This is a genomic window from Mycobacterium sp. UM_Kg27 (assembly GCF_000972905.1).
Lineage (GTDB): Bacteria > Actinomycetota > Actinomycetes > Mycobacteriales > Mycobacteriaceae > Mycobacterium.
Genome location: NZ_JRMM01000006.1, coordinates 1 through 57,671 on the forward strand (window position 1 = coordinate 1; position 57,671 = coordinate 57,671).

The 57,671-nt window shown below is 67.1% G+C and carries 48 protein-coding genes and 2 pseudogenes (1 of these 50 running past the window's edge); 19 read left to right on the forward strand and 31 right to left on the reverse strand.

Going from position 1 to position 57,671, the window contains the following annotated elements; translation table 11 throughout:
• A pseudogene (locus tag LI94_RS01860) lies at nucleotides 1–266 on the forward strand (hypothetical protein); the annotation flags it as partial.
• 38 nt (nucleotides 267–304) lie between these two features.
• Here LI94_RS01860 and LI94_RS01865 read toward each other — a convergent pair.
• Genes LI94_RS01865 through LI94_RS01880 form a run of 4 tightly spaced genes read right to left on the reverse strand, consistent with a single transcriptional unit; the run spans nucleotide 305 to nucleotide 3,979 of the window.
• The gene (locus LI94_RS01865; protein WP_024443121.1) at nucleotides 305–808 is read right to left on the reverse strand and encodes a 2'-5' RNA ligase family protein; all 504 of its coding nucleotides are present in this window, start codon (nucleotides 806–808) and stop codon (nucleotides 305–307) included.
• A gap of 2 nt (nucleotides 809–810) precedes the next feature.
• Nucleotides 811–1,491: a dethiobiotin synthase gene (bioD, locus tag LI94_RS01870; RefSeq protein WP_024443122.1), complete on the reverse strand. Its 681-nt coding sequence runs from the start codon at nucleotides 1,489–1,491 to the stop codon at nucleotides 811–813.
• A complete protein-coding gene (locus LI94_RS01875; protein ID WP_046300120.1) occupies nucleotides 1,488–2,645 on the reverse strand; it encodes an 8-amino-7-oxononanoate synthase in 1,158 nt (385 codons plus the stop codon). Before LI94_RS01875 ends, bioD begins: the two co-directional genes overlap by 4 nt.
• Nucleotides 2,646–2,686: 41 nt before the next feature.
• On the reverse strand, nucleotides 2,687–3,979 hold the full coding sequence (locus LI94_RS01880; protein ID WP_152664727.1) for an adenosylmethionine--8-amino-7-oxononanoate transaminase: 1,293 nt from the start codon (nucleotides 3,977–3,979) through the stop codon (nucleotides 2,687–2,689).
• A gap of 157 nt (nucleotides 3,980–4,136) precedes the next feature.
• On the opposite strand from LI94_RS01880, the gene ripD reads away from it, so the two are divergent.
• From ripD to glgX, 3 genes are all read left to right on the forward strand, one after another.
• Nucleotides 4,137–4,775, forward strand: coding sequence for an NlpC/P60 family peptidoglycan-binding protein RipD (gene ripD / locus LI94_RS01885; protein WP_024443125.1), 639 nt, complete (start codon nucleotides 4,137–4,139; stop codon nucleotides 4,773–4,775).
• 71 nt (nucleotides 4,776–4,846) lie between these two features.
• Nucleotides 4,847–7,057: an acyltransferase family protein gene (locus tag LI94_RS01890; protein WP_024443126.1), complete on the forward strand. Its 2,211-nt coding sequence runs from the start codon at nucleotides 4,847–4,849 to the stop codon at nucleotides 7,055–7,057.
• Between the two features lie 50 nt (nucleotides 7,058–7,107).
• Nucleotides 7,108–9,276, forward strand: coding sequence for a glycogen debranching protein GlgX (glgX, locus tag LI94_RS01895; RefSeq protein ID WP_046300121.1), 2,169 nt, complete (start codon nucleotides 7,108–7,110; stop codon nucleotides 9,274–9,276).
• A gap of 1 nt (nucleotide 9,277) precedes the next feature.
• On the opposite strand, the gene LI94_RS01900 is transcribed toward glgX, so the two are convergent.
• The 3 genes from LI94_RS01900 to LI94_RS01910 all read right to left on the reverse strand — a co-directional run bounded on the left by LI94_RS01900 (nucleotide 9,278) and on the right by LI94_RS01910 (nucleotide 12,497).
• Complete coding sequence (locus LI94_RS01900; RefSeq protein ID WP_046300140.1) at nucleotides 9,278–10,627, reverse strand: threonine/serine exporter family protein; 1,350 nt, start codon at nucleotides 10,625–10,627, stop codon at nucleotides 9,278–9,280.
• Nucleotides 10,628–10,708: 81 nt separating this feature from the next.
• Nucleotides 10,709–11,959 carry a threonine ammonia-lyase IlvA gene (gene ilvA / locus LI94_RS01905; protein ID WP_192830890.1) on the reverse strand — a complete coding sequence of 417 codons (1,251 nt, stop codon included), beginning with the start codon at nucleotides 11,957–11,959 and terminating at the stop codon, nucleotides 10,709–10,711.
• Between the two features lie 100 nt (nucleotides 11,960–12,059).
• Nucleotides 12,060–12,497, reverse strand: a complete 438-nt coding sequence (locus LI94_RS01910; protein WP_024443130.1) for a nitroreductase family deazaflavin-dependent oxidoreductase — start codon at nucleotides 12,495–12,497, stop codon at nucleotides 12,060–12,062.
• Nucleotides 12,498–12,587: 90 nt separating this feature from the next.
• Here LI94_RS01910 and LI94_RS01915 point away from each other — a divergent pair, with 90 nt between their 5' ends.
• The gene (locus tag LI94_RS01915; protein WP_024443131.1) at nucleotides 12,588–12,797 is read left to right on the forward strand and encodes a hypothetical protein; all 210 of its coding nucleotides are present in this window, start codon (nucleotides 12,588–12,590) and stop codon (nucleotides 12,795–12,797) included.
• Nucleotides 12,798–12,803: 6 nt separating this feature from the next.
• Here the strand turns inward: LI94_RS01915 and LI94_RS01920 are convergent, their stop codons facing one another.
• Nucleotides 12,804–13,334 (reverse strand): DUF488 domain-containing protein, encoded by a 531-nt coding sequence (locus LI94_RS01920; RefSeq protein ID WP_046300122.1) that lies wholly within the window; start codon nucleotides 13,332–13,334, stop codon nucleotides 12,804–12,806.
• Between the two features lie 138 nt (nucleotides 13,335–13,472).
• Nucleotides 13,473–14,270 (reverse strand): enoyl-CoA hydratase/isomerase family protein, encoded by a 798-nt coding sequence (locus LI94_RS01925; RefSeq protein ID WP_046300123.1) that lies wholly within the window; start codon nucleotides 14,268–14,270, stop codon nucleotides 13,473–13,475.
• A gap of 86 nt (nucleotides 14,271–14,356) precedes the next feature.
• On the opposite strand from LI94_RS01925, the gene LI94_RS01930 reads away from it, so the two are divergent.
• Nucleotides 14,357–15,190, forward strand: a complete 834-nt coding sequence (locus LI94_RS01930) for a class I SAM-dependent methyltransferase (RefSeq protein ID WP_046300124.1) — start codon at nucleotides 14,357–14,359, stop codon at nucleotides 15,188–15,190.
• 9 nt (nucleotides 15,191–15,199) lie between these two features.
• Here LI94_RS01930 and LI94_RS01935 read toward each other — a convergent pair whose 3' ends face one another.
• Together LI94_RS01935 and LI94_RS01945 are read right to left on the reverse strand one after the other, a co-directional pair.
• Nucleotides 15,200–15,925, reverse strand: a complete 726-nt coding sequence (locus tag LI94_RS01935; RefSeq protein ID WP_125079822.1) for a hypothetical protein — start codon at nucleotides 15,923–15,925, stop codon at nucleotides 15,200–15,202.
• Between the two features lie 272 nt (nucleotides 15,926–16,197).
• Nucleotides 16,198–16,584 carry a MerR family transcriptional regulator gene (locus tag LI94_RS01945; protein ID WP_046300142.1) on the reverse strand — a complete coding sequence of 129 codons (387 nt, stop codon included), beginning with the start codon at nucleotides 16,582–16,584 and terminating at the stop codon, nucleotides 16,198–16,200.
• A gap of 53 nt (nucleotides 16,585–16,637) precedes the next feature.
• On the opposite strand from LI94_RS01945, the gene LI94_RS01950 reads away from it, so the two are divergent.
• Nucleotides 16,638–17,090, forward strand: coding sequence for a PPOX class F420-dependent oxidoreductase (locus tag LI94_RS01950; protein WP_024443137.1), 453 nt, complete (start codon nucleotides 16,638–16,640; stop codon nucleotides 17,088–17,090).
• Between the two features lie 33 nt (nucleotides 17,091–17,123).
• Here LI94_RS01950 and dnaE read toward each other — a convergent pair whose 3' ends face one another.
• Complete coding sequence (gene dnaE, locus LI94_RS01955; RefSeq protein WP_024443138.1) at nucleotides 17,124–20,675, reverse strand: DNA polymerase III subunit alpha; 3,552 nt, start codon at nucleotides 20,673–20,675, stop codon at nucleotides 17,124–17,126.
• Nucleotides 20,676–20,813: 138 nt separating this feature from the next.
• Between dnaE and LI94_RS01960 the strand changes: the two genes are divergently transcribed.
• Nucleotides 20,814–21,050 carry a dodecin family protein gene (locus LI94_RS01960; RefSeq protein WP_024443139.1) on the forward strand — a complete coding sequence of 79 codons (237 nt, stop codon included), beginning with the start codon at nucleotides 20,814–20,816 and terminating at the stop codon, nucleotides 21,048–21,050.
• Between the two features lie 8 nt (nucleotides 21,051–21,058).
• Nucleotides 21,059–21,820, forward strand: a complete 762-nt coding sequence (locus tag LI94_RS01965) for a class I SAM-dependent methyltransferase (RefSeq protein ID WP_024443140.1) — start codon at nucleotides 21,059–21,061, stop codon at nucleotides 21,818–21,820.
• Between the two features lies 1 nt (nucleotide 21,821).
• On the opposite strand, the gene LI94_RS01970 is transcribed toward LI94_RS01965, so the two are convergent.
• On the reverse strand, nucleotides 21,822–22,742 hold the full coding sequence (locus tag LI94_RS01970) for an RluA family pseudouridine synthase (RefSeq protein WP_046300143.1): 921 nt from the start codon (nucleotides 22,740–22,742) through the stop codon (nucleotides 21,822–21,824).
• 7 nt (nucleotides 22,743–22,749) lie between these two features.
• Nucleotides 22,750–23,391 (reverse strand): signal peptidase II, encoded by a 642-nt coding sequence (lspA, locus tag LI94_RS01975; RefSeq protein ID WP_152664728.1) that lies wholly within the window; start codon nucleotides 23,389–23,391, stop codon nucleotides 22,750–22,752.
• A 33-nt stretch (nucleotides 23,392–23,424) separates the two neighbouring features.
• Here lspA and LI94_RS01980 point away from each other — a divergent pair, with 33 nt between their 5' ends.
• Nucleotides 23,425–24,363, forward strand: a complete 939-nt coding sequence (locus tag LI94_RS01980; protein WP_082105628.1) for an asparaginase — start codon at nucleotides 23,425–23,427, stop codon at nucleotides 24,361–24,363.
• An 85-nt stretch (nucleotides 24,364–24,448) separates the two neighbouring features.
• On the opposite strand, the gene LI94_RS01985 is transcribed toward LI94_RS01980, so the two are convergent.
• Nucleotides 24,449–25,804, reverse strand: a complete 1,356-nt coding sequence (locus LI94_RS01985; RefSeq protein WP_046300128.1) for a DNA polymerase IV — start codon at nucleotides 25,802–25,804, stop codon at nucleotides 24,449–24,451.
• Between the two features lie 57 nt (nucleotides 25,805–25,861).
• On the opposite strand from LI94_RS01985, the gene LI94_RS01990 reads away from it, so the two are divergent.
• Entirely contained in the window at nucleotides 25,862–26,428 is a 567-nt protein-coding gene (locus LI94_RS01990; RefSeq protein WP_024443145.1) for a class I SAM-dependent methyltransferase, read from the forward strand.
• A gap of 7 nt (nucleotides 26,429–26,435) precedes the next feature.
• Here LI94_RS01990 and LI94_RS01995 read toward each other — a convergent pair whose 3' ends face one another.
• The 4 genes from LI94_RS01995 to ileS form a co-directional block, all read right to left on the reverse strand.
• Nucleotides 26,436–26,780: a DUF732 domain-containing protein gene (locus LI94_RS01995; protein WP_046300129.1), complete on the reverse strand. Its 345-nt coding sequence runs from the start codon at nucleotides 26,778–26,780 to the stop codon at nucleotides 26,436–26,438.
• A 46-nt stretch (nucleotides 26,781–26,826) separates the two neighbouring features.
• Nucleotides 26,827–28,170, reverse strand: a complete 1,344-nt coding sequence (locus tag LI94_RS02000) for a PPE family protein (RefSeq protein WP_024443147.1) — start codon at nucleotides 28,168–28,170, stop codon at nucleotides 26,827–26,829.
• 18 nt (nucleotides 28,171–28,188) lie between these two features.
• Complete coding sequence (locus LI94_RS02005) at nucleotides 28,189–29,451, reverse strand: PPE family protein (RefSeq protein WP_024443148.1); 1,263 nt, start codon at nucleotides 29,449–29,451, stop codon at nucleotides 28,189–28,191.
• Between the two features lie 391 nt (nucleotides 29,452–29,842).
• The gene (gene ileS / locus LI94_RS02010; protein ID WP_046300130.1) at nucleotides 29,843–33,007 is read right to left on the reverse strand and encodes an isoleucine--tRNA ligase; all 3,165 of its coding nucleotides are present in this window, start codon (nucleotides 33,005–33,007) and stop codon (nucleotides 29,843–29,845) included.
• Nucleotides 33,008–33,288: 281 nt separating this feature from the next.
• Between ileS and LI94_RS02015 the strand changes: the two genes are divergently transcribed.
• Nucleotides 33,289–34,047 (forward strand): lipase family protein, encoded by a 759-nt coding sequence (locus tag LI94_RS02015; RefSeq protein WP_046300131.1) that lies wholly within the window; start codon nucleotides 33,289–33,291, stop codon nucleotides 34,045–34,047.
• 135 nt (nucleotides 34,048–34,182) lie between these two features.
• On the opposite strand, the gene LI94_RS02020 is transcribed toward LI94_RS02015, so the two are convergent.
• The 3 genes from LI94_RS02020 to LI94_RS02030 all read right to left on the reverse strand — a co-directional run bounded on the left by LI94_RS02020 (nucleotide 34,183) and on the right by LI94_RS02030 (nucleotide 39,384).
• Nucleotides 34,183–34,656: a hemerythrin domain-containing protein gene (locus LI94_RS02020; protein ID WP_024440389.1), complete on the reverse strand. Its 474-nt coding sequence runs from the start codon at nucleotides 34,654–34,656 to the stop codon at nucleotides 34,183–34,185.
• A 147-nt stretch (nucleotides 34,657–34,803) separates the two neighbouring features.
• Entirely contained in the window at nucleotides 34,804–37,779 is a 2,976-nt protein-coding gene (locus LI94_RS02025) for an RND family transporter (protein ID WP_046300132.1), read from the reverse strand.
• Between the two features lie 117 nt (nucleotides 37,780–37,896).
• A complete protein-coding gene (locus tag LI94_RS02030; protein WP_046300133.1) occupies nucleotides 37,897–39,384 on the reverse strand; it encodes an NAD(P)/FAD-dependent oxidoreductase in 1,488 nt (495 codons plus the stop codon).
• A gap of 336 nt (nucleotides 39,385–39,720) precedes the next feature.
• On the opposite strand from LI94_RS02030, the gene LI94_RS02035 reads away from it, so the two are divergent.
• From LI94_RS02035 to LI94_RS02055, 5 genes are all read left to right on the forward strand, one after another.
• On the forward strand, nucleotides 39,721–40,707 hold the full coding sequence (locus LI94_RS02035; RefSeq protein WP_046300144.1) for a diiron oxygenase: 987 nt from the start codon (nucleotides 39,721–39,723) through the stop codon (nucleotides 40,705–40,707).
• Between the two features lie 97 nt (nucleotides 40,708–40,804).
• Nucleotides 40,805–41,572: a phthiotriol/phenolphthiotriol dimycocerosates methyltransferase gene (locus tag LI94_RS02040; RefSeq protein WP_046300145.1), complete on the forward strand. Its 768-nt coding sequence runs from the start codon at nucleotides 40,805–40,807 to the stop codon at nucleotides 41,570–41,572.
• A 184-nt stretch (nucleotides 41,573–41,756) separates the two neighbouring features.
• Nucleotides 41,757–43,115 (forward strand): cytochrome P450, encoded by a 1,359-nt coding sequence (locus LI94_RS02045; RefSeq protein ID WP_046300134.1) that lies wholly within the window; start codon nucleotides 41,757–41,759, stop codon nucleotides 43,113–43,115.
• On the forward strand, nucleotides 43,112–43,936 hold the full coding sequence (locus tag LI94_RS02050) for an SDR family NAD(P)-dependent oxidoreductase (RefSeq protein WP_046300135.1): 825 nt from the start codon (nucleotides 43,112–43,114) through the stop codon (nucleotides 43,934–43,936). Before LI94_RS02045 ends, LI94_RS02050 begins: the two co-directional genes overlap by 4 nt.
• Before the next feature lie 62 nt (nucleotides 43,937–43,998).
• Nucleotides 43,999–44,820, forward strand: a complete 822-nt coding sequence (locus LI94_RS02055; protein ID WP_231383956.1) for a phthiotriol/phenolphthiotriol dimycocerosates methyltransferase — start codon at nucleotides 43,999–44,001, stop codon at nucleotides 44,818–44,820.
• 37 nt (nucleotides 44,821–44,857) lie between these two features.
• On the opposite strand, the gene LI94_RS02060 is transcribed toward LI94_RS02055, so the two are convergent.
• Both LI94_RS02060 and LI94_RS02065 read right to left on the reverse strand, forming a co-directional pair.
• Nucleotides 44,858–45,643 (reverse strand): alpha/beta hydrolase, encoded by a 786-nt coding sequence (locus LI94_RS02060; protein ID WP_024440390.1) that lies wholly within the window; start codon nucleotides 45,641–45,643, stop codon nucleotides 44,858–44,860.
• Nucleotides 45,644–45,796: 153 nt separating this feature from the next.
• Nucleotides 45,797–46,531 (reverse strand): annotated as a pseudogene (locus LI94_RS02065) (SDR family NAD(P)-dependent oxidoreductase); the annotation flags it as partial.
• Nucleotides 46,532–46,673: 142 nt separating this feature from the next.
• On the opposite strand from LI94_RS02065, the gene LI94_RS02070 reads away from it, so the two are divergent.
• Nucleotides 46,674–47,756 carry a PE-PPE domain-containing protein gene (locus tag LI94_RS02070; protein WP_239651131.1) on the forward strand — a complete coding sequence of 361 codons (1,083 nt, stop codon included), beginning with the start codon at nucleotides 46,674–46,676 and terminating at the stop codon, nucleotides 47,754–47,756.
• 122 nt (nucleotides 47,757–47,878) lie between these two features.
• Here the strand turns inward: LI94_RS02070 and LI94_RS02075 are convergent, their stop codons facing one another.
• The 5 genes from LI94_RS02075 to LI94_RS02095 form a co-directional block, all read right to left on the reverse strand.
• Nucleotides 47,879–49,237, reverse strand: a complete 1,359-nt coding sequence (locus LI94_RS02075; RefSeq protein WP_046300137.1) for a hypothetical protein — start codon at nucleotides 49,235–49,237, stop codon at nucleotides 47,879–47,881.
• 241 nt (nucleotides 49,238–49,478) lie between these two features.
• Nucleotides 49,479–51,014 carry a hypothetical protein gene (locus tag LI94_RS02080; RefSeq protein ID WP_024440379.1) on the reverse strand — a complete coding sequence of 512 codons (1,536 nt, stop codon included), beginning with the start codon at nucleotides 51,012–51,014 and terminating at the stop codon, nucleotides 49,479–49,481.
• Between the two features lie 432 nt (nucleotides 51,015–51,446).
• A complete protein-coding gene (locus tag LI94_RS02085; protein WP_024440378.1) occupies nucleotides 51,447–52,166 on the reverse strand; it encodes a nitroreductase family protein in 720 nt (239 codons plus the stop codon).
• Nucleotides 52,159–52,662: a DUF2505 domain-containing protein gene (locus tag LI94_RS02090; protein ID WP_046300138.1), complete on the reverse strand. Its 504-nt coding sequence runs from the start codon at nucleotides 52,660–52,662 to the stop codon at nucleotides 52,159–52,161. Before LI94_RS02090 ends, LI94_RS02085 begins: the two co-directional genes overlap by 8 nt.
• A gap of 13 nt (nucleotides 52,663–52,675) precedes the next feature.
• On the reverse strand, nucleotides 52,676–53,356 hold the full coding sequence (locus LI94_RS02095; protein ID WP_036456985.1) for a hypothetical protein: 681 nt from the start codon (nucleotides 53,354–53,356) through the stop codon (nucleotides 52,676–52,678).
• 121 nt (nucleotides 53,357–53,477) lie between these two features.
• Here LI94_RS02095 and LI94_RS02100 point away from each other — a divergent pair, with 121 nt between their 5' ends.
• The gene (locus LI94_RS02100) at nucleotides 53,478–54,308 is read left to right on the forward strand and encodes a class I SAM-dependent methyltransferase (protein WP_024440375.1); all 831 of its coding nucleotides are present in this window, start codon (nucleotides 53,478–53,480) and stop codon (nucleotides 54,306–54,308) included.
• Here the strand turns inward: LI94_RS02100 and LI94_RS02105 are convergent.
• Both LI94_RS02105 and LI94_RS02110 read right to left on the reverse strand, forming a co-directional pair.
• Nucleotides 54,301–55,557 (reverse strand): acyltransferase, encoded by a 1,257-nt coding sequence (locus LI94_RS02105; protein WP_024440374.1) that lies wholly within the window; start codon nucleotides 55,555–55,557, stop codon nucleotides 54,301–54,303. The genes LI94_RS02100 and LI94_RS02105 overlap by 8 nt on opposite strands.
• Nucleotides 55,558–55,583: 26 nt before the next feature.
• A protein-coding gene (locus LI94_RS02110) for a type I polyketide synthase (protein ID WP_255351874.1) crosses the window boundary here: on the reverse strand, nucleotides 55,584–57,671 show its final stretch. 2,316 nt of this gene lie beyond the right edge of the window; the window shows 2,088 of its 4,404 coding nt (coding positions 2,317–4,404); its start codon lies off the right edge, out of view — the gene reads right to left on this strand; its stop codon occupies nucleotides 55,584–55,586.

A 57,671-nucleotide genomic window follows, 5' to 3' on the forward strand; every position in this document is an offset into this window, starting at 1 on the left:
ATGTGTATAAGAGACAGCTGTTGGCGGAGTCGGCGACAGCCGCAGGCGTACACCCGGATCAGGCCGGGCAGGTCGCCCGCACCGTTGTCTACTACGTGCTGGGGTTCACCGCCGACGAACAGTCCCGCCTGCAGTGGGACGCTGCCGGGGCCGCCGAGATCACGCCCGAGGCCGACCCGAGCGGCGCATTCGCGTTCGGGATGGGACTGCTGATCGACGGCCTGACGATGCGGGCCGGTGTAACCGTCGGTAGCCCTTCGCGGTGACCCTTCGCGCCCGGCCTCGCCGCGCCTGCGATCACCGCTTAGATCAGATACTCGTTGCGCGCGTTGCCATCCCATCGGCGCAGCCCGACAAATCGCCCGCTGATGTCAGCTCGGCCGGCGATGCGCTGAGCCCGGCCCAACTGGTCCGGCCCGACCCGGCGGGCCAGCGTGGTGTGCGCCGTCCACCGGCCCGGCGTCACGTTGGCCAACGGTCCGGGCATCAGGAGGGGTGCGCATAACCGGTACACCTGCTCGTGCAGTTCCAGCAGGGCCACCGTCGGCACCACCAGCCGTGCCAGCACCCCGTGTGAGCGGCCGAAGATCAGCGTCGCGCCAAGCGTGCAGTCCATCGGCAGTCGGTCGGCAACGGTGGCCAGCGCGGCGTCGGCCTGCGGATCGATGCGCTGGGCGACCACCAGGGTGACGTGCGGTCGCGCGGCCGGGGCCTGGCTGGGCACGCCGGCGGCGGCCAGATCGGTCCAGATCCGCCGGACCGCGGTCTCGGTGCCGGCGTCGAAGACCAGCTCGATCGAGTGCACCATCGCTACCCCGCCAGGGTGCGCACCCAGTCGGTGTCGAACGCTGCGGCACTCATGGCCGCGAACTCCGCGACGCCCAGCGCGGCGGCACCGGCCGGCAGCACCGCGCGTACCGCAGCTTGCCGGGCCAGCGCCCCGCGGTTGCTGGTGGCGGCCGGTCCGGGCTGCGCCGGCCAGCTGCCGATCACCAATCCGGCGCACGACAACCCTTGTCCGGCCAGTGATTCCAGGGTCAGTGCGGTGTGGTTGAGGGTGCCCAGTTCGGCGCCGACCACCACCAGCACGGTGGCGCCGAGGTCGACGGCCAGATCGCGCAGCGTGACGCCGTCGGCTGCCAGCTCGACGAGCAGGCCACCGGCGCCCTCCACCAGGGTCAGTCGTTCCGGGCGGTCGGCGGCCCGGATCAGCGCCGACAGCTCGGCGCGGGTCGGCAGTGTCATCCCGGCCTGCTCGGCCGCGGCCGCCGGGGCCAGCGGCGCCGGGTAGCGGGCAGCGGCGAACAGTTCGCTCACCCCCGAGAGCCGGCCGACCTCGGCCAGGTCGTCGTCGCCGTCAGCGGTGCCGGTCTGAACCGGTTTGCACACCGCCACGTCCAGCCCGGCCTGCCGGGCAGCGCCGGCCAGCGCGGCGGTCGCGATCGTCTTGCCCACGCCGGTGCCGGTACCGGTGATGACCAAGACGGTCATGACGACAAAGCGGGATGGTCGCGCAGCACGGCGCGCAGCACCCGTCGCGCCAACTCCAGATCGTCGGCGGTCAGCGAAGCCCGCGCGGTCAGCCGCAACCGGGACGTGCCCGCGGGCACGGTGGGCGGCCGGAAACAGCCCACCCGGACTCCGGCGTCCAGGCAGGCGGTCGCGGCGGCCACCGCCGTCTCCGCGTCCCCGAGAATGACCGAGACCACCGCGGATTGCGGCTGGTCGCGCAGCTCGCAGATCTGGGCCAGCACGCCGGCGTGCCGAAGCACGTCGGCGGCGCGAGACGGCTCGGCGACCAGCACATCCAGGGCGGCCGACGCCGCGCCCAGTGCCGCCGGCGCGAGTCCGGTGTCGAAGATGAACGTGCGGGCGGCGTCGATGAGGTGATCGCGAACCTCTACGGGCCCCAGCACCGCGCCGCCCTGACTGCCCAGGGCCTTGGACAACGTCGTGGTGATCACCACGTCGGGCGCGCCGGCCAGCCCGGCCTCGTGCACCAGTCCGCGGCCACCGGAGCCGCGCACCCCCAGTGCGTGCGCCTCGTCGACGATCAACAGGGCGCCGTACCGGCGGCACACCTCGTGCAGTTCGCGCAGCGGGGCCAGCGCGCCGTCGGTGCTGAACACCGACTCGGTGAGCACAACGGCGCGTTCCTCGGTCCGGCCGGCCAATGCCGCGGCGACGGCGTCCACGTCCCGGTGCTCGGTGACGACGACCCTCGCCCTCGAGAGCCGGCAGGCGTCCACCAGAGATGCGTGACAGTAGGCGTCCGACACCACCAGTGCCCCCGGCCCGGACAGGCTGACCACCGCGCCGAGATTGGCGGTGTAACCGGAGGAGAACACCAAACCCGCTGGCGCACCGACGAAGTCGGCAAGATCCTGTTCGAACTGCTGATGCAGTTCGGTATTGCCGGTCACCAGACGCGATCCCCCGGCGCCGCCGCCCCAGGTCTGCAGCGCCTCGACACCGCCGGCGATGACGGCCGGGTGGGTCGCCAGGCCGAGGTAGTCGTTGGACGCCAGGTCCAGTTCGGTGGCGACCACAGGCCGCACCCGCAGTGAACGTCGCAGACCGGCCTGTCGACGCCGCTGCTCCACCTCGGCCAGCCAGGCCAGTGGCGACACATCGGTGCGGGTCACGCGGCTCTCCCTGTGCGGTCTCGAGACGACTTGAACACTGTTCAGGCTAAGGCATGCACCGCGTCGACCATCGCGCCGCCGATCCGGGCGATCTCCTCGGGGCTACAGATGTAGGGCGGCATCGCGTAGACCAGGTTGCGGAAGGGGCGCAGCCACACGCCGTGCGCCAGTGCCGCTCGAGTCGCAACGGCCATGTCCACCGGTTCCCGGCATTCGATGACTCCGATCGCGCCGCAGACCCGGACGTCAGCGACTCCGGGCAGGTCACGTGCGGGTTGTAGGGCAGCGGTCAGCCCGGCGCCGATCCCGGCGACCGATGCACGCCAGTCCTGGCGCAGCAACAGTTCGGTGCTGGCGACCGAGACCGCGCAGGCCAGCGGGTTCGCCATGAAGGTCGGCCCGTGCATCAGTGCGCCGGCCTCCCCGCCGCTGATCGTGTGGGCGATCTCGGTGCTGCACAACGTGGCGGCCAGGCTGAGGTAACCGCCGGTCATGGCCTTGCCGACACACATGATGTCGGGGGTCACGCCCGCGTGATCGGCGGCGAAGAGCTCACCGGTGCGGCCGAAGCCGGTGGCGATCTCGTCGAAGATCAGCAGTACGCCGTGGCGGGTGCAGGCGTCGCGCAGGTCCACCAGGTAGCGCGGGTCGTGGAAGCGCATACCGCCGGCGCCCTGTACCACCGGCTCCACGATCACGGCAGCCACCTCGTCGCGGTGCTGCTCCAGCTGGGCCTCGAACGCGGCGCTGTAGGCCGGGTCGTAGTCGCGGGGCACCTGCGGGGCGAACAGCTGGGCCACCAAGACATCGCGCCACAGCGAGTGCATGCCGCCGTCGGGGTCGCAGACGCTCATCGGAGTGAAGGTGTCGCCGTGGTAGCCGCCGCGCCAGGTCATCAGCCGGTGTTTGGCGCCGCGGCCGCGAGCGCGCCAGTACTGCAGCGCCATCTTGACCGCGACCTCCACCGACACCGACCCCGAGTCGGAGAAGAACACCGTGTCCAGCCCGGCCGGGGTGATGTCCACCAGCAGCTCGGCTAGCCGAGCGGCGGGTTCGTGGGTGAGCCCGCCGAACATGACGTGGCTCATGGTGCCTACCTGCGCGGTGAGCGCGGCGTCCAGTTCGGGGTGGCCGTGGCCGTGGATCGCAGTCCACCACGAGCTCATCGCGTCGAGTACGTCGAGAGGTGCCTCGTCGACGACCAGAGTCAGGTAGGCGCCCCGGGCGGCCAGCGCCACCGTCGGCGCCAGAGATTCGGCGCCGATTGTGCTGTACGGGTGCCACAGGTGTGCGGCGTCGATGGCGCTGATCTGGTCGGGAGTCAACGCGGACATGCCTGACGACAGTAGTGGCCGCCGGCATAACCGTTGGGTCACAGGTTGCGCAATTTCTCTTCCGCGGCGGCTGATGGGGCGTAAACGCCGGTAGTCTCTGTGACAGAAGTGACGAGTGATACTGCCGTGAATATCGGCCGAGAAGGGGGTTGCTCCTATGAAACGCGTCTGCGCTACCGCGATCGCATTGGCGGCGGCCCTGGCTCCGGCGCTGAATGCCGCGCCCGCCTACGCCGACCCGCTGTCTCAGACCGGTCAGAACCAGCTCGTCGAGCGGGTGATCCAGCGAGCGCTCTCGCAGCGCGGCGTGCCCTTCGTCTACGGCGGCGGTGACGTCAACGGGCCCACCAACAGCGCGCGGGCCCGCGCTGCCACCACCCGCAGCTCATTGACCGACATCACCGGCCGCGCCGGCGTCCCGAGCACCCCCAGCAATCCGCTGCTGCCGGGAAGCGTCACCCCGGGTCTGCCGGGCACGTCGCTGGCACCCACCGAGGACATTCCGGACACCACCACCGTCGGTTTCGACGCATCCGGCCTGATCCAGTACGCGTTCGCCGGCGCCGGCATCAGAATGCCGCGCACCTCCGGCGAGCAGTGCAGCGTCGGCCAGAAGGTCCCGCCCGCCCAGGCCCGCCCCGGTGATCTGCTGTGCTACGGCCCGGGCGGGACGCAGAGCGTTGCCCTCTACCTGGGCAACAACCAGATGATCGAGGGCACCAGCCCCGCGGTCGCGGTCTCGCCGGCGCGCACCTCCAACATGGTCCCCTACCTGACCCGAGTGATCGGCTCCTGACCGACTCGGCCGACGTCACAACGCGCAGAATGCGGTTTCTCCAGGCAGGTTAGGTAGATTGTCGGGCGATCATGATTGCCCTGTCCCCGCCTCGACCGGCAGTAACACCTGTTGCAGAGCCCGCATCCGGCTCGGTTCCGACCCGCGGGTCGGCCACCGTGATGGGCACCCGCAAGGAGGGCTTTTACCGCCACGATCTGGACGGTCTGCGGGGCGTCGCGATCGCGTTGGTGGCGGTGTTCCATGTCTGGTTCGGGCGAGTCTCCGGCGGGGTCGACGTCTTCCTGGCGCTCTCGGGCTTCTTCTTCGGCGGCAAGCTGCTGCGGGTCGCGCTGAACCCGGCCTCGTCACTGTCACCGCTCCCCGACCTGAGCCGGCTGGTCCGCCGCCTGCTGCCCGCACTGGTGGTGGTGCTGGCCGCCTGCGCGCTGCTGACGATCTTGATCCAGCCGCAGACCCGCTGGGAGACGTTCGCCGACCAGAGCCTGGCCAGCCTCGGCTACTACCAGAACTGGGAGCTGGCCCGCAGCGCCGCCGACTACCTGCAGGCCGGTGAGGCCGTCAGCCCCCTGCAGCACATCTGGTCGATGTCGGTACAGGGCCAGTTCTACCTGAGCTTCCTGCTGCTGGTCTTCGGCCTCGCCTTCCTGCTCCGGCGCATACTCGGCAAGCACCTTCGGGTCGCGTTCGTCGTGCTGCTCACGGCGCTGACGGTGGCCTCTTTCTGGTATGCGATCGTCGCGCACCAGGCCAATCAGTCACTGGCCTACTACAACAGCTTCGCCCGCGCCTGGGAGCTGTTGATCGGCGCGCTGGTCGGCGCGCTGGTCCCCTACATCCGCTGGCCGATGTGGCTGCGGACCGCCGTCGGCACGGTGGCGCTGGCGGCCATCCTGAGCTGCGGGGCCCTCATCGAGGGCGTGCGGGAGTTCCCCGGACCGTGGGCGCTGGTGCCGGTCGGAGCCACGGTGGCGTTCATCCTGGCCGGGGCCAACCGGCAAGCCCTCCCGAGCACCAGTGCGAAACTGCCGTGGCCCAACCGGTGGCTGGCGGCGGCGCCGCTGGTCACCCTCGGCTCGATGGCCTACTCGTTGTACCTGTGGCACTGGCCGTTGCTGATCTTCTGGCTGTCCTACAGCGGGCACCGGCACGCAAGCCTGCTGGACGGCGCGGTGATCCTGGCGGTCTCCGGCGTACTGGCCTACCTGACCACCCGATTCGTCGAAGATCCGCTGCGCTCCCGCAAGCCGGCCGGCCAGCCCGCCGCGCCGGTGCTGCGCCCGCGGTGGCGCAAGCCCACGGCCGGCTGGTGGCGACGTCCGACGTCGGTGTTGGGCTCGACCGTGGTGTTGCTGGGGGTGGCGCTGACGGCGACGTCATTCTCCTGGCGCGAACATGTCACCGTGCAACGCGCCAGCGGGACCGAGCTGGTCAAGCTGAGCAAGGACGACTACCCCGGCGCCCGCGCGCTGCTCAAGCACAAGCGGGTCCCCAAACTCCGGATGCGGCCGACCATCCTGGAGGCCAAGAAGGACCTGCCGGTGTCCACCCGGGAAGGCTGCATCAGCAACTTCACCAACCCGGACCTGATCAACTGCACCTACGGCGACCACGAGGCGACCCGGACTGTCGCGCTGGCCGGCGGGTCGCACGCTGAACACTGGCTGCCTGCGCTGGACATCCTCGGCCAGCGGCACCACTTCAAGGTGGTGACCTACCTCAAGATGGGCTGCCCGCTGTCCACCGAGAAGGTCCCGCTGATCATGGGCAACAACGCCCCCTACCCGCAGTGCTACCAGTGGGTGGGCAAGACGATGGAAAAACTGATCGCCGACCGCCCGGACTTCGTGTTCACCACCGCCACCCGGCCGTGGAACATCAAACCGGGCGACGTGATGCCGGGAACCTACATCGGGATCTGGAAGCAGCTGTCGGACAACAACATCCCCATCCTGGGGGTCCGCGACACCCCGTGGCTGGTGCGTGACGGCGACCCGTTCCAGCCCGCGGACTGCCTGGCCTCCGGCGGCGACGCGGAGTCCTGCGGCATCAAACGCTCTGAAGTGCTTGTCGAGCGCAACCCCACCCTGGACTTCGTCAAGAAATTCCCGCTGCTCAAGCCGTTAGACCTGTCCGACGCGGTCTGCGACAAAGAGATCTGCCGCGCGGTCGAGGGGAATGTGCTGATCTATCACGACTCTCACCACCTGTCGGCAACCTACATGCGCACCATGACCGGAGAACTCGGACGTCAGATGGGCGCCGCCACCGGCTGGTGGTGAACCCGGCCATGCTCGGCGGCGAATGCCGGAAAAGCGGATAAGGTCAAGCGGTGTCGTCGGCTGAGTCGGGCCCAGAGCCCACACCGGAGCCGTCCGCGCCCACGGTCTGGCCCGGAAACAGTTATCCGCTGGGCGCGGTATACGACGGGGCCGGCACCAACTTCGCGGTGTTCTCCGAAGTGGCCGAGCGTGTGGAACTCTGCCTGATCGACGACAGCGACCACACCGAGGCCCGGATCGGTCTCGATGAGGTGGACGGCTACGTCTGGCATGCCTACCTGCCCGGCGTCGGGCCCGGCCAGCACTACGGCTTCCGGGTGCACGGACCGTTCAACCCCGCCGCGGGCCAGCGCTGCGATCCCAGCAAGCTGCTGCTGGACCCGTACGGCAAGGCCTTTCACGGCGCCTTCGAGTTCGGTCCAGAACTGTTCTCCTACGACCTGGCCGATCCCGACAACGGCGCTGCGCCCGCCGCGCTCGACTCGCTGGGTCACACCATGACCAGCGTGGTGATCAACCCCTACTTCGACTGGGCGGCCGACCGGTCACCGCGCACGCCGTACCACCAGACGCTCATCTACGAGGCGCATGTCAAGGGTATGACCGCGACCCATCCGGGCATTCCGGCCGAGCTGCGCGGCACCTATGCCGGGCTGGCGCATCCGGTGATCATCGACCACCTCAAGTCGCTGAACGCCACGGCCATCGAGCTGATGCCGGTCCACCAGTTCCTGCACGATCAGCGGCTGCTGCAGCTGGGGCTGCGAAACTACTGGGGGTACAACACCTTCGGCTTCTTCGCGCCGCACAACGAGTACGCGGCCAACCGCCAGGCCGGCGGTGCGGTGGCAGAGTTCAAAGCCATGGTGCGCGCGTTCCACCAGGCCGGCATCGAGGTGATCCTCGATGTGGTCTACAACCACACCGCCGAAGGCAACCACCTCGGCCCGACGCTGAACTTCCGCGGAATCGACAACGCCGCTTACTACCGGCTCGACGAGGACGACCTGCGGCACTACACCGACTACACCGGCACCGGCAACAGCCTCAACGCCCGTCACCCCCACACCCTGCAGCTGATCATGGACTCGTTGCGCTACTGGGTGACTGAGATGCACGTCGACGGTTTCCGCTTCGACCTGGCCTCCACGCTGGCCCGGGAGTTGCATGACGTCGATCGGCTGTCGGCCTTCTTCGACCTGGTGCAACAGGACCCGGTGGTCAGCCAGGTGAAGCTGATCGCCGAGCCCTGGGACGTCGGCGAGGGCGGCTACCAGGTGGGCAACTTCCCCGGGCTGTGGACGGAATGGAACGGCAAGTACCGCGACACGGTGCGTGACTACTGGCGCGGCGAGCCGGAAACCCTCGGTGAGTTCGCCTCTCGCCTGACCGGCTCCTCGGACCTCTACGAGGCGACCGGGCGGCGTCCCAGCGCGAGTATCAACTTCGTCACCTGCCACGACGGTTTCACGTTGGCGGATCTGGTGTCTTACAACGAGAAACACAACGAAGCCAACGGCGAGGACAACCGGGACGGCGAGAGTTACAACCGGTCGTGGAACTGCGGTGTGGAGGGCCCGACCGACGACCCCGCGATCCTGGCGTTGCGGGCCCACCAGGCCCGCAACATCATGGCCACCCTGCTGATCAGCCAGGGCACCCCGATGATCTTGCACGGCGACGAGATGGGCCGCTCCCAGCGCGGCAACAACAATGTCTACTGCCAGGACTCCGAGCTGTCCTGGATGGACTGGACCTTGGCCGAACGCAACGCCGACCAACTCGCGTTCACCCGGGCCATGACCGCGTTGCGCACCGCGCACCCGGTGTTCCGGCGGCGCCGGTTCTTCGAGGGCAGACCGCTCTGCGGCGGCGACGAGGTGCATGACATCGCCTGGTTGACCCCGGCCGGCCAAGAGATGACCCAGCAGGATTGGGGCAGCGAATTCGGCAGGTGCGTCATGGTTTTCCTCAACGGCGAGGCACTGCCGGAGCCGGATCTGCGCGGGCAGCGGATCATCGACGACTCCTTTCTGCTGTGCTTCAACGCCGGTGAGACACCGGTCGAATTCGTGACCCCCAATACCGACTACGCGCATGTCTGGACCGCGGTGATCGACACCGCGGACCCGGCAGGCAGAACTGAGTTGGTGGTCGACGCCGGCCAGGCCGTGACGGTGACGGGACGTTCGCTGACCATCTTGTGCAAGAGCCGGTGAGCTAGGCCGCCCGGCGCCCGAAATAGCGGATACCGGCCAACTGTGGGATGCGGTAGGGGCTGCGGATGCGACGCGTCGCCGCTGCGCGCCCGCGCAGGTGATAGCGGCTGAGTTCGCGTCGCACCGAGGGCGCCAGCAGCGGCCCCAACACCGCACCGGCGCCGAGCGCCAGCGCCAGCCCGGCCGCCATCCCGAGTGAGGCTCCGGCGTTGGGTTGCCCGTTGACCAGTTGTACGAAGCCCCGGAACAGGGTCAGCCCGGGAACCAGCGGGATGATGCCCGCCATGATGATGACCAACGGCGTGACCCGAAGCCGGGGCGCCAGCAGGGTGCCGACCAGCCCGGTCGCCGCGGCGGCCGCGAACGAGCTCACGATCGCGTTGGTCTGCAGCAGTTGCAGCCCGAAGAACAGCAGCGTGGCGGTCGCCCCGGCAAGGCCGGCCGCCAGTGCCGCCTTGAGCTGCGCATAGCCCGCAATCGCAGCGGCGGCCGCGCCGGTGGCGCCCGCCAGTAGATAGACCGGCACGCTCAGTGCTGCCACCGGCATCTCTGGGCTCACCCGGACTTGCGCTCCGAAAACCCCGCCGATCTGCACCGCGATCGAGACGCCGACCAGGATTCCGACCGACAAGAGCAGGATGTCCATCCCCCTCGAGACAGCCGTGAGTTGGTAGCCGGTGATGGCATCCTGCACCGAACCTACGGTGGCCAGCCCGGATAACAGCACCACGATGTTGGCGGCCACCACCGGTGATACCGGGGTGCCGGCCGGCAGCCAGCCGACGGCGTGCAGGCCGATGGCGACCCCGGTGGCCACGGCGGCGGCGACGACCTGCTGGAAGAGCAGTGGCAGTTGCCAGCCGTTGAGCACGCGGCCGATCCGGTCGATCAGGGCGGTGGTGACCGCAGATATCAGCGCGACCAGCGGCCCGGCACCGATCAGTACGGCGAAGCCGCCGGCCATCACCGCCCAACCGGCGGTGGCCACCCAGCGGGGATAGGGGTGATCGGCCCGGGTCACGATGTCCAGCTGCTGTTGCACCCACTCGGGATCCGGCGTCGTGTTCACCACGTGCTCGGCCAGATCGGTGGCCAGCTGCAGCCGCGTGTAGTCCAGTGAGCGCGACTGCACCAGATACATCGCGGTGACCGGGGCGCCCGGCACCCCGCGGGGCACTGAGACCCGGATCGAGTTGGCCATGATGTCCACCTGGGTCTGCGGCAGTCCGTAGGCGGTGGCGATGGCCAACATGCTTGAGGCGACGTCGGCGGTTCCGGCCTGTGATCCCAGCAGCAGCTGCCCGAATCGCAGGGCGATATCGAGCACCCGGCGGACGTCGGTTTCATCCATGCGCATTGTCTCCGATGACACCATCACGGTCGGCTACCCGTTCGGTGCCCGGAGCTCACCTGCTGCGCTGAATCCGCGCTGCTACAGCAGGTAGCGGTAGGCGGGCGAGCCGGGTTCCAGTGGCTCGACGTGGATCTCCGAGGTACGCATGCGGTCCAGCAGTCCCTCGAGGTCGGCAGCCGAGCCCAGTTGCACACCGACCAGGGCCTCGCCGGTCTCGCGGTTATTGCGCTTGACGTACTCGAACAGCGTGACGTCGTCGCCGGGCCCGAGAACCTCGTCGAGGAAGCGCCGCAAAGCGCCCGGTTCCTGCGGGAAGTCGACCAGGAAGTAGTGCTTGAGGCCCAGGTGCACCAGCGAGCGCTCCAGGATCTCGCCGTAGCGGGACACGTCGTTGTTGCCGCCGGAGATGAGGCACACCACCGTGGACCCCGGGGCCAGCATGCCGGAGTCGACCTCCAGCAGCGCGGCCACCGACAGGGCGCCCGCCGGCTCGGCGATGATCCCCTCGTTCTGGTACAGGTCGAGCATCGCGGTGCACACCGCACCTTCGTCGACGGTGGTCACCGACACCATGTCGCCGGCCCCGGACAGCACCGCAAACGGCAGAGCCCCGGCGCGCCGGACAGCGGCACCGTCGACGAACTGGTCGACGTGGTCGAGGCTCACCAGCTCCCCTGCCGCCAACGCGGCCATCATCGATGCGGCCCCGGCCGGCTCGACGCCCAGCACGGCACTCCTGGTGGTCCGCTCGGCCAGATAGGTGGTGATGCCCGAGATGCAGCCGCCACCGCCGACCGGCACCACTACCAGGTCCGGCTCGGTGTCGAGCTGGTCGAGCAGTTCCACCGCGATGGTGCCCTGGCCCGCCATAGTCCGCAGGTCGTCGTAGGGCGGCACCAGCGTCGCACCGGTGCGGGCGACATCGGCCAATGCCGCCTCCGCGGCCAGGTCGTAGGTCGCGCCGCCGACGATCAGCTCGATGAACTCGCCGCCGTGGTAGCGGATGCGGTCGCGCTTCTGCTTCGGTGTCTTGGCCGGCACATAGACCCGGCCGTGGACCCCGAGCGATCGGCAGGCGTAGGCGAATCCCTGCGCGTGATTACCGGCCGACGAGCACACCACACCTGCCGCGAGCTCGGCGTCGCTGAGCTGGACCAGCAGGTTGTAAGCGCCCCGCAGCTTGTAGGAGCGCACCGACTGCAGGTCTTCCCGCTTGAGATAGACGTTGGCGCCGGTCTGCGCGGAGAGCCGGTCGCTGTACTGCAGCGGGGTGGGCGCCACCACGCCGGCGATTCGCTTGGCCGCCGCGTCAATGTCGGCCGCGGTCAACGGGCCCTTCGACGGGCCCTGTGCGGGGCCGGGATGGGAGCCACTTCGGTTCTGGCGCAGTTCGGCGGACACCGCAATATGGTGTCACCCAGCAGGGGGTTCAGCCCACCGGGGTCAGGACGAACACCGGGATCTGACGATCGGTCTTCTCCTGATACTCGGCGTAATAGGGGAACGCGTCGACCGCGCGTTCCCACCACTGCGCCTTTTCCTCGCCGAATACCTCGCGGGCGTCGTAGTCGCCGCTTACGGGTCCGTCTTGCAGCTCGACACGCGGGTTCGCCGCGACGTTGTAGTACCAGACCGGGTTCTGCGGGGCGCCGCCCAGCGACGCGACAATCGCGTACTGACCGTTGTGTTCCACCCGCATCAGCGGGACCTTGCGCAGCTTGCCGGTTTTGGCGCCGACCGTGGTCAACAGCACGACCGGTTTGCCCTTCATCTCGATGCCCTCGGTGCCACCGGACTCCATGTACTTCTCGGCGTTCTCGCGTGACCAATCCAACGGGCTGGGTGCATATTCTCCGCTCAGAGGCATGCAGCCAGCGTAATACCGTGTCACGACATAACAATCCGGCGAGCAGATTTCGGCTGGCCTAACAATTGATTATCACGTACCGTTAAATCCATGACCACCGCCCAGCGCTTCGGGCAGCACGTGCCCATCGCCGGTGTGCCGTGGCCGGCCTACAAGTTGGTCGCGCTGGCCATCGGCTTGGTCACCCTGCTGATCGTCGGTGCCGTGACCTCCAGCGCCGCGGCCGCGGTTCTGACCGCTGCGGGCGCCTGCAGCGCGGTGTGGGTCGTCTTGGGTTCGCGACACCCCTCGCGGCGCTGACCGCGGCTATTCGGGTTCGGCAGCCGGGCCGTCATAGATCAGCACCGCGCCGGCTACGCGTGCTTCGGCGGTCGGCCGGTGGTCGCGCAGCTTGCCGTCGTGCATCAGGTGCCGTACCTCGGTTCCGCGGACCAGGGTGAGGTAGTCGGCGATCAGCCTGCGATGACATCTCCACCAGACGGTCTCGGCGCACATCACCGCAACCTGTTGATCCGCCGCTTCGGCCAGCAACTCATCGATTCCGGCCCGGAAGTCCTCGCTGCGCATGTAGCCCGCGTAGGACCGAAACGAGTCATTGCGCAACCCGACGTCGGGGCTCTCCCCCTTGGTCCGCCGCCAGCCGCCCAGTCGTGGCTCCCACCGATAGCCGATACCGGCTGCCGGCAGCCAACGCTGCATCTCCTCGCGCGCGGAGTCCGGGTTGCGCCGGCTTCCCGGGGCGCTGCGTACGTCGATGAGGCCTTGCACACCGGCACCTGTCAGCAGCGCGGTGATCTCGGCCCGGTCCGCGGTGCCGTGGCCGAAGGTGAAAACCATTGGCGGCGTAGCGTTCTCCTGTCTGAAAGACGCCGAGGAGATCGAAAGCCTCTACGCCAGCGTCTGCGTATCGCCGACGGTGCATAAGGTGGCCGCCAGCGATGTCTGCGTCATCTGTTCCTCCTGCTCACGGTCGCCTCAGCGGCGACTGACTCGTTCCAGATATGCCATCGCCGATGCCTGCGACTCGGGATCGTGCACCGCGGTGACCAGTGCGTCGGCGTCGTTCCAGCTGCGTGTGGTCCCCACCATGCCGTCGGTCACCGCGTTGACCTGACGTTTGGTGCCGCCCAGCGTGAGCGCGGATTTGTTGACCAGCTGGCCTACCAGTTCGTCGACCGCCGCGCCGAGGTCTGCCTCGGGTACCACCCGGTTGAGAAAACCGATCGCCTTGGCCTCGGCGGCGTCGAACGGGCGGCAGGTCAAGACGAGTTCCTTGGTGAGCGCCGGCCCGATCTCGCGGACCAGTCGCGGGATACCGCCCCAGGCCAGCGGAATTCCCAGGTCGACTTCTGGAATCGAGAATCGGGTGTCCTCGGCGGCCACCCGCAGATCGCACGCCGCGGCCAGCACGACGCCGCCGCCCACACAGTGGCCGTGCAGCCGCGCCACCGTCACCGCCCGCATGGCTTCGATGGCATCGGCCATCCGCCTCCCGGCGTCGGCGGCGTCCCGCAGGGCTGCGGTTCCACCGCCGGCGGCGACGAACGCGCCCAGGTCGGCGCCGGCGGAGAACGCCCGGCCGCTGCCGGCCACCACCACGACTTTCACCGCGGGGCGGGCGTCGAACCAGCGGGCCGCCGCCACCAACTCGTTGAGCGTCACCGTGCTCAGCGGGTTGAGCTTGTCCGGACGACTCAACGTGATGGAACCGAGCGCACCGTCGGCCGCGACCGCGATGGTCGTTGCCGGCAGAGTTTCCGTGGCGCCTTCCATGGCGTCGACGTTAGTGGCGCCGCCGCGGCCTAGGCGCGGGATTGCCGTTACGGGCCGCTACCGCCGACATCGCTTACGGTGAGCCCATGTCGATTGCCGTCACCGAGTTCAGCCTGGTCGAGCAGACCGCCTTCCTCACCGCCTACGCCCGTGCACTGGACTGTCGCGCTCCCGTACCGATCCTCGGTGACGAGTTCTCCGAGCGCGTGGTCGGCCAGATCGATTACGACTTCCCGGCATTCCGCATTCCGGCGAGCGTGGTGCGCCAAACTGCCCTCCGCGCCAAGATGCTCGACGAGCGCGTCCGCGGGTACGCGGCTGCGCACCCCGATGCGGTGGTGGTCGACCTCGGCGCCGGGCTCAACGAGCCGTTGGCCCGGGTGAAACCGCCGGCGGGCGTCGACTGGTACAGCATCGATCTGCCGCGCGTGATCGCGCTGCGCGAGAAGGTGGTGCCGGCTCAGCCCGGCGAGCACCTCATCGCCGCCGATCTGACCGGGACGGACTGGACGGACAGTGTCCCGACCGGTCGACCCACCATGGTGATCGCCGACGGACTGTTCGCTTTTCTCACCGAGGCACAGGTCATTGCGCTGATCGCGCACGCCATCGACCATCTCGGGACCGGCGAGTTGGTGTTCAACGACTACGGCCGGGTCGGGCCGTTCAGCTGGCTGGGCATGAAGCTGGCGCCGCGGGGAATGTTCACCGTGCTGCGCCACGTCTGGGCCAATCCCGGCTTCACCGACCCGCGCACCCCACAGCGGTGGGACCCTCGGCTGCGCCTGGTCGAACAGGCCTGCTTGGCGCACGCAGCCGAGGTCGATTCGTTTCCGGGCCCGGCTCGCAGAATCACCCGGCTTGCCGGCCGCTTCAAATCGGTGGCCAGCAAGGCCCGGGTGCTGCGCTACAAGTTCTGAGCCGAGAGGTTAGAAGCCGGCCCAGGCGTCACCGAGGTACTGCGACGGGTCGAAGTCGAGACTGGCGAACGGGTCGTTCGGAACAAGGTAGTCCGGCACCTCGGGGATCCACGAGTGGAACAGGCTGTTCCACAAGAACAGCGGGTCGTCGTCGCCGATCGTGACGTAGGCCGCCGATGCGAAGTTGATCGGGTCGGTCACCACGGTGTAACCGAGGTCGCCGGCCGACATGACCCAGTAGTTCAGGTCGTGCGGTCCCACGCCGTTGATCGTCAGGTTGGTGAAGTCACCGATGTTGACCTCGTAGATCGAGGAGCCGGACAGGTATCCGAAGTTGCCCAGGCTGCTCAGGTCGAAGTCGGCGGGCAGGGTCGGGTTGGCGACGAAGTCACCGAACTGGTAGGCCCGGGTGGAGAAGAACGAGTTCCAGTAGTCCTCGATCTTGATGTTGTACGTCCCGGCGTCGAGCGTGTTGTCGCCGTCGGTGTAGGTGATGGTGTAGGGCTGGTCGCCCTTCCAGTCGGTGATGAACGGGCGGACGCCCTGGTATGTCCAGCCACCGTCGAGGATGTCCCCCATCACCATGCAGACCGCACCGTTACAGGTCTCATACGGCCCGCCGTCCAGGAACGGGTCCCCCGCCGCGTTGGCGGCGGACCCCGGAATCACCAGCGCGGCGAACGCGGCGGCAGCGCCCATCCCCAGCAGGTTGAGAAGACGACGCGAAACCCACATGACTGCCTCCGTGTTGTTCAAGCTCATATATTGCTGTGAATCAACAGGCGTCTGATGTTACGCCTGCGTAACAGCATTGATATCCTATGCTAATAGTACTCTTGGGTAAAGTTCAATTTTTTGCGATAGCGCGCCCGCCGGAACCGGCTCCGCGCAGCCCTCAACGCTCTCTACCTCCCCCCGAGGCCGCACATGTTGTGCGAGGAGTTTCAGACGTTACACCAGTTATGCGATGTTGTTATAGGAAACAGATCTCACCGTTACGTTGAGATTCAGGCTTTCGGCGGATGGATTCCACAGGTGCACGCATCGATGGACGGGCAAGTGCACCTCATTCCCCACTCGATGACTGCACGGGCCCGCCGCAGCGACTCCAGCCGAGCGTCGATCTCGGCAAGTTTCGCCCGGGCCAGCGCCGTGCTCGCCGGACGCCCGGGTGCGTCGTCGGCGAAGAGCAGCTGAATCTCCTCGAGCGTGAACCCCGCAGCCTTGCACAGTCCGATCACGTCGAGCCGGGCCAGCGCCGCAGCGTCATAGCGGCGTTGACCCCCGACCCGATATGGGGCAGCCAGCAAGCCGATCCGCTCGTAGTAGCGCAAGGTGCTGGCAGCGACGCCGCTGCGGTTCGCCACCTCGCCGATGGTCAACGGATCGGGCACCCACACCTCCGGGGACTTGACTTGAAGTCAACTTTAAGTTGTTCCCTGGTGGTATGCACCCGCAATCAACCGACGAGCTACGCCACACCCGCTACGCGCTGCTGCGCACCTTTCGCCGCGACGGCACGCCCGTGGACACCCCGATATGGTTCGCGCTCGATGACGGCACCGTGTTGTTCCGGACCAAGATCGGTCCCAAGACGCGAAGACTGACCGCGCGCCCGGAGGTGGAGTTGACCGCCTGCGACCACCACGGCCGGCGCCGACGCGACGCGACCGCGCTACTCGGAAAGGCGACCGTGCTCTCCGGCGAGGAGGCCGAAGCCGCCAACCGCAGCCTGCACCGGCGCTACGGCTGGCAGTGGAACATCGTGCCGATGGTCCCGGTACCCGGCGTGACCAACGTGCACCGGGATCTGCCACTGCGGGATAAGTTGCGGCGCATCCGAACTCGTACCCTGTGGCCCGACAGCGCGATCGTTCGGGTTGACCCGTTCGCGCGCTAGACCGCACTCCTGGCCGGACAGCGCCGCCGTCGGTTACCCGCCCAAACAGCCGGGGCCGAGCAAGGCCTTCAAGTCCCCCATCAGCGCCGAGGACGGCGTCACCCGCAGCGAGGGGTCCAGCTCCAGGACGGTGATGCGCTCCCCGCTGATCAGCCGCAGCTGCACCTGTGCGGTACCGGGATGACGGGTCAGCACCTGCTTGAGCGCACTGACTTTGTCCATGGTGCATTGGCGGGTAGGAAGGCTCACCGCCAGCGGACGATCCGGGGCATTGGCGGAGAAATCCGGCACCACCAGTTCGTTGGCGATCAACGAGATCCGGTCGTCGCGGATGTTGACCTTGGCACTGACCAGCACCACGGCGTCGTCGGCGACGTCGGCACCATAGGCGGAGTAGGTCTGTGGAAAGAACATCACCTCGATGCCGCCGGTGAGATCCTCCAATTGCGCCGAGGCCCAGGGCAGTCCGTTCTTGTTGACCCGGCGGTTCACCGAGGCCAGGATGCCGCCGACCTTTACCTGGGTGTCGGCGGCGACGTCACCTTCCAGGATCGCTGGGATCTGGGTGTCGACCTGGGCGGCCAGCAGGTGTGCAATGCCGTTGAGCGGGTGCCCGGACACATAGAGACCGAGCATCTCTCGTTCCAGGGCCAGCTTGTGCTTGTCGGCCCACTCCTCGTCGGGCACCTTGATGCCGAATACGGCATCGGTTGCGGCGCTTTCGCCGTCTCCCCCGCCGAACAGGTCGAACTGCCCCACCGCCTCGGCCTTCTTGGTGCCCAACACCGAGTCGACCGCGTCGGTGTGTACCAGGAACAGCCCCTTGCGCGGATGTCCCAGCGAGTCGAAGGCACCCGCCTTGATCAGAGACTCGGTGACCTTCTTGTTGCAGGCGGCGATATCGATCTTGTTGAGGTAGTCGGAGAAGTCGGTGAAACGGCCCTTGTGCGTCCGGGTGTTGATCAGCGAGCCGACGACATTGGCGCCGACGTTGCGTACCGCACCCAGCCCGTAGCGGATGTCCTCGCCCACCGAAGCGAAGTTCAGCCCGGATTCGTTGACGTCCGGCGGCAGCACGGTGATCCCCAGCCGGCGGCAGTCGGCCAGATAGACCGCGGCCTTGTCTTTGTCGTCACCGACCGACGTCAACAGCCCGGCCATGTATTCGGCCGGGTAATTGGCCTTGAGGTAAGCCGTCCAGTACGACACCAGACCGTAGCCGGCCGCGTGCGACTTGTTGAACGCATAGCCGGCGAACGGCAAGATGGTGTCCCACAACGCTTTCACGGCCTTTTCGGAGAACCCGTTGGCCGTCATCCCCTCATAGAAGCCCTTGTATTCGGCTTCGAGCACTTCAAGTTTCTTCTTGCCCATGGCCTTACGCAGCGCGTCGGCCTTGCCCATGGTGTAGGAGGCCACCTTCTGGGCGATGAACATGATCTGCTCTTGGTAGACGATCAGTCCGTAGGTCTCCGAGAGGATGTCGCGCAGCGGCTCTTCGAGTTCGGGATGGATCGGTTTGATGGCCTGTCGCTCGTTCTTGCGGTCGGCGTAGTCGTTGTGGGCGTTCATGCCCATCGGACCGGGCCGATACAGCGCCAGCACTGCGACGATGTCGTTGAACTCGGTGGGCTGCATGCGGCGCAGCAGGTCGCGCATGGGGCCGCCGTCGAGCTGGAACACGCCCAGGGTGTCGCCGCGGCCCAGCAGTTCGTAGGTGGCCGGGTCATCGAAGGGCAGCGTGTCCAGATCCAGGTCGATGCCCCGGTTGGCTTTGATGTTCTCCAGGCAGTCGCCGATGATCGTCAGGTTGCGCAGGCCCAGGAAGTCCATCTTCAGCAGGCCGATTTCTTCACACGACGGGTAGTCCCAGCCGGTGATGATGGCGCCGTCCTGCGGGCGCTTCCACAACGGGATCGCGTCGATCAGCGGCTCAGAGCTCATGATCACCGCGCAGGCGTGCACGCCGGCGTTGCGGACCAGGCCCTCCAGTCCGCGCGCGGTTTCGTAGATGGTGCGTACATCGGGGTCGGTGTCGATCAACGCGCGAACCTCGGCGGCCTCCTTGTACCGCTCGTGGTTGGGGTCGGTGATGCCCGACAGCGGGATGTCCTTGGCCATGATCGGCGGCGGCAACGCCTTGGTGATGCGGTCGGCGATGGCATAGCCGGGCTGGCCATAGTTCACGCGAGCTGAATCCTTCAGCGCCGCTTTGGTTTTAATGGTGCCGAAGGTGATCACCTGGGCTACCCGGTCACTGCCCCACCGCTCGGCGGCGTAGCGGACCATCTCGCCGCGGCGACGGTCATCGAAGTCGATGTCGATATCGGGTGCCGACGGCCGTTCCGGGTTGAGGAAGCGCTCGAACAGCAGACCGTGCGGTATCGGGTCGATGTTGGTGATGCCCAGCGCGTAGGCCACCAGCGATCCGGCAGCCGACCCGCGGCCGGGGCCCACCCGGATGTTGATCGAGCGGGCGTAGTTGATCAGGTCCGCGACGATCAGGAAGTACGACGGAAATCCCTTGCCGCAGATGACATCGATCTCGTAGGAGGCGCGGTCGGTGTACTCGCTCGGCACGCCGGCCGGAAAGCGCCGCTCCAGCCCGGCCTGCACCTCGTGGCGCAGCCAGGAGCCCTGGTCGTGGCCCTCGGGGACGGGAAACACCGGCATCCGGTCGCGCGGGGCCCACACGTCGGCATAGGACTGCACCCGCTCGGCGATCAACAGGGTGGAATCGCAGGCCTCGGGCAGCTGGTCGTCCCAGAGCGCGCGCATCTCGGCGGCCGACTTCAGGTAGTAGCCGTCGCCGTCGAACTTGAACCGGGTGGGATCCGACAGCGTCTTGCCGGTCTGCACACACAGCAGCGCCTCGTGGTTCGAGGAGGCGTCGCGGGTGACGTAGTGGCAGTCGTTGGTGGCCAGCGTCGGGATGCCGAGCTTGCGCCCGACGTCCAACAGTCCGTCGCGGACCCGGCGCTCGATGGCCAGCCCGTGGTCCATCACCTCCAGGAAGTAGTTCTCCGGGCCGAAGATCTCCCGCCATTTGGCGGCCGACTCCAGCGCCTCGCGCTCATGACCCAGCCGCAGCCGGGTCTGTACCTCCCCCGAGGGGCACCCGGTGGTGGCGATGATGCCCTCGGCGTGCTCGGCGATGATCTCGGCGTCCATCCGCGACCACTTGCCGAGCTGGCCCTCGAAGGAGGCCAGCGATGACAGCTTGAACAGGTTGCGCAACCCGGTGGCGTTTTCGGCCACCATGGTCAGGTGGGTGTAGGAGCCGCTGCCGGAGACGTCGTCGCTCTTCTGGCTCGGGTCGCCCCAGTGGACCCGGCGGGTGTCGAACCGCGAACCCGGGGCGATATAGGCCTCCACCCCGATGATCGGCTTGATGCCGGCCTTGGTCGCCGCGTTGTAGAACTCGCTGGCGCCGAACATGTTTCCGTGGTCGGTCATCCCGATCGCGGGCATCCCCAAGCGCTGCGCCTCAGCCAGCATCGGGGCGATCTTCGCCGCGCCGTCGAGCATCGAGTACTCGGTGTGGTTATGCAGGTGCACGAAGGACCGCGACGATGAACTGTCCATAGGACCGCCAGTCTATGGCGCAGCACCGACGCTTCTCGGGCGTGTCGTCGCCCGTGTCTCTTCGGCGGTCATTTCCCGGGACAGCGGCCGCCGCCGTGCACTACGTTGAGGTTCGGCTGAAGCGGAGGAGAGTCATACATGAGCGTGTACCGGGTGATCGACATCATCGGGACCAGTCCGTCATCCTGGGAGAACGCCGCGGCCGAAGCGGTGCACCGGGCCAAGCAGACCATCGACGACATCCGCGTCGCCCAGGTCGTCGAGCAGGACCTCACCCTCGACGACAAAGGCGGGATCATCTACCGCACCAAACTGCGCATCTCCTTCAAGATCCGCCCGCCGAAGTCATCCAAGCCGGCTGACGAATCGAGCTAACGACCTCGATGTCACGTAGCTTCGACGATTTGGTGGCCGAGGCCGCCGCCGCACCCGTCGACGGCTGGGACTTCTCCTGGCTTGACGGCCGCGCCACCGAGCAGCGCCCCTCCTGGGGCTATCAGCGCCTCATGAGTCAGCGTCTCGCGGCCGCCTCGGCCGGTCTGGACCTGCAGACCGGCGGCGGCGAAGTGCTGGCCGGCGCCGAGGTGTTCCCGCCGGCCATGGCCGCCACCGAGTCGTGGCCGCCCAACGCGGCGCGCGCCACCCAGTTGCTGCATCAGCGGGGCGTCGTGGTGATAGCCACACCGGATCACCCGCCGCTGCCGTTCGCCGATGAAGCGTTCGACCTGGTCACCAGTCGGCACCCCATCGTGGTGTGGTGGTCGGAGATCGCCCGGGTGCTCAAGCCGGGCGGCAGCTATCTGGCCCAGCACATCGGGCCGGGCACGGTCGGTGAGCTGGCCGACTACTTCGACGCGCCGCCCGCGGCCCGGCATGCCGCGTTGGACGTGGCGGGCCAGGTCGCCGAGGCGCAGGCCGCCGGCCTGCAGCCGGTGGACGCCCGCATGGAGCGGCTGCGAGTCGAGTTCTTCGACGTCGGGTCGGTGATCTACTTCCTGCGCAAGGTGATCTGGATCGTGCCGGGCTTCACCGCCGAAGGCTACCTGGACCGACTGCGTGCGTTGCACGACCGGATCGCAACCGACGGCCCGTTCGTCGCGCACGCTACCCGCGTGCTGATCGACGCCAAAAAGCCGGAGCGCTGACTCAGCGCCGCAACACCTCCAAAGCGTGCTGCAGATCGGCCGGGTATTCGCTGGTGATCTCGATGCGCCGCCCGTCGCCGGGATGCGCGAATGCCAGAGCGCGCGCGTGCAGCCACTGCCGTTCCAGCCCGAGCTTGCGCGCCAGCGTGGGGTCGGCGCCGTAGGTGAGGTCGCCGCAGCAGGGATGCCGCAGGGCCGAGAAGTGCACCCGGATTTGGTGGGTACGGCCGGTTTCCAGGTGCACGTCGAGCAGGCTCGCGGCGACGAACGCCTCCACGGTGTCGTAGTGGGTGATGCTGTGCCGCCCGTCGGCGGTCACGGTGAACTTCCAGTCCGGTCCGTGATGCCGCCCGATCGGCGCGTCGATGGTGCCGCTGGACGGATCCGGATGGCCCTGCACCAGGGCGTGATAGCGCTTTTCCACGGTGCGCGCCTTGAACGCGCGTTTGAGCGCGGTGTAGGCGCGTTCGGAGATCGCCACCACCATCACCCCCGAAGTCCCGACATCCAGCCGGTGCACGATGCCCTGGCGCTCGGGGACGCCCGACGTGGTGATCCGGTAGCCGGCCGCCGCCAAGCCCCCGAGCACGGTCGGCCCGCTCCAGCCCACGGAGGCGTGCGCGGCCACCCCGGCGGGCTTGTCCACGGCGACGATGTCGGCATCGGAGTACAGGATCGTCATGCCCTCGACCTCGGCCGGGGTGTTCTCCAGCGGTGGCGGCGCTTCGGGCAGTCGCACCTGTAACCACGCGCCGGCGACGAGCCGGTCGGACTTGCCGGCGGCTGCGCCGTCCAGTTCCACATCGCCGTTCTCGGCCAGGGTGGCCACCACGTTGCGCGACAGGCCCAGCAGGCGGGCCAGCCCGGCGTCCACGCGCATGCCGGCCAGCCCCTCGGGGACCGGCATGGATCGTTCGGTCACAGCCGCATCAGGGTTGCTCGCCGTCGCCGTCGCCGTCGTCGGCAGCACCCACTGGACGCGGCTGCTCAGCATCGTCGCCGGCGCGGCGGCGACCCACCGCGTCGAAGTCGAAGCCGAACACCGACAGCGCCACCAGCAGGATCGCACCGCCCACCACGGCGGGGTCGGCGACATTGAACACCGGCCACCAGCCGATCGACAGGAAGTCGACCACGTGGCCCTGCAGATGCCCGGGCGCCCGGAAGAACCGGTCCACCAGGTTGCCCAACGCGCCGCCGAGGATCATCCCCAGCCCGATCGCCCACCACGGCGACACCAGGCGGCGCGACATCCAGATGATGCCAAGCACCACTGAGCTGGCGATCAGTGTCAACACCCAGGTGTAGCTGGTGGCCATCGAGAACGCGGCGCCGGAGTTGCGGACCAGCGTCCAGGTGACGGTGTCGCCGATGATCGACACCGGCTGGCCGGGGGTCAGCATCTTCACCGCGAGCACCTTGGTGACGACGTCGGCCAGCAGCACCACCGCGGCCACGGACAGCAGCAGCCCCAGCCGGCGGGGCGGGGCAGCGGATTCCGTCTCAGCTGCCGCGACCGGGTCCACCTCCGTCGCGGTGGAGTCGGTTGTCTCGTCAGTCACGCTCTCCATCATCCCTTAACCCGGGTGCGGCATGATCGCGGCATGCTGTCCAAGCGTCTCACCGTCATCACCACCGGGGGCACCATCTCCTGCAGCACCGGAGGCGACGGGGCGCTGCGGCCCGCCCGCAGCGGCTCGGACCTGCTCGCGGACACCGGCGCCGCCGATGTCACCGTGGTGGATCTGATGGCGCGAGACAGCTCGGAGCTGGGCCCGGCCGACTGGTCGCAGCTTCTCGCCGCGGTCAACGCCGCGGTGGACGGCGGCGCCGACGGCGTTGTGGTCACCCACGGCACCGACACCTGCGAAGAGGGTGCGCTCTGGCTGGAACTCGGCTATCGCGGGGATGCGCCGGTCGTGCTGACCGGGGCTCAGCGCGGTGCGGACGCGCCCGACGCCGACGGGCCGGGCAACCTGCGCGACGCCCTGGCGGTGGCCGCCGATCCGGCGGCCCGGGGGCTGGGGGTGCTGATGTGCTTCGCCGGCCGGGTACTGGCCCCGCTGGGCCTGCAGAAGACGACCATCACCGGGCTGACCGGTTTCACCGGTCCGCTGCTGGGCAGCGTCACCGACGGTCACGTCACGCTGGCCGGCGACAAGACTCGGCCCTACCTCGGTGCACCGGCCACGGTGCCGCGGGTGGATGTGGTGGCGCTGTATGCGGGCGCCGACACCGTCGCATTGGACGCCTGCGTGGCCGCCGGTGCGCGCGGGGTGGTGTTGTCCGCGTTGGGGTCGGGCAACGCCACCACGGCGGTGATCGACGGGGTGCGCCGGCACTGTGCGGCCGGCGTCGAGATCGTGGTGTCCAGCCGGGTTCCGCAGGGGCGCATCGGTGCGGATTACGGCCCCGGCCGGGCCCTGGTGCAAGCCGGCGCGGTGATGGTCCCGCTGCTGCGCCCGCCGCAGGCACGGATCCTGTTGATGGCGGCGCTCGCGGCCGGGCAGCCCGTCGGCGACGTCATCGACCGGTGGGGCTGACGACCGGCTTCTCCGGGTGTACTTCTCCAATACCGTGAACTTCCGACGCGACACGATCCGGTAGCGCAGGCCCTCCCCCGACCAACTAGCTGGGTTCCTCCGGGCGGGCAATGTAGTCCGGCCAGTCCAGGCTCGCCACCGGGTCGGCGCGGCTGATCCCTGGCTCGTCATGGGGGAACGTACGCACCGGGCCGGGGCCCGAGCCGCGCGTTTCGAAGCGAATCGTCATCACCCCGTGCCCGGCCCCCTGAATCCAACCGTGGCCCAGATCCGGGTGACTGACGTCGTCACCGACTCGCCATGACGTCGCCGCTATCGCGGAAGGTGGTTCTCGCGCAGGGATTTCCGGTGCTGTCGCGCCCATATCTGGAAGCTCCAGATCCGGGAACAGCGACTCCTGACGAACATCGGTCAACCCGGAGAACCCCACGCCGAGCAGCCGGATCGGCCCGATCTCCTGCGGATCGAGCAGTAGCCGTGCGGCCGCCGACGTCAGTGCGGCGACGTCGGTGGTGGCATAGGGCAAGGTGGCCGAGCGGGTGAGCACGCTCATGTCGGCCTTCTTGAGTTTCACCGTCACGGTGCGGGCGCCGCGTCCATCGCGAAGCAGCCTGCGGTGGGCGTGCTCCCCGATCGGACCGATCTGCGCCCGCAACTGTTCCAGAGTGGTCAGATCGACGGCGAAGGTCGACTCGGCGCTGATCTGTTTGGCCTCAGCGCGTTCGGCGACCCGCCGGTCGTCGATTCCCCGGGCCAACCGGTGCAGGGCAGGACCAATAGTGGCACCCAGGATATCGGCGACCTCGCTGTCGGTCAGTGCGGCTAGCTGGCCGATCGTGGCGATGCCTAATCGGTGCAACTTCTCCTCGGCGACCGGACCGATCCCCCACAGGCGGCGCACCGGAAGTCCGTCCAGCAGCAGCCGTTCTTCGGAGCGGCCAACGACACGCACACCGTTGGGCTTTGCCAGATCGGACGCGATCTTGGCGATCTGCTTCCCCGATCCCGCCCCGACGGATGCCACCAAGCCGGTCTCCTCGAGCACCCGCCCGCGCAACCGTTCGCAGAATCGGAGCACCTCCGCATCGTCGGCTCCCGCCAGCTCGGCCGGTTCGCCGAACGCCTCGTCGAAGGAGAGTTGCTCGACCACCGGGATCACCGCGCGCACGGTCTCGAACACCCGTCGGCTGGCCATGCCGTACACCGCGCCGCGCGGCGGAAGCACCACGGCCGGCGCCCCCACCAGTCGGCGCGCCTGGTGCATCGGCATCGCCGAGCGGGCGCCGAACACCCGCGCCTCATAGCTGGCGCCGGCCACCACACCGCGGCCCCCGAGCCCGCCGACCAGCACCGGTCGTCCCCGCAGCGTCGGGCGGGTCAATTGCTCAACGGACGCGAAGAACGCGTCCATATCCAGGTGCAGGACCCAGCGGGCGTCCACGATGTTCAGCCTATTGGGAGCTACGACGCCTGGCCGCACCCGACTAGTGTCGAAACGATGGCGATGAATCTGCTACACCGGCTGTGTTGCAGCTCCCGGTACTGGGCACGCAGCGTCGAACGTGAGCTCCTACCGTGGGCCCTGGCAGACGTCGACCTCGGCGAGAACACCCTGGAGATCGGGCCGGGCTACGGCGCCAACATGCGGTGTCTGGTGGACATGACGCCCCGGCTGACCGCCGTCGAGATCGACCCCCCGATGACCGAGCGCCTCCAGTCGAGATACGGCTCGCGGGCCCGCATCATCAACGGCGACGGCACCGATACCGGGCTGCCGTCCGAGGAGTTCAGTTCCGTGGTGTGTTTCACCATGCTGCACCACGTTCCGACGCCGGAGTTGCAGGACCGGCTGTTCGCCGAAGCGTTTCGGGTACTGCGGCCCGGGGCCGTCTTCGCTGGCAGCGATGGGGTGCACTCGACGATTTTTCAGCTGATGCACTACCGCGACACCTACAACCCGGTCAGCCCCGACACCTTGCCGGACCGCCTCGACAGCGCAGGGTTCCACGACATAGAGATGGAGATTGCGAACGGTCAACAGCGGTGGCGGGCCGTCAAACCCTGACTGAAGGTCACTTCGACCCGCCGCCACCCTTCTTGAGCTGGTGAGGGCAGTACGTCTTCGCCGCAATCGCGGCGAACCTGGCCGCGTCGGCGACAGTGAGATCGGGGTTGGCCTCGGTGACGTCGTTGAGCAGTTCCATCGCCGACTCGCCGTTGGCAGCCAGGCCACACAGCGCCTCGGCGGCGGCCACGGCGTGTCCGGTGTCATCGAAGATGATCCCGACCTGCTGCAGTGATGCGATGAATTCGGCGCTGTCGACCGTCTTCGCCTCTCCTTCAGCGGGTTCGGCGTGCCCGGGTGCGGCCAGAGCAAGCCCGGCCAGGATGACCAGCGGGGCCAGCAACAGTTTCATAGGGGTCCTCCTGCGACGACCGGAAGCGTAAGGCATCTGGGCTATGTCAGCCGAGTGCGGACTGCGATCCGGTGAGGGCACTGTCCGCCTCGTCGAGGACATGCACCGCATGGATTCCCGGCTTCAGGGACAGCTTGGCGACGAGCTCGTCGAGGCCGGCCTGATCGACGTTCCAATGCTGCACCACATCCGGCGTCTGCTGCAATTGCGCGATCACCTGATCGAGTGGCACCGGCGCCTCGCGGTCGGCGATGTTGGTCGACACCACACGCGCCGCCGGCGCCACTGTGCGGGTGCGGGCCGCCGGTGCACCCAGCGCACCACCGGCCGCGCTGCCCATGGCCGCCGGGGCGAGCATGCCCGGCACCGAACCCGCGGCGGGTGCGGCACTCAGTGCCGACTCGGGCAGCGATGTGGAGGCCAACTGGATCGCCGAAGTGGCACTGGCCCAGTTCGGCGGCACCGACAGCGCTCCCACCCGCATCGCACTGCCCGCTGCGGCCCCGGCGGACTTCGCCAGGCCGGCGCCGGTAGCCACTCCCGAGCTGTGCAACCCGCCGAGCGCCGACTTGGGAATCACCGGTAGCACCGCCTTGTAACCGCTGCGGAACTGGGTGATCGACATGTTGGTCGAGGCGTGAACGGTGTTGACCCATGCGGTCTGGCTGCTGGTGCCCGACAGCAGAGCCAGGTGTGACTCCAGGTAGGAGCGCACCTCCGGGCCCCCGGTCACGCCGTCGATCAGGTCCTGCCATCCCTTGGTGTAGCCCGAGGTCATCTTGTTGATCTCGGCGAGGACGTCCTGCAGGATGTCGTGCGGCGTCACCAGACCGTCGGACTCGGCACTTCCCGCCGTGCCGTTGGTGGTCTGCGGCGGCTCGGTGAACGCGGCGAGGTCGGTGGCCGCGGTCGAAGCGCCGGCATAGCCGACCATCGCGCTGACGTCCTGCGCCCACATCCGACCGTATTCGGCTTCGACCGCCGCGATCGCCGTGCTGTTCTGACCAAGGATATTGGTGGCCACCAGCGAGGCCAGCTGGCTGCGGTTGGCGGCGATCGCCGGCGGCGGCACGATCCCCGCGAAGGCAGATTCATAGGCGGCGGCAGCAGCCGATGCCTGGGCTGCGGTCTGTTCGGCCTGCGCCGCCGTGGTCTGTAGCCAGGTCACGTACGGTGCTGCGGCGGCCGCCATCGCCGCCGCAGCCGGCCCCTGCCACCCGCCGCTGAGACTCGCCAATACCGCCTGGTACGACGAGGCAGTGGCGCTCAACTCGGCGCCCAGTCCCGTCCAGGCCGCCGCGGCGGCGAAAAGTGGGTCCGCACCCGGTCCCGAGTACAACTGCCCGGAGATGATCTCCGGCGGCTGCGCTGCGAAGCTGTAAAAAACCATGAACGCGACCTACTTCCGCTATTTCGCGATCGGGGGGATGACGATGACGGTGGCGGTGGTGGCGATGTCCGGTCCCGTCTGGGTGTTGGTGACGTGGCTGATCGCACTGATCGCCCGAGTGGCGCCGGCTCCGGCGGCCTGACGGATCGGAGTACCGATGGCCCGGCCGGCCAAACTCGACAGTGCCATCTGGCCCGCCAGCAGGCCCTCGCCGTTGGCGGCCAGAGCCGGAGCCGCCTCGAGCACACTGGCCTGCAGGGCCACGGCGGCGGTCTTGACGGTCGGAACCGCGCTGGCCCAACTCGCGGGCACCGACAGTGACCCGATCAGTCCGGCCCGGCCCACCGCACTCGACACCGACGCCGGGATGGCCTGTGCACCGGTGAGCAGCGGACTGGACAGCAACGGCGACAGTGCGCCGACGATCGGCTTGGGGCTCAGCGTGCTGGTCAGGTTCCCCAGGGAGTTGGCCACGGCCGGGATGCTGATCGACATCTGGTAGATGCTGCGGGCCGAGTTGACGATGCCCGATGCGTACGGACCGTTGAAGGTGCTCAGCACCGACGACAGCGTCTTCACGACCGCCTGGTAATCCTGGAAGACCTGGGTCGGCAGCCCCATCGGATTGGTGACCAGATCCTGCAGCGCATTCGGGATCTGGGTGAGGAAGTCCGACAGAGTCGACTCTGCGCTAGACGCCGCTGCGGACTGCGCCGCGTTGTTGACCGCCGCCGACTGACCGGCCTGCCCGCCGGCATTTGTGGTCTCCGGTGGAGTGTTGAACGCGCTGAGCTGACTGGCGGTTGCAGACGAGCCCGCATAGCCGTACATCGCGGCCGCGTCCTGCGCCCACATCTCCCCGTACTGCGCCTCGGTGGCGGCGATGGCCGGCGCGTTCTGGCCCAGGAAGTTGGTCGCCACCAGCGTGGCCAGCAGGGTGCGGTTGGCGGCGATCACCGGCGGAGGCACCGTGGCGGCGAAGGCTGCTTCGTAGGCGCCGGCTGCGGCCGAGGCTTTCAGCGCGGTTTCTTCGGCACCCACCGCGGTGGCCTTCAACCACGCTGCGTACGGAGCCGCGGCTGCCGTCATCGAGGCGGCCGAGGGCCCCTTCCAGGCCGAGCCGGTCAGGTCGGCGATCACCGAGGCGAACGACGTCGCCGTGTAGTCCAGCTCGGCCGCCAACGCCGACCAGCTCGCCGCGGCGGCCAGCAACGGGGCAGACCCGGGCCCGGTATACATTCTCGCGGAATTGACTTCCGGCGGCAGCGCCCCGAAATCCATGAATCCCCTGCCCCTCTAAGCCGAGTAACGAACCGACCCACCCGAGTCGCCTCATGCGACGATTTGCCCCGGGATTCGGCGCAATTCGGGTGGGCCAGTACCAACCGCGAACAACTGTTCGTATGGCTTGGAGGTTAATCGCGGACCAATGGTCGCCGGAAAGGAGTCAGTGCCCCGTCCGGGTCTGGACACTGCCCGGTGACCGGCCGCGTGCAGGCGGATGGCGAGGCCGCGGCGGGGGTATTTTTCCTATCTCGATCTGCACAAATGTCACCACCCGGCGGAGCCGGGGACATCGCACCGAGCCCGCGTAGCCGGCACCGGCGACCTTAAGAATCTCGCCGCGAGAAAGTCCGCCCTGGCCGGACGGACTTTTCCGGCGCCGCACTTCTCAGATCTTGGCGATGGACACCCGCACGCCGTCGCCGATTTCGGTGGCATCGATCGGGTCACCGAATTCGAAACTGGTCGCCAAGATTTCTCCGGCGATCAACTCGGCATGATTGCGTGCCCATTCCAGCCGCTGCTCGGGCACCGAGATCACCACGACGATCCGATCGGATACCTCCAGTCCGCTGCTTTTGCGCAACTCCTGCAGTTCCCGGATCCGGTCCTTGGCCCAGCCCTCGGCTTCCAGTTCGGGTGTCACGGCGCTGTCGAGCACCACCAGGCCGGCCCCGTCGGGCAACGCGACGGTGTATTCGGGGTCAGCGGCCACCAGTTTGGACGTGTACTCGCTCTCGAGCAGCACCACCGGTCCCGCGCTCAGGCTGCCGTCCGCGTTGACGACGCCCTCGCCGGCCTTGACCGCTTTGATCGCGGCCTGGACGTCTTTGCCCAGCCGGGGACCGGCCACCTTCGCGTTGACCGCCAGGTCGAAGCGCCCATAGTGCGCGATGTCGTCGGTGAGCTCGACGGACTTGACGTTGAGCTCGTCGGCGATCAGGTCGGTGAACGGTGCCAACCGCTGCGGGTCGTCGACTGCGACAGTGAGTTTGGGCAGTGGCAGCCGCACCCGCAGTTGGTGCGCCTTGCGCACCGACGCCGCCGCCGAACAGACCTCGCGGACCTGGTCCATCGCCGCCACCAGGGCCGCGTCGGCGGGCAGATCGCCGGCCTGCGGCCAGTCGGTCAGGTGCACCGAGCGTTCCCCGGTGACACCGCGCCAGATCACTTCGGTGGTCAGCGGCAGCAACGGCGCCGCCAGTCGTGCGGTGATCTCCAGCACGGTGTGCAAGGTGTCGATCGCGTCGGCATCCTCGTCCCAGAACCGCTGCCGGGACCGGCGGACATACCAGTTGGTCAGCGCCTCGGTGAACAGCCGAAGTTGTTCACACGCCCCAGAGATGTCACAGACATCCAGGGCCCGGGTCAGGTCGTCGCGCAGCGACGCCAGCTTGGCCAGGATGTAGCGGTCCAGGACGTGCTGCGAATCGGTGCGCCAGATCCCGGGTTTGGGGGCGTACAGGGTCAAGAAGGTGTAGGCGTTGGTCAGCGGCAACATCACCTGGCGTACACCCTCGCGAATGCCGGCCTCGGTGACGATCAGGTTTCCGCCGCGCAGAATCGGCGAGGCCATCAGGAACCAGCGCATGGCGTCGGAGCCGTCGCGGTCGAACACCTCACTCACGTCCGGGTAGTTGCGCAACGACTTGCTCATCTTCTGTCCGTCGCTGCCCAGCACGATGCCGTGCGCCACACAGGTTTTGAACGCTGGACGGTCGAAAAGCGCGGTAGCCAGGACATGCATCATGTAGAACCAGCCGCGGGTCTGACCGATGTACTCGACGATGAAGTCACCGGGGTAGTGGGCAGTCTGCCCCGCACCGCCGTCGAACCATTCGGAGTTCTCGAACGGGTAGTGCACCTGGGCGTAGGGCATCGAGCCGGAGTCGAACCAGACGTCGAGGACGTCAGGGATGCGCCGCATCGTCGAGCGGCCGGTCGGGTCGTCGGGATTGGGCCGGGTCAGTTCATCGATGTAGGGGCGATGCAGGTTGTCCGGTCGCACCCCGAAGTCGCGCTCCAGCTCATCGAGGCTGCCATAGACGTCGATCCGCGGGTAGGCCGGGTCGTCGGACTTCCACACCGGGATCGGCGTGCCCCAGTAGCGGTTTCGAGAGATCGACCAGTCGCGGGCACCGCGCAGCCAGTTGCCGAAGATCCCATCCTTGATGTGCTCGGGGTACCAGGTGATCTGCTCGTTGAGTTCGACCATCCGGTCCCGGAACTGCGTGACCCGGACGAACCACGACGACACCGCCTTGTAGATCAGCGGGTTGCGGCAGCGCCAGCAGTGCGGGTACGGGTGCTCGTAGGTCTCGTGGCGGACCAGCACCGCGCCGTTGGCCGCGGCCGGCCCGGTGCCGTTCTTGAGGTCGGCGATGATCGCCTTGTTGGCGTCGAAGACATGCTGACCGGCGTAGTCGGCAACGGTGGCATCGAAGCGGCCCTTGGCGTCCACCGGAGTGACCGGGGTGATGCCGGCCGGGTCGGTGGTGTTCTTGTCGTCCTCGCCGTAGGCGGGCGCCAGGTGCACGATGCCGGTGCCGTCCTCGGTGGACACGAAGTCGGCGGCGAGCACCCGGAAGCCAGGCCCCTGATCGCTGCGATCGTAGAAATACGGGAACGGCGGCGCATAGCGCACCCCGAGCAGGTCCGACCCGCGGTAGCTGCTCAGCACGTGCGGCTGTTCCCCCTCGCCCAACCCGAGCTCGCGTGCGTAGGAACCCAGCCGCGCCTCGGCCAGCAGGTAGCGCCGCTCCCCTGCCGCCACCAGCACATAGGTCACATCCGGGTTGACCGCCACCGCCTGGTTCGACGGCAAGGTCCACGGAGTGGTGGTCCACACCAACAGGTGAGCACCCTCGAGTTCACCGGCAGTTCCCCCGCCGACGATCCGGAACCCGACCGTCAGCGCCGGGTCCTGGCGGCTCTTATAGACGTCGTCGTCCATCCGCAGCTCGTGGTTGGACAGTGGGGTCTCGTCGCGCCAGCAGTACGGCAGCACCCGGTAGCCCTCGTAGGCCAAGCCCTTGTCCCAGAGCTGCTTGAAGGCCCACAGCACCGACTCCATGAACGGCAGGTCGAGGGTCTTGTAGTCGTTGTCGAAGTCCACCCAGCGCGCCTGGCGGGTGACGTAGGCCTGCCACTCGGACGTGTAGCGCAGCACCGACTCCCGGCAGGCCTGGTTGAACGCGGCGATGCCCATGGCGTCGATCTGGGACTTGTCGGTGATACCGAGTTGGCGCTCCACCTCCAGCTCGGCCGGGAGCCCGTGGGTGTCCCAGCCGAAGCGGCGCTCCACCTTGTAGCCGCGCATGGTGCGGTAGCGGGGCACGATGTCCTTGACGTAGCCGGTCAGCAGATGCCCATAGTGCGGCAGGCCGTTGGCGAACGGTGGCCCGTCGTAGAACACATATTCTTGCGCCCCGTCGCGGTTGGCGATGCTGGCTCGGAAGGTGTCGTCGGCGGCCCAGTAGTCCAGGACGGCGGCTTCAGCCGCCGGGAAGTCGGGGGCGCCGGCGGCCGGCTTCGGATAGCTGCGTTCGCTCACGGTGTGTTGTCTCCCAAGGGCCCGGCCCGGGGACGACGCCGCGCGGTTGCGCGAGCGCCGCGGTACCACCCCGCTTGCCGCGCTCCCGTGCCGGGGCGCGACCGCTCGATGTAAGGCTGTGACGGGCCGTCCCGTTCGGTTCTACTGAGCCTGCCGCTGGGCGGTGTGGCTGTTCTTCCGAAGGCTCCCCGGTGATTGCCGGTTCAATGCCGTTGGTGAGGAGTCTAGATCCTGCCGCCGGCACCCACTCTGGCAGGGCTGGGGCTTCTACACTGTTCAACGTGGCCTTCAGCCCGTCGTACGCCCGCGACGTGGTGCTGCCGCTGGCGTCGGCGGCCAACACCGTGATGTCCGGCGCAGCGCCTACGCTGCCGCCCGGCTTCAACCAGACCGCCCTGATCAAGGCCGACCGGGCTCACCTGGCCGCGCTGCCCGCGCAGCATCCCGCGACGGCGATGGCCAAGGACACCAACATCTTTGGACTGATGGGCCACGACACTGCCAGTGGTACCGCGTTCATCGCGTTTCGCGGCAGCGCCGACGTGGCCGACTGGATCGCCGATTTCGACTTCATCCCGGCCCCCTATACGCCGGTGGTGGGATTCGGCCAGGTGCACGCCGGCTTCCAGGACATCTACGGCTGCGTCCGTGCCTCCATTGCCGCCAAGCTGCCCGCAGCGACCAGCGGGTGCAGCCAGATCCTGATCACCGGGCACAGCCTCGGAGGCGCGTTGGCCGTGCTGGCCGCACCGGACGTCGCTCAGGGGATGCCCCCGAACACCGTCGAGCCGCGGCTGACCACCTTCGGTGGCCCACGCGTCGGCGTGCCCGATTTCAAGGCCGCGTTCGATGCCGCCATCGAATGCTGTTACCGCGTGGTGAATTTCCTCGACATCGTCCCGCTGGTGCCGCCCGCGCCGTATGTGCACGTAGGCGCGGAGGTAGCCGTGGATAGCGGTGGTGCGATCGACATCGGATGGCGGCACAGCCTGGCCGCCTATCACGCCGGCCTCTCGGCGCTCATCGCTCGCGAAGCCTGAACCGCGGGGCCGATTCGGCGGTCCCAGCTTCGCCTCCCCTTCGTCGAGCCTCGCTGAACCGCCGGGCCGATTCGGCGGTCCCAGCTTCGCCTCCCCTTCGTCGAGCCTCGCTGAACCGCCGGGCTTAGATGCGGCTCAGGCCGCCCCTCGTGCGCAGGTCCACCCGTCGGGCATCCGGCCGGCGGCAAGAAATTCGGCCACTTCGGCGGCCACTTCCGGTGCCAGCCCGGTGTCGGCGGCCGGGTAGATCACCGGCTCCTCCACCTTGTTGTGGTCGGCCAACTGGTCCAGCAGCCGGCAACAGGCGCCGCGCAGGGTGGCATGATCGGCGCCGGCACGCGTCAGATCGTCGAGAGCGTTCATAGTGCGCCAGATCTCGCCATGGCCTCGGATCATCCCGAAGACCGCCATCATGTGGGCTCCGCTGCTGATCGGCGGGAACAGCAACTGTTCCTCCAGGTAGATGTGGCGTCGCAGCACAGCCAAAGTGGCGCTGAGGCCGTCGACGTCGACCCTGCCGGCCTCCAGGTCCTCCAGGAAGGCTCTGATCCCGGCGTCGATCTGCAGATGCTCACGCTCCAACGCCGCAGAAAGGGCTGCATCGGACATATCTGGCGCTCCCTCCGAGCGGTTCAACAGACGCCGGTGGGCATCGTCGAGCACCCCATCAGACCCCGCGAATCATTTCTACAATCGGGGCTCATGCAAATCTAGCCCACGCGGTGCCGCGCTGACCAGAGCCGGTTCGGCTCCGGCTCAGTGGTCGGTCTCTTCCTCCGGCGGCTGGATCGCGGCCAGCACCTCGGTGGATCGATCTTCAGTGGGCCGCTCTTCGTCCGTCGGCCGGCCGGACAGCTCCGGGAACGCCGTGGCGACCATGTCCTCGAATGTCCGATCATGCGCTACGGATTTGCCTTGGGTGGCGGCGGCCGCGGCCGGCACCGCGACCGGCAGCGCCCGCGGGGGGTGCTCTCGCACGTTCAGTGGCCACCAGAACCATCGCCCCAGCAGCGCCGCCATCGACGGCATCATGAATGAGCGCACCACCAGGGTGTCGAACAGCAGACCGAGCCCGATGGTGGTGCCCACCTGACCCACCACCCGCAGATCACTGACGAGCATGGACGCCATGGTGAAGGCGAACACCAGCCCGGCCGCTGTGACGACCTTGCCGGTACCACCCATGGTGCGGATGATGCCGGTCTTGAGTCCGGCGCCCATCTCCTCTTTGAACCGAGCGACGAGCAGCAGGTTGTAGTCACAGCCCACCGCCAACAAGATGATCACCGACATCACCAGCACGAGCCAGTGCAGGTTGATGCCGAAGATGTACTGCCACAGCAGTACCGACAACCCGAACGACGCCCCCAGCGAGGCCAGCACCGTCCCGACGATCACCACGGAGGCGATGAAGCTTCGAGTGATCAGCAACATGATGATGAAAATGATTGCCAGCGAGGTGATTCCGGCGATCAGCAGGTCGTAGTCGGCGGTGCCCTGCAAGTCGTTGAAGAGCGCTGCGGTGCCCGCCACGTAGACCTTGGCGCCAGACAGCGGGGTGCCCTTCAACGACTCGGTGGCGGCCTTCTTGATCAGATTGACCCGCGCCATGCCCTCCGGGGTCGCCGGGTAGCCATCGTGCGTGACGAAGAACCGCGCGGCGTGTCCGTCCGGCGACAGGAACAGCTGGATCACGCGCTTGAAGTCCGGGTTGTCGAAGGCTTCCCGCGGGAGATAGAACGAGTCGTCGCTCTTCGCCGCGTCGAAGTCCTGGCCCATCGCTGCGGAGTCGCCGCCGACCTCCTCGATCTGCGCCATGATGCCCGACATGGTGCTGTGCAACGTCAGCATCATCGTCTGCAGGCTGCGAAGTGCCGCGATCTGCGCCGGCATCATCTCCAGTAGCTGGGGCGTCACCACATCGATGTTGCTCATGTCCGGCGCCAGCTCATTGATCTTGTCGGTGAGCAGCAGGGTGCCGTCCATCGACGCATACGCCGCGCGCAGCGACAAGCAGGTCGAGTCGCTGCCGCAATTCTGTTGCTTCTCAACCGATTCCCGAAGCGCCTTGGAATTCTGGTTCAGGTCGGTGATGTCGCCGCGCACCTGCTGAGCCAGGTCCATCGCCTCGCGCGAGACACCGGTCGCGTGCTGGGTGCTGGTGCCCAACTGCTGCATCAGCGCGTACATCCGCTGTAGCGAGGCGATGGTTCCCTCGAGGTCGTCGGCCTGCTGGCGCATGTCGGCCACCCGGCTCTTGACGAAGTCAAGGTTCTGCATCTGCCCGGCGTTCTGCATGCTGAGCAGGAACGGAATCGAGGTGTGACCGAGCGGGGTGCCCTCCGGGCGGGTCACGCCCTGCACCATGGCAACGCCCTCGACGGCAAAGATGCTCTTGGCCAGCTTGTTGAGCACCAGGAAGTCCGCGGAGTTGCGCATGTCGTGATCGGACTCGACCAACACCACCTCGGGGAGCAGGCGCGATTCCGGGAAGTGTCGCGCCGCAGCGGCCCAGCCAAGGTTGGCGGGAGTGTCCTGCGGGATGAACGACGGGTCTTTGTAACTGACTTTGTAGCCCGGCAGCGCGAGCAGGCCAATAAGCGCGATCGAGCAGGCGGCCAAGAAGATCGGAGCCGGCCAGCGCACGATCGCGGTGCCCACCTTGCGCCAGCCGCGATCGGACATCTTGCGGCGGGGTTCGAGCAGACCGTGACGCGTGGCGATGGCCAGGACCGCCGGAACCAGCGTCAGCGCGATCGCCACCGCGACCAGCATGCCGACCGCGCAGGGCGCGCCCATGGTCTGGAAGACCGGCAATCGGGTGAAGCTCAGACAGAATGTGGCGCCGGCGATGGTCAGGCCCGAAGCGAGCACCACGTGGGCGACCCCGCGATAGGTGGTGAAGTACGCGGTCTCCGGGTCTTCGCCGGCATGGCGGGCTTCGTGATAGCGGCCGATGAAGAAGATGCCGTAGTCGGTGCCGGCGGCGATCGCCAAGGTGACCAGGATGTTGATCGCGAATGTGGACAGACCGATCAGGCCGTAATGCCCCAGGACGGCGACGATTCCGCGCGCCGCGGCCAGCTCGATCCCGACCACGGCCAACAACAGCGCGACGGTGCTGAATGATCGGTAGAGCAGCAACAGCATCAGCGAAATCACCGAGACGGTGGCCACCAGGATCTTGAGCACCGCCCGGTCGCCGCTGGTGTTCATGTCGGTGACCATCGGCGCCGGGCCGGTGACGTATGCCCGGACCCCGGGCGGAGCGGGTGTGCGGGCCACGACGTCGCGGACCGCCTCGACCGAATCGTTGGCCAGCGCCTCGCCCTGGTTTCCGGCGAGGTTCAGCTGCACCAACGCGGCTTTGCCATCCGAACTTTGGGCGCCACCCGCGGTCAGCGGGTCACCCCAGAAGTCCTGAATGTGTTGCACGTGTGTGGTGTCGGCGTTGAGCTGGGCGATCAGCTCGTTGTAGTAGTGGTGAGCGGCGTCGCCGAGCGGCTCGTCGCCTTCGATGACGATCATCGCCGCGCTGTCGGTGTTGGACTCCGCGAAGACATGCCCCAGCCGTGCCATCGCCTGAATCGACGGTGAGTCTTTGGCGCTCAACGACACCGGATGTTCCTTGGCGACCTGCTCCAGCGGCGGCACGGCGACGCTCACCAATACGGTGAGGGCCACCCAGCCCAGGATTATCGGCAAGGCGAAGCGACGAACGAATGCGGCCACGGACGACCCGCCCCCCTGGATCAGGTGATGTGTAGGCGTCATTGTCTGATGCCCCTCATCCGACATTTTGCCCAAACGATCACTGTAACCCCCTGTTCAGGACCGTAGCAGCGGAAATTATCCGATCTGGTAGTCCGAGAGCGGGAAGTGATCCTGCTCCTTCACGGCGCTGCGCACCGAGGTCGGACGGAAGAGTGGCGCCTCCCCGGTGGTCTGGTTGAACCAGTAGGAATTCGATGTCGCGCAGTTGCCCAGGTGGAACACCGAGTTGTCCAGCAGGCTCATCATCCGCTCGTAGAAGCGGGTGTTGGCCTCCTCGGTGACCTCGAACGTCTGCGCCTGACGCCGCCGCACCTCACCGAACAGCCGATTCATGTGCCGGGTCTGGTACTCCACGGTGTTGAACCAGGACAACCCGACCCAGGAGAACGGGCTGGCCATGTTGATGAAGTTCGGGAACTGTGGGGCCGTCATGCCCTGATAGGCCTGGAAACGGGTCTCACGCCACCATTTGCCCAGGTTGCGCCCGCCGCGACCGATCACCTCGATCGCCGGCAGGTTACCCTCCCAGACGTCGTATCCCGTCGCCAGCACCAAGGTGTCGATCTCGCGCTTGGTGCCGTCCCGCGCCACGATGCCGTCGGGTTCGATCCGCTCGATCCCCTCGGTCACGAGGTGCACATTCGGCCTGGCGAACGTCGGGTAGTAGTCGTTGGAGATCGACGGACGCTTACAGCCGAAGTCGAAATCGGGCCGCATCTTCTCGGCGAGTTCACGATCCCGCACCGCCCGGCGCCGATGCCGCGCCGATTGGGCCGCCATCGCCTTGTTGAGGAACTTGAAGCGCCGGTAGCGCCACATGGTCAGGACCATCATGAAGTCCGTGGTGTTGTCGGTCAGCCACCGCACGATGCGCTGAGTGAACGGCACCCGGGCGAACATCCGCTGCACCACGGGCGGGAACACCACGTCGGACTTGGGGGTCACCAGGATCGGGGTGCGCTGATACACCGTCAGGTCGGCGACCTCTTTGGCCAACTCGGGAATCACCTGGATCCCGGTGGACCCGGTTCCGATGACGGCCGCCCGACGGCCCGCCATCGAGTACTCGTGGTCCCACTGCGCGGTGTGGACGATATGGCCGGCGAACGACTCGATGCCGGGGATCTCCGGGATCTTGGGCTGGCACAGGAAGCCGGTGGCAACGATGAGGAACTGCGAGGTCAGCGTCTCACCGCCGGCCAGCGAGGTCCGCCACAGTTTGGCGTCCTCATCCCACTGGGCGCCGTCGACGGTCGTGTTGAAGCGCATGAAACGCGTGACGTCATACTTGTCGGCCACATGCTCGGCGTAGGCCTGGACCTCATTGCCGGGGGCAAACAGTCGCGACCAGTAGGGGTTGGGTTCGAACCAGTAGGAATAAGTAGTAGAGGGCTGATCGACGGAGAGCCCCGGGTAGTGGTTGACCCGCCATGTTCCGCCGAGCCCATCCAGCCGGTCGACGATCACGATGTTGTCGTAGCCCAGCTTGTTGAGTTGGATGGCCGCACCGATGCCGCCGAAGCCCGCGCCCACGATGACGGCGTCATATTGCTGGGTCCCCATAAGGAGAACACGCTACCCCAACGCCGCAATATATCGCTGTACGTGCAGGTCAGCCCGATTTCCGGCGGCCCTCGACCGGAAGATAAAGTAATGGCTGCCGGCTGGTACCAACATGATGCCGATCACACTCAAGTGAACGGTTAAACCTTACTGTTTTGCCAAACTTGACGGTAAGCTTCGGCTCGGCTACGCCCCGCGAGGTGCGTGCCAGGAAAAGGGGAATGGGTCCGTATGCCGACCGTCGTGATCGACATCTGCTGGTTGCTGGCCGGCTCGATTGCCGTCGCGTCGGTGCCCTATGCCCTTTTTTACTTCGTTCGACGGCTGAAGAACGCCATGTACGTCGGGGGCGACGCGGCTTACGGCGAAACCTTGGCGACGCTGTCCGAAAGCTCGGTGCGACGCAATTTCAACCCGTACGTGGACATCGACTGGAATGACCCCGAACTTGCGGTCAAGGCGGACGACCCCCATTGGGTGCTGTCGGAAGCGGACCCGCTGGGCCGCCACCCGTGGTACCAGGCGCAGCCCCTGGAAAAGAAGATCGCGATCGGCATGTGGCGTCAGGCCAACATGGCCAAGGTCGGCGTGCAGTTCGAGGGCATTCTGGTGCGCGGCCTGATGCACTACACGTTCTGGGTTCCCAACGGCTCGCCGGAGTACCGCTACTGCCTGCACGAGTGCATCGAGGAATGCAACCACACGCTGATGTTCCAGGAGCTGGTGAACCGCATCGGCGTCGATGTCCCGGGCATGCCGCGGTGGCTGCGCCTGCTCTCCCCGATCGTGCCGCTGTACGCCGGACCGTTGCCCAACTCGTTCTTCTTCGGGGTCCTGGCGGGCGAGGTCCCGTTCGATTACCTGCAGACCCTTGCCCTTCGGGAAGAGGACAGTGTCCCGGAGATCGTCCGGAGGATGATCGGAATCCACGTCGCCGAAGAGGCGCGTCACATCTCGTTCGCCCACCAGTACCTGCAGCGGCGGGTGCCACGGCTGTGGTGGAGCAGCCGGTTCATGCTCTCGCTCTATGTGCCCGTCGTCATGCGCATGCTCGGGCAGGCGATGGTGGTGCCGCCCCGCAAATTCTTCCGCGAGTTCGATGTTCCCAAGTCGGCGCGCAAGAAGTGGTTCTTCGGCAACCCGGACGCACGCCAGACCTGGCGGGACATGTTCGCCGATGTGCGGATGGTCTGCCATGAACTCGGACTGATGAATCCCGCGGCGCGGTTGATGTGGCGCATCTGCAAGATTGACGGTGCGCCGTCGCGGTACCGCGGCGAGCCGCAACGCGCGCAGTTGCCGGCGCAGCTCACCGAGGTCTGAAGCTCCGTCTGCGCTGTGCCATACTTTCGGTATGGTGCGTTCCCCATCTGAGACCTTGGAAAAAGTCGGCGCCGATCTGGTGTACCGCATCTCGGCGATGCCGCTGTACAAGAAGGCCTTCAAGTACTGGTACCCGTTCATGACCAAGCGTATGGGACACGACGACGTCGTCTTCCTCAACTGGGGCTATGAGCAGGACCCGCCGCTGGGCCTGAAGCTCGACGAGGCCGACGAAGAGAACCGGTACTCAATCCAGCTCTACCACCAGACCGCCACCCAGATCGACCTGGCCGGCAAGAACGTGCTCGAAGTCAGCTCCGGCCACGGCGGCGGCGCCTCCTTTCTAGCCCGCACCCTCAAGCCCGCCTCTTACACCGGCCTGGACTTCAACCCGGACGGTGTCGCCTTCTGTCAGCAGCGCCACCAGGTGCCGGGGCTGGACTTCGTGCAGGGTGACGCACTTAACCTGCCGTTCCCGGACAACTCGTTCGACGCGGTGGTCAACGTCGAGGCGTCGCACATCTACCCCGACTTCGCCCAGTTCGTCCGCGAAGTGGGACGGGTGCTGCGTCCCGGTGGGCACTTCCTGCACACCGACTTCCGCGCCAAGGAAGACATCGAGTCCTGGCAGCAGACCCTGGCCACCCCGCCGCTGCGGTTGGTCAACGAGCGCGACATCAGCCGCGAGGTCGTTCGCGGCCTGGCGGCCAACTCGCCCCGCTCCAACGACCTGATCAACGAGCGGATGCCGTTCTTCCTGCGCCGCTTCGCCCGGGAGTTCGCCGTGGTGGAGGGTTCGCTGTTCTACCGCGATCTGGACCGCGGCGAGATCACCTACCGCATTTTCGACCTCGTCAAAGACTGAGGACACCGCGTCGAAGCGCCGGAGCGAGTCGGGACTGAGGTCCCCGCGCTCCGGCGCTTCTTTCGTGACCGACGTCCCTGCAGGCGACAGCGGCCACCGGGCTAGGGTGGCGGCTAGCCACCCGCGGGCCAGGCGCGGGCCAATCGCGCTCCACACCCGACGATCCTGAGGAGGGGCTCGCCAGATGGACCAGAAGGAACTGACGCGTCGGCTTCGCTTTCGCGCCAGCCTGCTCAAGATCGGCACCGACGGGCTCATCGGGGTGGCTCGCGACCGGGCAACCGCCTACCGGTATGCGCTGACCCGACGCGAAACCGCGCCGCTGACCGACTTCGACCCGTTCGCCCCCGAGACGATGCACGATCCCTACCCGGGATATCGCACGCTGCTGTCCGGTCCGAAGGTCTGGTACAGCCGCAAGCGCGGCATCTGGATCATCCCGGGCTACGACGAGGTCCGCCAGGCGTTGCGCGACGACGAGGCGCTGTCGTCGGCGGAGAGCCAGGCCCGCTTCCGGGTCCGCCTGCAGACCATGAACGCCACCGACCCGCCGGTGCACACCCGGCTGCGCCGGTCGGTGTCTCGTGCCTTCACCCCCCGCGCGATGAAGTCGTGGGAGATCAACATTAATCGTGCCGCCGACGAGCTCGTCGCCGCGATGATCAAGCGCGGACGCGTCGAGATCGTGGCCGATCTGGCCAAGCCGCTGCCCAACCGGCTGATCACCATGATGCTGGCAATACCGCAGGAAGACCGGCACCAGTTCCTGGAATGGGCGGACACCATCAATGAGGCCGCGTTCGCACCGCTGAACCTGCGTGGGATGGCGATGAACATGCGCTCGAGCCAGGCGGTCATCGCGATGCACCGCAGCCTCGATCCGATGATCAAGGCGCGCCGCGCGGAATCCGGCGACGACCTGATCTCGATGCTGGCGGCGCCCAGCGGTGCGGACACGCTCTCCGACGACGAGGTCTTCTGGACGGCGTCCATGCTGGTCGGCGCCGGTAGTGAGACCACGACGAACCTGATCTCGGGTCTGTTTCTGACGCTGGCGCAGCGTCCGGACGTCTACACCCGGCTACGCGAACACCCTGAGCTGATCCCCGCCGCGATCGAAGAGCAACTGCGACTGGTCTCCCCGGTCCAGGGTTTCTACCGGACCGCAACCCGCGACTACCGGGTCGGCGACCACACCATTCCGGCCGGCGCGCGAGTGCTGATCCTGTACGCGGCCGCCAATCGGGACCCGGCGCACTACCCAGATCCTGACACCTTCGACCTGGACCGCAATCCGACCGATCACCTGGCGTTCGGCGGCGGCGCGCACTATTGCCTGGGCACCCACCTGACCCGCATCGAAGTCAGCCGGGTGCTGACGCAGCTGATCCCCCACGTCAAGGCCATCCGACTGGCCGGGGAGTATCGCTACCTGGTCAATGCGACCATGCGCGGTCTGGAGCACCTGCCCGTCGAGTTGGTGCCTGCCGAGTCCGGCGCGGACCCCGCGCCCGTGCACTCCGGGAACACCGGCACCCGATGACCCCGGTAGCGCTGGTCACCGGGGCGACGAGCGGGATCGGCGAGGCGACCGCAGATCGGCTACAGTCCGCCGGCTACCGCGTTTTCGCGGTGGGCCGTAACCCCGAAGCGCTGCAACGTCTTTCGCAACGCGGGCTGATCGCCCGCGCCCTGGACGTCACCGATGAGGTTGCGGTCGACCAGCTCATCGCGGAGATCACCACCGAACACGGCGGGGTCGATGTTCTGGTCAACAGCGCCGGATTTCCCCTGACGTGTCCGCTCGAACAAGTGGCTCTCGATGACCTGCGCAGATTGTTCGAAACCAATGTCGTTGCGACACTTCACTTAGCTCAAGCGGTCCTGCCGAGAATGCGCCAGCGCGGGGCCGGCGTGATCGTCAACATCGGCAGCACCGGCGGACGTTTCGCCAGTCCGGGGGCCGGCGGCTACCACGTGGTCAAGTACGGCATGGAGGCGCTGTCGCTCTCGCTGCGCGCCGAAGTCGCGCCGTTCGGAGTGCGAGTGGTGCTGCTGGACCCGACAGCGGTGCGGACTCCGTTCGTCACCTCGCAACAAGAGGCACGACCGTCGTACGCCGAGGATGATCCCTACGGCAGCTTCAAGATCCGCTACGCGGACAACACTCGTGAACTCTCCAATAAGAGCGGCGTGATGATCGAACCCGACGTGGTCGCGCGTGCCGTGTTACGCGTGGTCCGGGCCAAGAATCCCAAGCCGCGCTATGTGGTCGGGCTCTCCGGCAAGGCGACCGTGCTGGCGCGAGCGATGTTGACCGATCGGATGTGGGAACGAATTCTGATGCGCGGTCTACGCGACTGAGGATGTCGCTGTCCTGGGACCCGGCCACGGCGGGCCCTCCAGAATCGTGAGATACTTTTTCGATGGTCACGATGAACCGCCTGATCTTCAATCCGGTATCCCACCGCGTCATGACGAACCCGTTCGTCTACCACCTGTTGTTCACGTCTTTCGTGACCAAGCGGTTCTCCACCCAGACCAAGATGCTCAGCGGCGACGACTGGTTGTTCCTCAACTACGGCTATGAAGAGGACCCGCCGATGGCGGTGCCCCTGGAGGCGTCCGACGAACCCAACCGGTTCTTCATCCAGCAGTACCACCGCACCGCCGCCCTGACTGATCTGGCCGGCAAGAAGGTGCTCGAGGTGAGCTGTGGCCACGGCGGCGGCGCGTCGTATGTCGCCCGCACTTTCAAGCCCGCCTCCTACACCGGCCTGGACCTCAACGAGACCGCCATCGAGTTCTGCCGGGAACGCCACCAGCTGCCCGGGATGGACTTCGTGCAGGGTGACGCGGAGAACCTGCCCTTCGAAGACGGCTCGTTCGACGTGGTGTTCCAAGTGGAGGCATCGCACCTGTATCCGCACCCGGCCAAGTTCTTCAACGGCGCGGCACGGGTGCTGGCCCCGGGCGGTCACTTCCTCTACACCGATTTCCGTCGGCGCAGCGAGCTGGCCCGCTGGGATGCCGAGCTGGCCGACACCGGTCTGCGGCTGGTGTCGCAGGAGGACATCAGCATGGACGTGCTGCGCGGAAACGAGAAGAATCTGGCCCGCAAGCAGGACATGATCGCCCACCACGGTGGTCTGGCCCGCTTCGCCAGCGCCGCAACCGACTGGACCTTCAACGGCGCCCTGAAGAACGGCGAGTTCGTCTACCGCCTGTACCACTTCACCAAGGACTGAGAGGGCGGGCCGAATCTGGCCCGAACAGCTGGGGCGTTTACAGGCCGCGGGAACCGAGCCAGGTGTGAATGCGCTCGGCCACGGCCTCCCAGCCCGGTTCAAGCATCATGTTGTGGCCCATACGCGGAAAGAATTCGGCTTCGGTGCCGTAGGCACGCGCGGTGGCCCGCACCTCTTTGCAGGTGTGCGCGCCGTCCTGCTCGGCACCCAGCACCAGCAGTGGTGTGGTTACCCGCTTCGGATGCGGCAGTTTAAGCATCAAGCAGTCGACACTGACCCGCGCGCTGTCCTCCTGCAGCCGCGCCGCGCATTCCAACACGGTGTGCTCCGGGGTCGCCGGCGAGAAGAACTTCTCGCGGGCCAGCTCCGGTGTGTTGATATAGGGCAGCGACTTTCCGGTCACCGCCATCTTGATGGCCTGCCACGGCCGATGGCGTAGCCAGCGCAGACTCGATCCGTAGTTGCCCTGCGGGGGAATCGAGGCCATCAGTACTCCGGCAGGCGCCGGCCGGCTCTCGAGGTACTTCTGCACGATCAGCCCGCCCATCGAGTGGCCGATCACCACCGGCGAGACCGGCAGCTCATCGGCGACCGAGCGGACGTCTTGGACGTAGTCCTCGACGCTGCAGTGTCGCAGCGGCTTGTCGTTGGAGCTGCTGCCGTGGCCACGGAAACTGACAGCCAGCGCACGGTAACCCAGATCGGCGAAGTAGCCGAGGAAATTCTCGTCCCAGCACCACGCGGCGTGCCATGCTCCGTGCACGAACAGCAAAGGCGCCGGATGTGCCTCACTGACGCAGCCCTTATCGATCACCTCAAGCACGACACTGCTCCCCCTGTCCAGCGACCTGCCCCTGATTGACTTCGACGATGGCCCGACCTTTCCCGTCCCGGCGTTGCGCGTCGACAGTGGCGTGCGCCGTGCCAGCAACGGTAGCAGTGGGCCATGGGGAACAGCACGGCATATGCCCACGATCAGGCGATTCGCCCAGCCCGGGGTCACCCTGCCCTTGCCCGCGGCCACGCCGTCGACGGCTGCCCTAGCAACGTGGTCCACCGACTTCCACATCACGCCCGGCAGCACTCGCCGGCGCTCGCCCTTCCGGAATCCCGCAGCCACATCCAGACCGGTGTCGACCGGCCCCGGGCACAGCACGGTGGCCGTGACGCCGGTCCCGCGCAGCTCACTCCGCAAACTTTCGGTGTATGACGCGACGAACGCCTTGGCGGCGCCGTAGCTGGCCTGGCCGGGCAGCGGGCCGAACGCGGCGATCGAGGACACGTTCAGCACCGCGCCACGCCCCCGCGCCACCATGCCGGGCAGAAACCGGGTGCACAGGTCGACGACAGCGGCCACGTCCACCTCGATCAGTCCCAGCTGATCTTCCGGCCCGGATTGCGCGATCAGCCCCACCCTCGCCACCCCGGCGTTGTTGATCAGAACATCCGGCACCACGCCCAGCTCAGCGATCCGGCCGGGCAGCGCGGCTCGTTCGGCAGCACTGCGCAGATCGGTCGGCAGCACGTGCACCGGTCGCAGTCGAAGCGCACTCAACTCGCCGGCCAGCGCGTGCAACCGATCGGCGCTGCGGGCGACCAGGATCAGCTGGTGGCCACGCCGCGCGAGCTCGCGGGCCATCGCGGCACCGATCCCGGAGGACGCGCCGGTGACGATCGCTGCGCTTTCGTCGCCCGGACCTGGTAGAACCACGCGCTCACCTTATCTCCCGCGATATTCGCGACAGCAGACGCGCTTTCGCCGCCCGAGACAGTGTTGGCCGCCTCGGCGCGCGCTGGGTCCAAAGCCTGTGTAGGCTGACGCGAGCATGTGTCTGAGATAAATGGGGGATCAGATGACGCATTCCAGCTATCGATGGTTGACGGCCGGTGTCTTGGCGGGGGGCTGCGCCGGACTGATGGGGCTGACCTCGATGTTCAACGCATCGTTCGCTTTCGGGGAGAGCAACGGCACGGCGTTGATCATGGGGTATGTCCTGACGCCAGATCCCGGTGCGGTCTACCAACAACGGGTGATGGATCTGTTCATCAACCCCGCCAATCCTTTTCCGGGCCAGTCGATTTATTCGGGCTACACCCCGGTCGTTGAGCCGCTGAATCCCTCGGATTACCAGCAGAGCCTTCTCGACGCCGCCAAGACCCTGAACCAGGACATCGCGCGGCATCTGGAAGACGGACCGGTGACGGTGTTCGGCGTCTCCTCGACCACATCGATCGCCACGCAGGCGATGATCGACCTCGCCCTGGCCGGTGCATCGGCGCCCGACCCCGCGAATCTGCATTTCGTGCTGGTCGAGGATCTCAACACGCCCAACGGCGGTATCTTCACGCGCTTTCCGCTGGACTTCGGGAGTCTTCCGCCCACGCCCGTCGATACGCCCTACACCACCGACATCTACAACTTCGAGTACAGCGGCGCGACCGACTTCCCCAAATATCCGCTGAACCTGCTGGCGCTGGCGAATTCGATGGCGGGTTACGTCTATCTGCATCCGTACCTGATTACCGGCTATCCCAGTTCTTGGGACCCGAGTGCGATGGCGGACGCGGTGAAGCTGCCCATGTCAGAGGGGTACGACGGCGACACCTCCATCTACTTGATCCCCACTATGAATCTGCCGCTGCTCGAATCGCTGCGGATGTTTCCGCTGTTCGGGCCGGCGATGGCTGACTTCATCCAGCCCGCGTTGCGGGTGTTGATCGATCTGGGCTACGACCGTTCTGATCCCGCCGACATCGCCACCCCGGTGTCGTGGGGCATGCCGGGTATCGACTGGGATCTGGTGTCGCAGAATATCCAACTCGGTGTCGAGCAGGGCTGGACGGCCGCCCAGGTCGATCTGGGATTACTGCCGCAGTCCGCGCTGCCGGACCTCTACCCCTACCTGCCCGACCTGTCGGGCCTGATCGGCGCGTAGCAGCCCCACAGCCCTTAACGTCGGGCGGCGCAATGCTGAGCCGCCCAACGGTGTTCGACGATCCGCTGATGTGCCGCCGTCCCGCACGCCGGAGGTGACCGGCACGCGGGCGCGGCGAGCCGCTACTCCGGCGTGATGTTGAAGATCGCGTCCCACAGGCCCTGAACGTCGAACGGCCCGATGATCCCGGAGTTGTCGAAGATGTTGTACCAGTAGTCACCGAAGAATGCCTGCAGCTGCTCAGGAGTGGGCAGGAAGCCGGTGGTGTCGATGTACGGGTCCGGCGGTAGCGGGTTCTTGATGTCGAGCAGCACGGTGCCCAGGCGCCACAACCACGCTTGGGTCTCGATCATCTCCGGGTTGGAGACATTCGCGGTGCCCGCGTCGTAAGCGTCCATCCACTCACCGATGACGGGGTTGCCCGGCCACAGGTCGTCCATCATCTTCACCAGCCAGTAGTAGCTGGGCGTGTTCCAGTCGTCAGGGTTGAAGATGTCGCCGCCGGGCCCGGGAAGCAGGCACGGGCCGGGGCACAGCGGGCTGCCCGGAATGAACGGGTTGAAGGCCAGCAGGGATGAGGCGATGAACGACTGCACTGCGCGGGCGAATTCGAGCAGGTCCGGCAGTTCGAACTTGTTGACGTCGAACGGCTGCATCAGGCTGTCGAAGAAGTTGGTGAACGGCGTGGTGAAGTCCATCGCGTAGTAGCTGCCCGCCCATGGCTGCAATGGGGCGTCCGGGTCGATGTTGGGGTAGTCCTCGGGGTTCAGCCCCAATTCCGCGAGGGTGCGAGTGCCCTCCCAGTAGTACATGTCGTTGGCGTACCCGATGTTGACCATGCCTGGTCCGTTCGGGTCGAAGTAGAACTGGTTGCCGTCCATCATGTCCGAGAACGGGACCTGGAACCAGTTCTGGATCAGCGGGAAATACTGCAGGCCCAGAGCGATCAGCACGCTCCAGATGGACTGGTCGATCCAGGTGAAACCGGTGATCGGGCTGGTCGGCATGACCGGCAGGCAGTCCAGGCCCGCACAGCTCAGGTCGATCGGAATCTGAACATTGGCCAGCATGGACAGCTGCTGTCCGAGGCCGGGGAAGTCTCGGTCCCCCTCATGACCGGCGCCGGAGATCAAGGGGAACGGGAACATCATCTGAAGGATGCCCTCGAAGTGCCCCATGTCGCCGGGGTCCTCACCCCAGGCGTTCGTCGGACTTCCGGCCATCCAGGGGCCGCTGTAGAACAGCGACTTCGCCAGGGTGTCCAGCCCGTGGATCTCGTTCGCCGGAATGTTCACCAATGCCTGGAACAGGTTCAGCGGAACGTTGAGCCATGACTCGCCGGCGGTGAGCTGCGAGTCCAGCTGAACCGTGGCCAGTTCGGGCATCGCGGGCATCGCGGGCGTCGGCGGAACGACGGCGATGAGTCCGGCGGTGGTGACGGCCAGCCCCGCGGAAAAGTACGAACGCAAGGCTGCAACCATCCCGATTACCTCCAACAAGCTAAAGTGAGTGAGAACGAGGCGCCACCGCGTCCGGTTCATGCAATCTACCAAAGTGTTACCTGAGCGCAAATCGAGAGTCACATGTTGACAACCGATGTAGACGCTGGATTTGGTATGAGATCAAGACGCCGCGACATTGGCGCCTGCCCCCCGAAACACACGGCAGCCCGACCGTAGGAATGGCCGGGCTGCCGCGACGTCGCTTGGGCGCGAACTGGATCTAGAAGGTGAACCAGCCCGCGATGTCGGTCCACCACGCGTCGAGATCGGTGACGAGTCCGCCGCTCGGGTCGAGGAACCGCAGGAAATCGTCCCAGAGCAGCAGCGAGTTCTTGCCGCCGAAGTCGCCGATCTCCTGCTCGTCCAGTGGCAGGTCGGGGTTCCAGGACGGCGGCATGTAGTAGCCGGTCTCGGGGTTGATCGGCCACGGCCCCAGCAGGCCCGGGTCGGTCAAGATCCCGCCGTTGACGGCCAGGGCGGGCAGGTAGGGGTTGATATCGGCGAGCATGTCGATGATCTGGTTGTGGGTGTCCGCGTCGAAGGTGAACATCCCGGTCTGCAGAGCAGAGATACCGGCGAGGAGCTGCTCGTCGGTCCCGCCGTTGGCGTTGCCCACGGCATTCTCGCCTTCCTGCTCGGTCAGGTCGATCCACTGCTGGATCAGTGGGTTCGGGGCGCCGATGCCCTGGATCGACTTGACCAGGTCCAGGCTGGTCACGCCCCACGGCGGGGAGACCGGCGGCATGTTGCACAGCCCCGGGCACATCGGGCTGCCGGCGACGTACGGGTTGAAGTCGACGACCATCCCGGCGATCAGGGCCTTCATGGCCTGGAAGACCTCCTCCGGGCCGGCGAAGTGGAAGCCGGTGAGCGGGTCGTCGCCGTTGACGCTCCAGTCGACCGGCTGCATCAGGCTGTCGAACCATCGCTGCATGGGGCCGAACGGGTCCAGCTTGAAGGTCAGTCCCGCCCACGGCATCAGGTTGACTTGATTGCCGTACTCGTCGAGGTAGATGCTGCCGTCGGGATTGAGGAGCGGGTGGGTGCCCGGGTAGCCGAACCCGGGCTGAGCTTCACCGGACCATGGCTGCCCGCCGTACATGGGTCCGCCCGGCACCGCCCCACCCGGGCCGACGCCGGCGTCCGGGTTGGCGATGCCGCCGGAGGTCGGGTTGTCGGGATCACTCCACGGGCTGTCCGGGAACTTGTAACCGTCCAACATGTCCTGGATCGGCACCTTGAGCCAGTACTTGAACAGGTCCAGCTGATTGTCGTCGTTCGGAAAGTTGCTGAATTTCATGAAGAAGTTCAGCGTCGCGTCCAAGCCGGTGATCCCGGTGATCGGCTCGACCGGAGACATCGGATAGCACTGGATCGAGTCACACGACGCGCTGATCGGCAACAGGGCCGCGGCGAACATCGCGAACTGCTGACCCCAGCCCGCCGTGCCGTTGGCCAACGCATCCGGGTCGATCGTGGGGTCGTACAGGCCGGAGAGCTGCGGGGCGAACGGCAGCATGTAATCCATCACGGCCATGAAGTGGCCCGGGTCGCCCGGGTCCTCACCCCAGATATTGGTGGCACTCGGGGTGAACCAGTTGCCGGTGAAGAAGAACGAGTTGGCCAGGACATTGGTGGCCGACACCTCGTTGAACGGGATGTTGACGAAGTCCTGGAACAGGTTGAACGGGATGTTGAGGAATGACGCCTCGGCCGCCAGCTGTACCGCGCGCTCGGCAGCGGTCAGCTCCGGCACCCACGGGGCGACCGGAGAGACCGGGCTGACGGCCGCGACGGCTGTCGCGGCGGCGGCGGCGACGGCGGCGCTGGCTGTGGTGTACCGCCGCTGCGACGCCGTAAGGCGCGTACCAGCGTTCGCAGCGCGACGCTGTGGCGCTGCACGGTGTGCACCGGAAGTCGCAGACCGGCCCTGCGGGACGGCTACCGGCCCCCCAGCAATGGCAAACCGACGCCCCGGAACCGCTCGATGCGCTCCCCCAGTTGTATACCGACGCTGACGCGCCCCCCCACCAATCACAAATCCCCCTTGTGTCCCCCACGAACCGTGACAGCATATAGGTGTTACAGCCGAGTGTCTAAGCGAGTGGTGATTAACTTACATCACTGGAGGAATGTTTTCCGCTAAGTTCCACGTAAACTTCGGCAAAGCTGGATCCCAGGGTGCCATTCAGTTATCCAGCCACGCGAGATCGCCATAGGCATCGAGATGAGCCACCTCTCCGACCGGCTTGCGGGTGGTGGGACCGTAGCGCCCCCGGGGCCAACCGAGCGGCACGATGCAACACGGCGTGACCTCGTGCGGCAGGCGCAGGACGCGCCGCACGGCGCGCTGATTCCACAGCGGAAGCGTGATCAGCGATGCGCCCAAGCCCATGGCGCGGGCAGCCAGCAGCAGGTTCTGAACGCTGGGATAGATGGACCCCCAGTAGGCGGATTCGGCGATATGCGGCATGCGCACCACCGGCAACCGGCCCTCCCGCGCACCCAGGCGCAGGCAGGCCACCACGAGCACCGGAAGTTCGGCGAAATGGTCGATCTGCCACTCCATCGCCCGCGCGATACCGGCGATAGCTTCGTCGGTCTTGATTTTTCTCCGCAACACCACGCCGCGCTGAATTTTCCAAGCCTGCCGATAACGTTTGGCCAATTCTTCTTTGACGCGGCGATCCTTCACAACGATGAATTCCCAGTTCTGCCCGTCATTACCAGTCGGCGCACGCAGCGCCAACTCGATGCACTTGAGCACCACCGTGTCGTCGACCGGGTCGGAGTACACCCGCCGGATCGCGCGCTGGGTCATCATGGCCTCGGCCAGCGGCATCTCCAACCGGGACAACGCCTCGGCCGTGGTCGGCACGTGACTGTAAGTGAACTCGGATTCAGGCATTCTTTCCCAGCCAGGTCGTGGTGAACCATTGAATTTCCGGAATTCCTTGCGAGAATTCCCGGGCAAGGAAGCTCTCGATCGGGCCACCCACCAATGGCACCTTGAACCGGATCGTGCCATTGAGCGCCAGCTTCGATCCGGCGCCGTCACGTTCGAGCACCGCGATGCCGCTCCCCGACCCCGGGGCACCGGTCACCGCGACCGCGATCTCACCGTTGACCCGTCCGTCGCCGGCCGGCGTCCACACCTCGGTGGTGACGATGTTGAGGTCGCCGCGGTACACCTTGGCCAACATGCCGGGCAATGCGCCGTGGCGCAGGTCCTCGGTCACAGCGACCCGAATGCGGCCATCGGCATCGACATCCAGGGAGTCGAGGGTCTTGCTTCCGCCGAAGGCCTCCAGCCGGGCCTGCCAGTAGGACCGGTCACCGAAGGCACGGTGGACCTCTTCGACCGAGGCAGGTGAGGAGAATGTCACCTCAAAGGAACGAGGCATTACCGCTGACCTCTCACTTGCCGAACAACCGGCTCACCAGGCCCGCGGCGAACTTGCGGACCCGGTCGAGCTGCTCGGGCTGAACGTTGGTGGGTGGCAGGCGCAGGCCCAGGTAGCGCTCCCGGTAGCGGCCGCTGCCCAGGTAACTGGTCAGCGCAAGCATCGAGCGCAGCGGGTCGCCGGGGTAGCTGAGGTGAATCTCGTCCTGGTAGCGACCACCGCACCCCTCGGCGAGCCGACAGACCTCAGCGTAGTTCTCCTGCCAGAACTCGCGGCACACGGTGAACACCACAAACGGCTTGCCGTCCAGAAGCTTTCGGGCCTCATCGGTCTGGAGAAACGACCTGATCGGCATGGCGGGCGCCTTCCACCAGGTCGGCGAGCCGATGCAGATCAAGTCGTACTCACCATCGCGCACCGCGTCGGGCGTGCGGATCTCCCCCGTCTCGCCCCGCTGCTGCGCCTTGAGCACGCTGAGCATGTCCGGCCAGACCCGCCGCAGCGGGAACTGCGCGAAACGCTGCGAGTAGCGCGGGTCGGTGAACTCGATACCGGCCTTGACTACCTCGCAGCCACGCTGCGCGAACACCTCCCCGGCGGCCTCGAGCACCTTCAGCGACTGCCCGGAGAAGCTGTAGTACAACAACAGGATCCGCGGCGCTCGTCCGTTGCGATCGCTGGCCTCAATCGCCATCTGTTCCTCCTGTTTCATGCGGCGGTCCCAGCTTCGGCTCTCCTACGTCGAGCCTCGCTGAACCGCCGGGTCCGACCGTGCGGTGCATCGACTGCCCGTTCAGCGTATTAGGCTCGCCGACGTGGCAGACAAGATCCCCGTCGACCTGCACGGCGCCGCGGCAACCATGCTGACGACGCTCTACCTCAAGGCACTTGACGCCGATTTCGACCAGCCGGTGCTGGGCGATCGGTACGCCAGAGAGGCGGTCGACCGTATCGACTTCGACTGGGACGCACTCAAGGCTCCCGGCCGCTGGGCGCCCTTGGTGACGGTACGCACCGCCCAGTACGACATCTGGGCGCGTCAGTTCTTGGCCGCCCACCCGAACGCGACCGTCATTCACCTCGGCTGCGGATTGGACGCCCGCGTCTTCCGGATCGATCCCGGCCCCGAAGTCGCCTGGTACGACGTGGATCAGCCGCCGGTGATCGCGCTGCGCAAGCAGGTGTACCCCGACCGCCCGGGTTACCACCTGGTGGCGACGTTGGCGACCGACCCGTCGTGGCTGGACGAGATTCCCACCGACCGCCCGGTCCTGCTGTTGGCCGAGGGCATCAGCATGTACCTGTCCGAAGACGATGGTGTGGCATTGCTGCAGAGCATCGTCGAGAAGTTCCCGGCGGGCGAACTGCAGATCGACTTCTACAACTGGTTCGGCATCAAGACCCAGAAGACCCACCGGTTGCAGCGTCAGTCCGGCGCAACGCTGCATTGGGCGGTCAACGATCCCTCCGACATTCTGGAGAAGGTCACCGGCATTCGGTTGCTGGCGGCCGCCAATCTCTTCGACGCCGAGACCTTCAGTCGGGTCCCGGCCGGGTTCCGGCGATCCAGTCGGCTGGCCCGGGCGGTGCGGCCGCTGCGCGAAATGCTGCAGTACCACCGCTACGCCTTCGGCCCGGTCAGCTGACGCCGGCGGCGTGCCGATCGGCGATATCGCACAGCAGCGCGCGAATCGTCTCCACCGAGCGCTCCGGCGCCGGTCCGTGGGAGTGGTACTCGATGTTGAGCTGCCCGGAGAAGATCTGGGTGAAGTAGATGTCGATGCCCGCGCTCACGGCGAAGTACAGCTCGCCATGTGTTGTGGTCACCTCGACACCCGGCGGCGTCCGCACCGGCGGAACCAGACCGTTGTTGCTCAGCACCACGACGTCGGGCAGTCCTGGCGGGTTTCCGACGTATTGCGGGCTGAAGTGCAACCGGGACTGCTGGATGACACCTTCGTCGAGGTCCTTCTGGAAGTTCGCGGCGATGTCCCGAGCGATCTCGACCAGGTCGGTCTTGGCATCAACCTCGGCCAGGTAGGTGGCCAGCCCGATCGGGTTGGTGCATCCGGTGGCCGAAACGGGCGGTGACAGAAAGTATCTCAAGTCGACGGTGTAGACGTAGGGCACCGGGATACTCAGCTTGCCGCGCAGCTGCCATTCGGCCATCAGCACCGCTGCCGAGAGCACCGCGTGCAGGCTCAGGTCGTGGGCCCGGCCGAACGCGACCACGTTGTCGGTCTGGCTTTCGGTCAACCGGGTCGACGCCATCGGCACCAGCATCGGCGATTCCGGCGTCTCCTGCCCGACGGCCCGCCGGGTCGGCGGCAGGTCGTAGGCGAACAGCGCCGGCATGAACCGCTCGATCCCGGAGCGCTGCTGCTTCTCGATCCCCCGATCGGCCAGCACCGCCTCAATGGACAGCGGAGCGGGCTCAACGTTGATCGCACCGATCCGGCCGGTGGTGACCAGGTCGGTGTAGAAGGACAGCATCTCCTCGATCAGCGCATACATGTGGTGACCGTCGGCCACGGCATGGTGCACATACAGGGTCGGCTGAGCCTGCCCGTCGCGGATGATCACCCGCATCGCCACCAACGACTCCGCCTGGTCGAAGCGCGGAGCAGGCGGCTGCGCGTCGGGCCCGTCGAGTTCGATCACCTCGATGCCGTCGGGCATCAGATCGTCGGTGACGAACTGATGCCGCCCGTCGGGCAGTCGCTCCAGCCGGCCGGTGAGGATCGGATGCGCCTCCAGCAGCGCCTCGTAGGCCTCCGAGAGCAGGTCGATGTCGACCGGACCGGTGACGTGCGCGGCCAAACCCACGAAATTGTGGGTCTCGGCCAGCATCTCCTCACTGATCGCCAGCTTCCGAATGACCGACGTGGCAAACACTTTCGGCTCTCTCCTAAATCAACGGACTACGACAGCTCGACCAAGGTCATTTCGTCCTCGCCCTGCGAGGCCATGTCCTCTTCGGCGAGGGCCGCGCGGACCAGATCCATCACCGCCGCGGAGAACCCGTCGGCTATCGCGCGCACCACAGACTCCTCGATCCGGCGGCTGTCATGCCACCAATCCAGGTACAGCACACCGCCGGTGCGGTAGACCCGCAGCTCCAGTGCATGCCCCAGCCCCGGGATCGCCTCGCGCACCGGCATCGCGGTATCGGGGTCGAACTGCACCGGAGAATCGCCGAGCGCCGGCGGCTCGGGAATCGCCCCGACGTAGGAGAAGTGCACATCAGCGGGAGCGACCGCGCCGAACAGGCGCGCGGTCGGTGCGTACAGGTAACGCAGCAGGCCGTAGCCGATCCCGTAATGCGGCACGCCGTCCAATGTTTCGTGGATCGAGTCCAACAGCTGCCGGGCGCTTTGCTGGCCGTCGGCGGAGCAGCCCAGCGCGACCGGGTAGAGCGTGGTGAACCAGCCCACGGTACGGCGCAGGTCGACCTCCGGCTTGAGCACCGAACGGCCCGCTCCCCCCATCTCGACGGCCAGAGTGCCCTCGCCGACCACCGATGCCACCGCCCGGCTCAGCCCGGCCAGCAGGATCTCGTTGATCGGCAGCCGCAGCCGCCGACGGGCATCGTCGATCTCGCTGGTGTCGGCGGCGGGCAACGTCGTGGTGAGCTTGGACAGATCGGCCGCAGCAGGAGGCTCGGCGGCATCTGCGGCCAGCCGCAGCGTCGCCGATTTCGTTGTCTTCAGCCAGTATTCGCGGCTTTCCAGCACCGCCGGGTGGGTCGCAAGCCCGGCGCAACGCTGCGACCACTCGGTCCATCCGGCCCCGACCGGCTGCAGCTCGATGTCGTTGCCGCCCAGCTGCTGGCCGAACGCGGTGAAGATGTCGGTGACCAGGATGTCGCGGGAGGCCTCGTCGCCGACCCCTGCATGCAGACTCAGCGCCAGGTAGCACAGGTCCCCCGCCGCGCCGCGGATGTAGAGCGCCGTCAGCGGTGGGCTGGACAGATCCTGGTCACGGATGTGCTCGGTCAGCAACGTGCGCACCGCGTCATGTTCGGCGGTCAGCCCCTCGGGCAGCGAGTGGGTGCTGATCTCCCCGAACTCGCCGGGTTCGGCGATCCGCTGCTCCCAGGTACCGGCCCGCTCGGTGATGCGCACCCGCAGCGCTTCGTGGTGATTGACCACCGCGGTCAGCACGGCGGCGACGTCGTCGACCGAGACGTCGGGCCGCAGCCGCAGGATCAACGGGATGCGCCAGCGACCGTGTTCGCGGACGCCGTTCTCCAGGAAGTAGGTGATGTTCGGCGGAATCGGCGGGTGCTCGACCTCACCGAGCGACTGGCGGCCCAGCCCGCCGGCGGCGTAGCGGGCGGTCAGCGCCTTGGCCAGGGCCGCGACGGTCGGGTTGTCGTAGAGGTCCTGCGGAGTGAGGTCCAGGCCCTCGTGCGAGGCGGCCATGGCGACGCTGATCGCCACCAGTGAGTCGCCGCCGACGTCGAAGAAGTTGGCGGTGCGGTCCACCGAGCCGACCCCCAGGCAGACCGCCCAGATCCGTTGCAGCGTCGCTTCCATGGACTCGCCGCCGCCGGCCGCCTGTCCGTTGCGCTGCCCGTCCGCTGCACCGCCGCCACCGGTGCCCGAGCCGGACACCCAGGTAGCACCGGCATTGTGCTCAAGCCAATGCCGTTGGCGTTCAAAGGGGTAGCCGGGGACAGTGACGCGCTTGGGCTGGTAGTCGCCGCGGAGCGCAGACCAGTCCACTTCGACGCCGGCCGCCCACAGTTGGCCGAGCGCCAGCAGGAAGGTGTCGCGGTCGTCGCGGTTCTGGGCGTGGTGGCGCATCAGTCGGACGGCCCGATGTCCACTGGCGAACTTGGGGTTGCGGGCCGCCGACGCGGTCAGCGTGGCGCCCGGCCCGACCTCGACCAGGACCCGGTGCGGGTCGGCCAGCACGGTGTCGATCTCGTCGGCGAAACGTACAGTGGCCCGCACACTGCGCGCCCACGTCGCCGGGTTGGTCGCCTCGCTGGGCGCCAGCCAGGT

Bases quoted from the DNA above. Each gene is read 5' to 3' on its own strand.
- LI94_RS01865 (WP_024443121.1), bottom strand. From the start codon at position 808: ATGGTGCACTCGATCGAGCTGGTCTTCGACGCCGGCACCGAGACCGCG.
- bioD (WP_024443122.1), bottom strand. From the start codon at position 1,491: ATGACCGTCTTGGTCATCACCGGTACCGGCACCGGCGTGGGCAAGACG.
- LI94_RS01880 (WP_152664727.1), bottom strand. From the start codon at position 3,979: ATGTCCGCGTTGACTCCCGACCAGATCAGCGCCATCGACGCCGCACAC.
- ripD (WP_024443125.1), top strand. From the start codon at position 4,137: ATGAAACGCGTCTGCGCTACCGCGATCGCATTGGCGGCGGCCCTGGCT.
- LI94_RS01890 (WP_024443126.1), top strand. From the start codon at position 4,847: ATGATTGCCCTGTCCCCGCCTCGACCGGCAGTAACACCTGTTGCAGAG.
- LI94_RS01900 (WP_046300140.1), bottom strand. From the start codon at position 10,627: ATGGATGAAACCGACGTCCGCCGGGTGCTCGATATCGCCCTGCGATTC.
- LI94_RS01910 (WP_024443130.1), bottom strand. From the start codon at position 12,497: ATGCCTCTGAGCGGAGAATATGCACCCAGCCCGTTGGATTGGTCACGC.
- LI94_RS01915 (WP_024443131.1), top strand. From the start codon at position 12,588: ATGACCACCGCCCAGCGCTTCGGGCAGCACGTGCCCATCGCCGGTGTG.
- LI94_RS01920 (WP_046300122.1), bottom strand. From the start codon at position 13,334: ATGGTTTTCACCTTCGGCCACGGCACCGCGGACCGGGCCGAGATCACC.
- LI94_RS01925 (WP_046300123.1), bottom strand. From the start codon at position 14,270: ATGGAAGGCGCCACGGAAACTCTGCCGGCAACGACCATCGCGGTCGCG.
- LI94_RS01930 (WP_046300124.1), top strand. From the start codon at position 14,357: ATGTCGATTGCCGTCACCGAGTTCAGCCTGGTCGAGCAGACCGCCTTC.
- LI94_RS01935 (WP_125079822.1), bottom strand. From the start codon at position 15,925: ATGTGGGTTTCGCGTCGTCTTCTCAACCTGCTGGGGATGGGCGCTGCC.
- LI94_RS01950 (WP_024443137.1), top strand. From the start codon at position 16,638: ATGCACCCGCAATCAACCGACGAGCTACGCCACACCCGCTACGCGCTG.
- dnaE (WP_024443138.1), bottom strand. From the start codon at position 20,675: ATGGACAGTTCATCGTCGCGGTCCTTCGTGCACCTGCATAACCACACC.
- LI94_RS01960 (WP_024443139.1), top strand. From the start codon at position 20,814: ATGAGCGTGTACCGGGTGATCGACATCATCGGGACCAGTCCGTCATCC.
- LI94_RS01965 (WP_024443140.1), top strand. From the start codon at position 21,059: ATGTCACGTAGCTTCGACGATTTGGTGGCCGAGGCCGCCGCCGCACCC.
- lspA (WP_152664728.1), bottom strand. From the start codon at position 23,391: ATGGAGAGCGTGACTGACGAGACAACCGACTCCACCGCGACGGAGGTG.
- LI94_RS01980 (WP_082105628.1), top strand. From the start codon at position 23,425: ATGCTGTCCAAGCGTCTCACCGTCATCACCACCGGGGGCACCATCTCC.
- LI94_RS01990 (WP_024443145.1), top strand. From the start codon at position 25,862: ATGGCGATGAATCTGCTACACCGGCTGTGTTGCAGCTCCCGGTACTGG.
- LI94_RS01995 (WP_046300129.1), bottom strand. From the start codon at position 26,780: ATGAAACTGTTGCTGGCCCCGCTGGTCATCCTGGCCGGGCTTGCTCTG.
- LI94_RS02000 (WP_024443147.1), bottom strand. From the start codon at position 28,170: ATGGTTTTTTACAGCTTCGCAGCGCAGCCGCCGGAGATCATCTCCGGG.
- LI94_RS02005 (WP_024443148.1), bottom strand. From the start codon at position 29,451: ATGGATTTCGGGGCGCTGCCGCCGGAAGTCAATTCCGCGAGAATGTAT.
- LI94_RS02020 (WP_024440389.1), bottom strand. From the start codon at position 34,656: ATGTCCGATGCAGCCCTTTCTGCGGCGTTGGAGCGTGAGCATCTGCAG.
- LI94_RS02030 (WP_046300133.1), bottom strand. From the start codon at position 39,384: ATGGGGACCCAGCAATATGACGCCGTCATCGTGGGCGCGGGCTTCGGC.
- LI94_RS02035 (WP_046300144.1), top strand. From the start codon at position 39,721: ATGTACGTCGGGGGCGACGCGGCTTACGGCGAAACCTTGGCGACGCTG.
- LI94_RS02040 (WP_046300145.1), top strand. From the start codon at position 40,805: ATGCCGCTGTACAAGAAGGCCTTCAAGTACTGGTACCCGTTCATGACC.
- LI94_RS02045 (WP_046300134.1), top strand. From the start codon at position 41,757: ATGGACCAGAAGGAACTGACGCGTCGGCTTCGCTTTCGCGCCAGCCTG.
- LI94_RS02050 (WP_046300135.1), top strand. From the start codon at position 43,112: ATGACCCCGGTAGCGCTGGTCACCGGGGCGACGAGCGGGATCGGCGAG.
- LI94_RS02055 (WP_231383956.1), top strand. From the start codon at position 43,999: ATGGTCACGATGAACCGCCTGATCTTCAATCCGGTATCCCACCGCGTC.
- LI94_RS02070 (WP_239651131.1), top strand. From the start codon at position 46,674: ATGACGCATTCCAGCTATCGATGGTTGACGGCCGGTGTCTTGGCGGGG.
- LI94_RS02075 (WP_046300137.1), bottom strand. From the start codon at position 49,237: ATGGTTGCAGCCTTGCGTTCGTACTTTTCCGCGGGGCTGGCCGTCACC.
- LI94_RS02085 (WP_024440378.1), bottom strand. From the start codon at position 52,166: ATGCCTGAATCCGAGTTCACTTACAGTCACGTGCCGACCACGGCCGAG.
- LI94_RS02090 (WP_046300138.1), bottom strand. From the start codon at position 52,662: ATGCCTCGTTCCTTTGAGGTGACATTCTCCTCACCTGCCTCGGTCGAA.
- LI94_RS02095 (WP_036456985.1), bottom strand. From the start codon at position 53,356: ATGGCGATTGAGGCCAGCGATCGCAACGGACGAGCGCCGCGGATCCTG.